Origin of the sequence: Alkalicoccobacillus plakortidis (assembly GCF_023703085.1) — a bacterium.
Taxonomy (GTDB): Bacteria; Bacillota; Bacilli; order Bacillales; family Bacillaceae_D; genus Alkalicoccobacillus; species Alkalicoccobacillus plakortidis.
This window is the reverse complement of record NZ_JAMQJY010000003.1, coordinates 1-57125: the sequence shown is the minus strand read 5'-3', so window position 1 is coordinate 57125 and position 57125 is coordinate 1. Positions and strand designations below refer to the sequence as shown.

At 40.2% G+C, this 57125-nt stretch carries 59 protein-coding genes and 12 pseudogenes (1 of these 71 running past the window's edge); 43 read left to right on the top strand and 28 right to left on the bottom strand.

Going from position 1 to position 57125, the window contains the following annotated elements; genetic code table 11:
* The 3 genes in view from NDM98_RS17710 to NDM98_RS17700 are tightly spaced (at most 23 nt apart) and all read right to left on the bottom strand, a layout consistent with a single transcriptional unit that may run on beyond the window.
* On the bottom strand, positions 1-141 hold the 5' end (the start) of the coding sequence (locus tag NDM98_RS17710; protein WP_251610517.1) for a carbohydrate ABC transporter permease. It extends 708 nt beyond the left edge of the window; 141 of the gene's 849 nt are visible here — the first part of the coding sequence; it begins with the start codon at positions 139-141; its stop codon lies off the left edge, out of view.
* On the bottom strand, positions 138-1019 hold the full coding sequence (locus NDM98_RS17705; protein ID WP_251610515.1) for a carbohydrate ABC transporter permease: 882 nt from the start codon (positions 1017-1019) through the stop codon (positions 138-140). Before NDM98_RS17705 ends, NDM98_RS17710 begins: the two co-directional genes overlap by 4 nt.
* Positions 1020-1042: 23 nt before the next feature.
* Positions 1043-2305: an extracellular solute-binding protein gene (locus tag NDM98_RS17700; protein WP_251610513.1), complete on the bottom strand. Its 1263-nt coding sequence runs from the start codon at positions 2303-2305 to the stop codon at positions 1043-1045.
* A 250-nt stretch (positions 2306-2555) separates the two neighbouring features.
* Between NDM98_RS17700 and NDM98_RS17695 the strand changes: the two are divergent.
* Positions 2556-3411 (top strand): annotated as a pseudogene (locus NDM98_RS17695) (SDR family oxidoreductase).
* A gap of 5 nt (positions 3412-3416) precedes the next feature.
* Positions 3417-3935, top strand: coding sequence for a P-loop NTPase family protein (locus NDM98_RS17690; protein WP_251610512.1), 519 nt, complete (start codon positions 3417-3419; stop codon positions 3933-3935).
* Here the strand turns inward: NDM98_RS17690 and NDM98_RS17685 are convergent.
* Together NDM98_RS17685 and NDM98_RS17680 are read right to left on the bottom strand one after the other, a co-directional pair.
* Positions 3932-4435, bottom strand: coding sequence for a GNAT family N-acetyltransferase (locus NDM98_RS17685; protein WP_251610511.1), 504 nt, complete (start codon positions 4433-4435; stop codon positions 3932-3934). The genes NDM98_RS17690 and NDM98_RS17685 overlap by 4 nt on opposite strands.
* A gap of 16 nt (positions 4436-4451) precedes the next feature.
* Positions 4452-4784: a hypothetical protein gene (locus NDM98_RS17680; RefSeq protein ID WP_251610510.1), complete on the bottom strand. Its 333-nt coding sequence runs from the start codon at positions 4782-4784 to the stop codon at positions 4452-4454.
* A 64-nt stretch (positions 4785-4848) separates the two neighbouring features.
* On the opposite strand from NDM98_RS17680, the pseudogene NDM98_RS17675 reads away from it, so the two are divergent.
* Positions 4849-5600: pseudogene (locus tag NDM98_RS17675) on the top strand (class I SAM-dependent methyltransferase).
* Here the strand turns inward: NDM98_RS17675 and NDM98_RS17670 are convergent.
* Entirely contained in the window at positions 5590-5793 is a 204-nt protein-coding gene (locus NDM98_RS17670) for a hypothetical protein (RefSeq protein ID WP_251610509.1), read from the bottom strand. The pseudogene NDM98_RS17675 and the gene NDM98_RS17670 overlap by 11 nt on opposite strands.
* Positions 5794-5952: 159 nt before the next feature.
* Between NDM98_RS17670 and NDM98_RS17665 the strand changes: the two genes are divergently transcribed.
* The 8 genes and pseudogenes from NDM98_RS17665 to NDM98_RS17630 all read left to right on the top strand — a co-directional run bounded on the left by NDM98_RS17665 (position 5953) and on the right by NDM98_RS17630 (position 13093).
* Positions 5953-7011, top strand: coding sequence for an ABC transporter substrate-binding protein (locus NDM98_RS17665; protein WP_251610508.1), 1059 nt, complete (start codon positions 5953-5955; stop codon positions 7009-7011).
* On the top strand, positions 7008-7223 hold the full coding sequence (locus NDM98_RS17660; RefSeq protein WP_251610507.1) for a hypothetical protein: 216 nt from the start codon (positions 7008-7010) through the stop codon (positions 7221-7223). The genes NDM98_RS17665 and NDM98_RS17660 overlap by 4 nt, the downstream gene beginning before the upstream one ends.
* Positions 7224-7280: 57 nt before the next feature.
* Positions 7281-8207: a carbohydrate ABC transporter permease gene (locus NDM98_RS17655; RefSeq protein ID WP_373370424.1), complete on the top strand. Its 927-nt coding sequence runs from the start codon at positions 7281-7283 to the stop codon at positions 8205-8207.
* A 13-nt stretch (positions 8208-8220) separates the two neighbouring features.
* Complete coding sequence (locus NDM98_RS17650) at positions 8221-9063, top strand: carbohydrate ABC transporter permease (RefSeq protein ID WP_251610498.1); 843 nt, start codon at positions 8221-8223, stop codon at positions 9061-9063.
* A gap of 120 nt (positions 9064-9183) precedes the next feature.
* Positions 9184-10258 (top strand): annotated as a pseudogene (locus NDM98_RS17645) (Gfo/Idh/MocA family protein).
* A gap of 27 nt (positions 10259-10285) precedes the next feature.
* Positions 10286-11255: pseudogene (locus tag NDM98_RS17640) on the top strand (sugar phosphate isomerase/epimerase family protein).
* Positions 11256-11288: 33 nt separating this feature from the next.
* Positions 11289-12314, top strand: coding sequence for a Gfo/Idh/MocA family protein (locus tag NDM98_RS17635; RefSeq protein ID WP_251610495.1), 1026 nt, complete (start codon positions 11289-11291; stop codon positions 12312-12314).
* A 20-nt stretch (positions 12315-12334) separates the two neighbouring features.
* Positions 12335-13093, top strand: a complete 759-nt coding sequence (locus tag NDM98_RS17630; protein ID WP_251610488.1) for a sugar phosphate isomerase/epimerase family protein — start codon at positions 12335-12337, stop codon at positions 13091-13093.
* A gap of 768 nt (positions 13094-13861) precedes the next feature.
* Here NDM98_RS17630 and NDM98_RS17625 read toward each other — a convergent pair.
* From NDM98_RS17625 to NDM98_RS17610, 4 genes are read right to left on the bottom strand one after another with little or no spacing between them, the layout of a single operon-like run.
* A complete protein-coding gene (locus NDM98_RS17625) occupies positions 13862-14260 on the bottom strand; it encodes an MFS transporter (RefSeq protein WP_251610486.1) in 399 nt (132 codons plus the stop codon).
* Positions 14229-14612 (bottom strand): MFS transporter, encoded by a 384-nt coding sequence (locus NDM98_RS17620; RefSeq protein ID WP_251610484.1) that lies wholly within the window; start codon positions 14610-14612, stop codon positions 14229-14231. Before NDM98_RS17620 ends, NDM98_RS17625 begins: the two co-directional genes overlap by 32 nt.
* Complete coding sequence (locus NDM98_RS17615) at positions 14582-15070, bottom strand: MFS transporter (RefSeq protein WP_251610482.1); 489 nt, start codon at positions 15068-15070, stop codon at positions 14582-14584. Before NDM98_RS17615 ends, NDM98_RS17620 begins: the two co-directional genes overlap by 31 nt.
* A 16-nt stretch (positions 15071-15086) precedes the next feature.
* Positions 15087-16133, bottom strand: a complete 1047-nt coding sequence (locus NDM98_RS17610) for an ArsR/SmtB family transcription factor (RefSeq protein WP_251610481.1) — start codon at positions 16131-16133, stop codon at positions 15087-15089.
* A 177-nt stretch (positions 16134-16310) separates the two neighbouring features.
* On the opposite strand from NDM98_RS17610, the gene NDM98_RS24730 reads away from it, so the two are divergent.
* The 4 genes and pseudogenes from NDM98_RS24730 to NDM98_RS17600 all read left to right on the top strand — a co-directional run bounded on the left by NDM98_RS24730 (position 16311) and on the right by NDM98_RS17600 (position 18787).
* Positions 16311-16418, top strand: coding sequence for a MerR family DNA-binding transcriptional regulator (locus NDM98_RS24730; RefSeq protein WP_373370423.1), 108 nt, complete (start codon positions 16311-16313; stop codon positions 16416-16418).
* Positions 16384-16515 (top strand): annotated as a pseudogene (locus tag NDM98_RS24725) (MerR family transcriptional regulator); the annotation flags it as partial. The gene NDM98_RS24730 and the pseudogene NDM98_RS24725, both read left to right, overlap by 35 nt.
* Positions 16516-16572: 57 nt before the next feature.
* On the top strand, positions 16573-17064 hold the full coding sequence (locus NDM98_RS17605; RefSeq protein ID WP_251610480.1) for a hypothetical protein: 492 nt from the start codon (positions 16573-16575) through the stop codon (positions 17062-17064).
* On the top strand, positions 17027-18787 hold the full coding sequence (locus NDM98_RS17600) for an ABC transporter ATP-binding protein (protein WP_251610479.1): 1761 nt from the start codon (positions 17027-17029) through the stop codon (positions 18785-18787). Before NDM98_RS17605 ends, NDM98_RS17600 begins: the two co-directional genes overlap by 38 nt.
* Before the next feature lie 40 nt (positions 18788-18827).
* Here the strand turns inward: NDM98_RS17600 and NDM98_RS17595 are convergent, their stop codons facing one another.
* From NDM98_RS17595 to NDM98_RS17585, 3 genes are read right to left on the bottom strand one after another with little or no spacing between them, the layout of a single operon-like run.
* Positions 18828-19559 carry a DNA glycosylase AlkZ-like family protein gene (locus NDM98_RS17595; protein WP_251610478.1) on the bottom strand — a complete coding sequence of 244 codons (732 nt, stop codon included), beginning with the start codon at positions 19557-19559 and terminating at the stop codon, positions 18828-18830.
* Entirely contained in the window at positions 19484-20002 is a 519-nt protein-coding gene (locus tag NDM98_RS17590) for a DNA glycosylase AlkZ-like family protein (RefSeq protein WP_251610477.1), read from the bottom strand. The genes NDM98_RS17595 and NDM98_RS17590 overlap by 76 nt, the downstream gene beginning before the upstream one ends.
* Positions 19999-20886 (bottom strand): GNAT family N-acetyltransferase, encoded by an 888-nt coding sequence (locus NDM98_RS17585; protein ID WP_251610476.1) that lies wholly within the window; start codon positions 20884-20886, stop codon positions 19999-20001. Before NDM98_RS17585 ends, NDM98_RS17590 begins: the two co-directional genes overlap by 4 nt.
* 203 nt (positions 20887-21089) lie before the next feature.
* Here NDM98_RS17585 and NDM98_RS17580 point away from each other — a divergent pair, with 203 nt between their 5' ends.
* Together NDM98_RS17580 and NDM98_RS17575 are read left to right on the top strand one after the other, a co-directional pair.
* Positions 21090-21641 carry a DUF6612 family protein gene (locus tag NDM98_RS17580; protein ID WP_251610475.1) on the top strand — a complete coding sequence of 184 codons (552 nt, stop codon included), beginning with the start codon at positions 21090-21092 and terminating at the stop codon, positions 21639-21641.
* Positions 21634-22011: an LPXTG cell wall anchor domain-containing protein gene (locus NDM98_RS17575; RefSeq protein WP_251610473.1), complete on the top strand. Its 378-nt coding sequence runs from the start codon at positions 21634-21636 to the stop codon at positions 22009-22011. Before NDM98_RS17580 ends, NDM98_RS17575 begins: the two co-directional genes overlap by 8 nt.
* 54 nt (positions 22012-22065) lie before the next feature.
* Here NDM98_RS17575 and nagE read toward each other — a convergent pair.
* The 4 genes and pseudogenes from nagE to NDM98_RS17555 form a co-directional block, all read right to left on the bottom strand.
* Positions 22066-23435, bottom strand: a pseudogene (gene nagE, locus NDM98_RS17570) (N-acetylglucosamine-specific PTS transporter subunit IIBC).
* Between the two features lie 117 nt (positions 23436-23552).
* Positions 23553-24809, bottom strand: a complete 1257-nt coding sequence (locus tag NDM98_RS17565) for a YeeE/YedE family protein (RefSeq protein WP_251610472.1) — start codon at positions 24807-24809, stop codon at positions 23553-23555.
* A 148-nt stretch (positions 24810-24957) separates the two neighbouring features.
* A complete protein-coding gene (locus tag NDM98_RS17560; RefSeq protein ID WP_251610470.1) occupies positions 24958-25299 on the bottom strand; it encodes a magnetosome magnetite crystal formation protein family in 342 nt (113 codons plus the stop codon).
* 165 nt (positions 25300-25464) lie between these two features.
* Positions 25465-26142 carry a YesL family protein gene (locus tag NDM98_RS17555; protein ID WP_251610468.1) on the bottom strand — a complete coding sequence of 226 codons (678 nt, stop codon included), beginning with the start codon at positions 26140-26142 and terminating at the stop codon, positions 25465-25467.
* Between the two features lie 160 nt (positions 26143-26302).
* On the opposite strand from NDM98_RS17555, the gene NDM98_RS17550 reads away from it, so the two are divergent.
* Positions 26303-27223 carry an ROK family protein gene (locus tag NDM98_RS17550; RefSeq protein ID WP_251610466.1) on the top strand — a complete coding sequence of 307 codons (921 nt, stop codon included), beginning with the start codon at positions 26303-26305 and terminating at the stop codon, positions 27221-27223.
* 547 nt (positions 27224-27770) lie between these two features.
* Here NDM98_RS17550 and NDM98_RS17545 read toward each other — a convergent pair.
* Positions 27771-28091 carry a hypothetical protein gene (locus NDM98_RS17545; protein WP_251610464.1) on the bottom strand — a complete coding sequence of 107 codons (321 nt, stop codon included), beginning with the start codon at positions 28089-28091 and terminating at the stop codon, positions 27771-27773.
* A 65-nt stretch (positions 28092-28156) separates the two neighbouring features.
* Positions 28157-29143, bottom strand: coding sequence for a Gfo/Idh/MocA family protein (locus tag NDM98_RS17540; RefSeq protein ID WP_251610462.1), 987 nt, complete (start codon positions 29141-29143; stop codon positions 28157-28159).
* Positions 29144-29345: 202 nt separating this feature from the next.
* Here NDM98_RS17540 and NDM98_RS17535 point away from each other — a divergent pair, with 202 nt between their 5' ends.
* The 3 genes from NDM98_RS17535 to NDM98_RS17525 all read left to right on the top strand — a co-directional run bounded on the left by NDM98_RS17535 (position 29346) and on the right by NDM98_RS17525 (position 32448).
* Positions 29346-29741, top strand: a complete 396-nt coding sequence (locus tag NDM98_RS17535; protein WP_251610460.1) for a hypothetical protein — start codon at positions 29346-29348, stop codon at positions 29739-29741.
* The gene (locus tag NDM98_RS17530; RefSeq protein ID WP_373370427.1) at positions 29683-30219 is read left to right on the top strand and encodes an STAS domain-containing protein; all 537 of its coding nucleotides are present in this window, start codon (positions 29683-29685) and stop codon (positions 30217-30219) included. Before NDM98_RS17535 ends, NDM98_RS17530 begins: the two co-directional genes overlap by 59 nt.
* A 342-nt stretch (positions 30220-30561) precedes the next feature.
* Positions 30562-32448: an LTA synthase family protein gene (locus tag NDM98_RS17525; RefSeq protein ID WP_251610456.1), complete on the top strand. Its 1887-nt coding sequence runs from the start codon at positions 30562-30564 to the stop codon at positions 32446-32448.
* A gap of 134 nt (positions 32449-32582) precedes the next feature.
* On the opposite strand, the gene NDM98_RS17520 is transcribed toward NDM98_RS17525, so the two are convergent.
* The 4 genes from NDM98_RS17520 to NDM98_RS17505 form a co-directional block, all read right to left on the bottom strand.
* Complete coding sequence (locus tag NDM98_RS17520; RefSeq protein WP_251610454.1) at positions 32583-33470, bottom strand: SDR family oxidoreductase; 888 nt, start codon at positions 33468-33470, stop codon at positions 32583-32585.
* Positions 33471-33586: 116 nt separating this feature from the next.
* A complete protein-coding gene (locus tag NDM98_RS17515) occupies positions 33587-34966 on the bottom strand; it encodes a copper amine oxidase (RefSeq protein ID WP_251610452.1) in 1380 nt (459 codons plus the stop codon).
* A 1342-nt stretch (positions 34967-36308) separates the two neighbouring features.
* Positions 36309-37007 carry an anti-sigma factor gene (locus NDM98_RS17510; protein WP_251610450.1) on the bottom strand — a complete coding sequence of 233 codons (699 nt, stop codon included), beginning with the start codon at positions 37005-37007 and terminating at the stop codon, positions 36309-36311.
* On the bottom strand, positions 36997-37563 hold the full coding sequence (locus tag NDM98_RS17505) for an RNA polymerase sigma factor (protein ID WP_251610448.1): 567 nt from the start codon (positions 37561-37563) through the stop codon (positions 36997-36999). The genes NDM98_RS17510 and NDM98_RS17505 overlap by 11 nt, the downstream gene beginning before the upstream one ends.
* Positions 37564-37852: 289 nt before the next feature.
* On the opposite strand from NDM98_RS17505, the gene wrbA reads away from it, so the two are divergent.
* Positions 37853-38470: an NAD(P)H:quinone oxidoreductase gene (gene wrbA / locus NDM98_RS17500; RefSeq protein WP_251610446.1), complete on the top strand. Its 618-nt coding sequence runs from the start codon at positions 37853-37855 to the stop codon at positions 38468-38470.
* Between the two features lie 222 nt (positions 38471-38692).
* Here the strand turns inward: wrbA and NDM98_RS17495 are convergent, their stop codons facing one another.
* Together NDM98_RS17495 and mgtE are read right to left on the bottom strand one after the other, a co-directional pair.
* Positions 38693-39310, bottom strand: a complete 618-nt coding sequence (locus NDM98_RS17495; protein ID WP_251610445.1) for a YitT family protein — start codon at positions 39308-39310, stop codon at positions 38693-38695.
* A gap of 122 nt (positions 39311-39432) precedes the next feature.
* Positions 39433-40789 (bottom strand): annotated as a pseudogene (gene mgtE / locus NDM98_RS17490) (magnesium transporter).
* A gap of 202 nt (positions 40790-40991) precedes the next feature.
* On the opposite strand from mgtE, the pseudogene NDM98_RS17485 reads away from it, so the two are divergent.
* The 3 genes and pseudogenes from NDM98_RS17485 to NDM98_RS17475 all read left to right on the top strand — a co-directional run bounded on the left by NDM98_RS17485 (position 40992) and on the right by NDM98_RS17475 (position 42775).
* A pseudogene (locus NDM98_RS17485) lies at positions 40992-41296 on the top strand (DUF2325 domain-containing protein).
* 98 nt (positions 41297-41394) lie between these two features.
* On the top strand, positions 41395-41898 hold the full coding sequence (locus NDM98_RS17480; RefSeq protein WP_251610443.1) for a hypothetical protein: 504 nt from the start codon (positions 41395-41397) through the stop codon (positions 41896-41898).
* A gap of 26 nt (positions 41899-41924) precedes the next feature.
* A pseudogene (locus NDM98_RS17475) lies at positions 41925-42775 on the top strand (family 1 encapsulin nanocompartment shell protein).
* 21 nt (positions 42776-42796) lie between these two features.
* Here the strand turns inward: NDM98_RS17475 and NDM98_RS17470 are convergent.
* Together NDM98_RS17470 and NDM98_RS17465 are read right to left on the bottom strand one after the other, a co-directional pair.
* On the bottom strand, positions 42797-43291 hold the full coding sequence (locus tag NDM98_RS17470; protein WP_251610441.1) for a hypothetical protein: 495 nt from the start codon (positions 43289-43291) through the stop codon (positions 42797-42799).
* 307 nt (positions 43292-43598) lie between these two features.
* Complete coding sequence (locus NDM98_RS17465) at positions 43599-44351, bottom strand: rhomboid family intramembrane serine protease (RefSeq protein ID WP_251610439.1); 753 nt, start codon at positions 44349-44351, stop codon at positions 43599-43601.
* Positions 44352-44405: 54 nt separating this feature from the next.
* On the opposite strand from NDM98_RS17465, the gene acpS reads away from it, so the two are divergent.
* From acpS to NDM98_RS17390, 17 genes and pseudogenes are all read left to right on the top strand, one after another.
* Positions 44406-44756, top strand: coding sequence for a holo-ACP synthase (acpS, locus tag NDM98_RS17460; protein WP_251610437.1), 351 nt, complete (start codon positions 44406-44408; stop codon positions 44754-44756).
* Between the two features lie 129 nt (positions 44757-44885).
* Entirely contained in the window at positions 44886-45896 is a 1011-nt protein-coding gene (locus tag NDM98_RS17455) for a LolA family protein (RefSeq protein WP_251610435.1), read from the top strand.
* A 115-nt stretch (positions 45897-46011) separates the two neighbouring features.
* Positions 46012-46848 (top strand): NAD(P)H-hydrate dehydratase, encoded by an 837-nt coding sequence (locus NDM98_RS17450; RefSeq protein WP_251610433.1) that lies wholly within the window; start codon positions 46012-46014, stop codon positions 46846-46848.
* 78 nt (positions 46849-46926) lie between these two features.
* A complete protein-coding gene (locus NDM98_RS24720; RefSeq protein WP_373370422.1) occupies positions 46927-47223 on the top strand; it encodes an alanine racemase in 297 nt (98 codons plus the stop codon).
* Entirely contained in the window at positions 47210-47701 is a 492-nt protein-coding gene (locus NDM98_RS24715; RefSeq protein ID WP_373370421.1) for an alanine racemase, read from the top strand. Before NDM98_RS24720 ends, NDM98_RS24715 begins: the two co-directional genes overlap by 14 nt.
* Before the next feature lie 16 nt (positions 47702-47717).
* A pseudogene (locus NDM98_RS24710) lies at positions 47718-48111 on the top strand (alanine racemase C-terminal domain-containing protein).
* Positions 48112-48293: 182 nt separating this feature from the next.
* Positions 48294-48593: a CopG family ribbon-helix-helix protein gene (locus NDM98_RS17440; RefSeq protein ID WP_285804058.1), complete on the top strand. Its 300-nt coding sequence runs from the start codon at positions 48294-48296 to the stop codon at positions 48591-48593.
* 3 nt (positions 48594-48596) lie between these two features.
* The gene (locus NDM98_RS17435) at positions 48597-48947 is read left to right on the top strand and encodes a type II toxin-antitoxin system PemK/MazF family toxin (protein WP_251610431.1); all 351 of its coding nucleotides are present in this window, start codon (positions 48597-48599) and stop codon (positions 48945-48947) included.
* A gap of 152 nt (positions 48948-49099) precedes the next feature.
* Entirely contained in the window at positions 49100-49918 is an 819-nt protein-coding gene (gene rsbRA, locus NDM98_RS17430) for an RsbT co-antagonist protein RsbRA (RefSeq protein ID WP_251610430.1), read from the top strand.
* 20 nt (positions 49919-49938) lie between these two features.
* Positions 49939-50295 (top strand): RsbT antagonist protein RsbS, encoded by a 357-nt coding sequence (locus tag NDM98_RS17425; RefSeq protein WP_251610429.1) that lies wholly within the window; start codon positions 49939-49941, stop codon positions 50293-50295.
* Between the two features lie 3 nt (positions 50296-50298).
* Positions 50299-50712: an anti-sigma regulatory factor gene (locus NDM98_RS17420; RefSeq protein WP_251611122.1), complete on the top strand. Its 414-nt coding sequence runs from the start codon at positions 50299-50301 to the stop codon at positions 50710-50712.
* Positions 50713-50730: 18 nt separating this feature from the next.
* Positions 50731-51745 (top strand): annotated as a pseudogene (locus NDM98_RS17415) (PP2C family protein-serine/threonine phosphatase).
* A gap of 72 nt (positions 51746-51817) precedes the next feature.
* Positions 51818-52147, top strand: coding sequence for an STAS domain-containing protein (locus NDM98_RS17410; protein ID WP_251610428.1), 330 nt, complete (start codon positions 51818-51820; stop codon positions 52145-52147).
* Positions 52144-52632 carry an anti-sigma B factor RsbW gene (gene rsbW / locus NDM98_RS17405; RefSeq protein ID WP_251610427.1) on the top strand — a complete coding sequence of 163 codons (489 nt, stop codon included), beginning with the start codon at positions 52144-52146 and terminating at the stop codon, positions 52630-52632. The genes NDM98_RS17410 and rsbW overlap by 4 nt, the downstream gene beginning before the upstream one ends.
* A pseudogene (gene sigB, locus NDM98_RS17400) lies at positions 52592-53378 on the top strand (RNA polymerase sigma factor SigB). Before rsbW ends, sigB begins: the two are co-directional and overlap by 41 nt.
* A 32-nt stretch (positions 53379-53410) precedes the next feature.
* Positions 53411-53980: a SpoIIE family protein phosphatase gene (locus tag NDM98_RS17395; RefSeq protein ID WP_251611120.1), complete on the top strand. Its 570-nt coding sequence runs from the start codon at positions 53411-53413 to the stop codon at positions 53978-53980.
* 85 nt (positions 53981-54065) lie between these two features.
* Positions 54066-56258, top strand: a complete 2193-nt coding sequence (locus NDM98_RS17390) for a Tex family protein (protein ID WP_251610426.1) — start codon at positions 54066-54068, stop codon at positions 56256-56258.
* Positions 56259-56434: 176 nt separating this feature from the next.
* On the opposite strand, the gene cmpA is transcribed toward NDM98_RS17390, so the two are convergent.
* Positions 56435-56563 carry a cortex morphogenetic protein CmpA gene (cmpA, locus tag NDM98_RS17385; protein WP_251610425.1) on the bottom strand — a complete coding sequence of 43 codons (129 nt, stop codon included), beginning with the start codon at positions 56561-56563 and terminating at the stop codon, positions 56435-56437.
* 106 nt (positions 56564-56669) lie between these two features.
* On the opposite strand from cmpA, the gene NDM98_RS17380 reads away from it, so the two are divergent.
* A complete protein-coding gene (locus tag NDM98_RS17380) occupies positions 56670-57119 on the top strand; it encodes a SprT family protein (RefSeq protein ID WP_251610417.1) in 450 nt (149 codons plus the stop codon).
* Positions 57120-57125: the final 6 nt, after the last annotated feature.

Below are 57125 nucleotides of genomic sequence, written 5' to 3'. Positions count from 1 at the left end.
CTGACTCTCAGGTTTTAATGATACAAAGACCATCCAAATAATCGGAAACAAAAATAATAATGTGACAAACAAAGCTAGTGCGACTTTTGGTAGTCTTAGTGGATCTCGTTTCTTTGATAGCATGGTATCTGGCTGACTCATATCATTCGTCCCCCTTTACCACCCATACGTAGTTGAATGAGTGAGAGAATAAGCAATACTACAAATAACAGATAAGACATCGCAGCGGCGTAACCTAAATCGTATCTCTCAAACCCCATCTCATAGATATAGAGAATAATTGGACGAGTGGATGTTCCTGGTCCCCCATTTGTGATGAGTAGAATTTGACCAAATACTTTAAAAGAAGCCAAAACTTGAAGTAAGAGAATGACTCTTGTAATAGGTAGAAGTTGTGGAATCGTAATTTTCCAAAACATCATGAAACGAGTGGCCCCATCCACTTCCGCTGCTTCATAAAGGTCATCTGGGATGTTTTGCAGAGAAGTCAGAAACAAAATCATATTAAATCCTACCGTCCACCACAAAGTGACCCCAATGATACTCACCCATGCAAGTGAAGGCTCTGCAAGCCAAAAGGGTTCCATATCTAGTCCCAAAGCCTGTATAAGATTGTTCACCACTCCCGTATAGGGCTGTAGCATAAAAATGGCTACATATGAAATAACAGATACAGACAAAATACTAGGAATAAAAAATGCTCCACGAATTAAGGTGCGAAATCGAGTATTTAAATTCGCTAACAGTGCTAAAAATAAAGCTAATATGACCATTGTTGGAGTAGAGAGGACAACGAATAGCGATGTGTTTCTAAATGCTTCCCAAAAGTTTGGATCAACTAGAACATTTCGATAATGCTCCAGGCCAACAAAATCCTGTTTCTCAATCAATGTCCAATTAAAAAAACTCATTTGCATTCCTTTGAAAATTGGGTAGATCGTAAAAGCCAAATAAGCAATAAGAAAAGGCAAGATAAAAGGCAGTGGACGTAGCTCATTTTTCCAGGATCGCTTATTCATTAAAACACCTCCTTAATAGTAAATTAGCGGATGGTGATTTCCAGATCATTTATCATTTTCTCAATTCCTTGCTCTGGAGTTAATCTGCCAGACATGATCTCGTCAAGACTTCTAATCATATCTGTTTCAGCAGCACTCTGATAGATTGTCTGATCGGTATAAACAATGTCAGGTGAGATTGATGCGTAGTCAGAGCGATATGGTAGCTCCTGATATTCTTCTGATTCCACGATCTTTGGCATTGATGGAATGTGACCTGCCTCTGCCCATTTAAGACCACTATCACTGACAAATTTGATGAATTCAATTTTTGCACGTTGTCTTTCATCAGTTGTTTCATTTTTGATCGGCATAATTAGCGTATGTGAGTCGCCTTGTGCAGCCTCTACATCAAATAGCTGAGGAAATGGAACGGCTGTAAATGGTAGTTCAGCATTTTCCCAGATCCCAGTTCCCCATACTCCAGTCATTAAGCTAAAAGCATTACCTGATTGGAAGGTTTCATAAGGGTCACTCAAATGCATAGGAATAATATCCCCATAAAAGCTAAGAATGTAGTCTGCAGCTTGAACAGCAATGTCTTGATCTAATGTAATCTCTGGGTTTGTTAAGTCATCCGAAAAGATAGGAGTGCCACCCATTTGATAATAAGTTGTCCACCACCAACGATAGGTGTCTAATCCTCCAGTAGGGTTAGCGATCGCTGTTTTATCAGGAAGAGCCTCTCGAGCCTCAAGGAAGAAATCGCGGAATCCATCTGGTGTTTGTTCAAATTGGGGATTACCATCTTCATCTAAGAGGTCTGCTTCATCAGCAAGCTCCGTGTTAATATAGAGAATGAATGGATGTGAATCGATAGGAACTGCGTGGTAGTCTCCTTCCACTTCCATAGCATCCCGAAGGTTTTCATAGAAGTCATCGAAGTTTAAGCCAACTTCATCTGAGTAGTCATTTAGTGGAGTTGTTAAGCCTTGATTCACTAACTCTGGTAATACCGCTGCATGAGAAACGGCGATATCTGGACCTCGATCGGCTGCAACACTTGTTACAAGCTTTGTGTAATAATCGTCGAAGTCTTGGAGAATGATATTTACATAGATTTCATCTTGAGACTCATTAAATTCAGTAACGATTTCCTGCATATAGCTTAAGTCACCACCACCAAATAAAACCCAATAATTAAGTTGCATTCGACCATCACTTGTCGTTTGTTCAGTTTGATTACAGGCAATTAAAAGAAATAATAGTAAGCTATAAACAACGAATCCCTTTTTTCTATTCATCATACAAGGAGCTCCTTCCTAGATCTTTTTATAGAAAGCGCTTTCAAATATCTATATAAAAAAACAAGCCATCCTATTCGTATAAATTTGTATCTATAAAACGGAAACCCTTAATTTATACGTACCACTTTACCACCAGCTAATTTGTAAGTCAATTTAGAATTTCCAGATCTTTGAGTGTTTTTTGTATTCAATGAATGAATTTCTAAGGTAATATAGAAAGAGAACGAGTGTTGAGAAGGGTGTGGTTGATATGAATAAAAAAGTAGCAATTGTCACCGGTGCAAATTCTGGAATGGGGCTGGCTACTTCTGTTGCCATGGCGAACCAAGACATACATGTCATCATGCTCTGTAGAAGTGAGCAACGTGGAAAAGAAGCGTTAAAAAAAGCTAAGCAGCAACTGACAAATGGTTCGGTTGAATTACAGCTGTGTGACTTGGCTTCTTTGCAGGATATCCGCGCGTATGCAAAACGATTTCTCGAATCCGAGCAACAGTTAGATATTTTTATAGCTAATGCAGGAGTTGTATCAACAAAACGACAGGAGACGGCAGATGGCTATGAATCGATGTTAGGTGTTAATCATCTTGGACATTTTCTACTTATTCAATTATTGCTTGGAAAAATCAAAGAGTCCTCTGATGGTCGAATCGTCATTGTTTCATCAGGTGCACATAAATGGGGCAAGCTTGGACTTTGATAATCTTCAATTAACATCGGGATTTAATGTGATGAAGGGCTATGGACAATCCAAGTTAGCCAATGTTCTTTTTGCTAGAAAGCTGGCAAAAGAGTTGAAAGGAACAAGTGTGACTGTAAATGCTACCCACCCTGGTGCAGTTGCAACAAATCTAGGAGTGAACCGGGATACGGGATTTGGAAAAGCGATTCATCGTGTGCTTAAGCCGGTTTTTCTTACCCCCGAGCAAGGTTCAAAAACAGCTGTTTATCTTGCTACAAGTTCAGAACTAGATAGAGTAACAGGGGAGTATTTTGTAAAAGAAAAACAAGCGCCGATCTCAAAGCGTGCAGCTGATGACGAACTTGCCGAGAAGCTATGGGATTGGAGTATGGAAGAGAGTGGACTAACAAAGGCAAAGGAATGATAGCGATGCAAAGAATTATGGTTGTAGGTGCATCAGCCGGAGCAGGTAAGTCAACATTTGCTAGGCAATTATCTGAAAAGCTTCACATACCGGTTCATCATTTGGATACGATGTATTGGAAGCCGGACTGGATTGAAGAGGATAAGGCCATCTTTATTGAGAAGCAACAAGAGATTGTTCAGACACACAGCTGGATTATTGAAGGGAATTATAGCTCAACATTTGAGGGGCGAGTAAATAGGGCTGATACAATTATCTATATTGATCAGCCATTATTAATATGTCTCTATCGTGTCGTAAAAAGAAGGTTTATGTACCATGGGAAATCAAGACCAGACTTAACAAAAGGGTGTAGGGAGCAGCTAGACCCTGGATTCCTTTGGTACATTCTAAAAACCTATTATCCACGAAAAAGAACAATGAAAAATAGACTTGCTGAATTTGAACTCAAAAGGAAACAAAATCGAGTGCATATCCTTACAAGAACAAAAGAGATAGAACACTTCCTAGAACAACTGAATTAGACATTAGCTGCGTGCATCTCAAATTGTTGAATATAGTCTACTAGACCGATTTTGTTCAGAAATTCTAAAGTAACTGTATCTATTTTGTCGATGTTTATGATCTTGATTTCAGAATGTTGCTTTGAAATCGCTTTAAATAGTGTTGTTCCATATCCTTGTCGACGTTTTTCGTGTAAAACTCCAAACTGCTTGATCAGTCCAGTTGCAGAATGAACAACAGCATATCCGCACGTTTTATCGTTATCTTGAATGAAATAGATCGTATAAGCTTGGATATTTCGATGAATCGATTCTATTGAATTTTCCCAGGAAGGTTGAAAACTCCAAAACGAAGGATGATCCAATTGAGAAAACTCTTCAGGTGACGCATAAGCAATGAGGCCTTTTTGAACATGTTTTTCGGGTGGTTGAACACGTCCTTTAAAACTATGGAACTCTCTAGCAATCTCAAACCCTACTGATTGATACGCTCTAATAGCCTTATCATTCGATTGAATCACCTCAAGCATTCTCGTTTTAATGCCACTCGCTAAGAGGATTGGGCTTGGCGTAGTTGTAGAGCTGTGCGATAAGTCGTTGCCCCCGGTAGTCTGGAATAACACCTGTACCTACATTAAACACCGTTGAGGGCTTGTATGAATGATCCGTGCAATGCATGATAAACGCAACTAAACGATTTTGTGAATCAAAAGCTCCAAAGGAAAGGGAATAATCAATGCCAGCAGCATAAAACCGATCCTTAAGCTGTGATGTCTCTAAGTGCATCGGAATGATGTAATCAGAAAAAGCAAAATTAAAGCAATTTGTAAGATCGTTTATATCTACATTTGTTAAACTTCTACATTCCATAGAATCACCTCTGTATAAGATCATACGTCTGAAAATAAAAATATACAATTAGGAGGCATCGCCCATGGAACAGAACTTTCTAAACGATTTAAAAGCATCAGAAGAAACATTTCAAGGTTGGGATTTTTCGTACATATCGGAAACAGGTAGAGCTAGTTCATCCATTCTTACGTGGTCATACGGTAGCTTTGTTCGAAAAGAGATGGCTGCAGTAAAAAGTATGTTAGATATGGGAACAGGCGGAGGGGAACTATTAAGCTATTTTCAGCCATTCCCACCAATTGTTAAAGCAACAGAAGGATACAAGCCTAATGTTGCAATTGCCAAAAAACGACTCGAACCGTTAGGAGTCTCAGTTTATGAAATAGAAAATGACGATGATCTTCCATTTGAGGAGCAAGAATTTGAATTGATTGTGAACAAGCATGAATCCTTTGACGCAAATGAAGTTTACAGAATTCTAAAGCAAGGAGGAACATTTATTACTCAGCAAGTTGGTGGAGACGACTGCTTTGAGATCAATGAGTGGTTTGACACACCATTAACATATGATGGATGGAATCTAGCAATTGCACAGAAGCAACTAGAAGACGCTTGGATTTGACGTTACATATGCAAAAGAAGAGTACCCGATTCAGCGATTCTACGATTTAGGAGCACTCCTCTATTATTTAAAAGCCATTCCATGGCAGCTCGAAAACTGGAACCAAAACGATCACACGGAAAAACTATATGATATTTATCAGCAGATCAGTCGACACGGCTTTATAGATGTAAGCCAGGCATCGATTTATACTTAGATGCGTTAAAAAGTAATGGAAAAGCCTGCCCAGGCTTTTTTGTTTGTGGTGCGGGGATGAGGTGCGCGGAAAAGCTGAAAATGCGCGGGAATTGGGGTGCGGTGCGCGAAAAAGCTGAAAATGCGCGGGGAATGGAGTAAGGTGCGCGGGAAATCTGAAAAATGCTCAAAATCCTCGCCCGCATGCTCAAACAATTTAAAAATACTCATAAATAAAGCTCCAATGGGCAAAAAATAAAAAAATCCATGAAAAACTTATTTTCCCCCGCAGCCAGCCACCAAACTTCAAATAAGTTTAATCATATTCTGAAAATCCCAGCGTACAATGACAATATGTAAGCGCTTTCTTTTAAAAGGGGGATAAAGAAAATGAGAAAAGTTTGGCGTAAATGGATCTTCGGCTCGGTCATATTAGCAAGTGCAGCTGCGTTGTCTGCATGTGGTGGTGGGGAAGAGAAAGCGGATGATGGTCAAGTGGAATTGACGATCTGGCTATGGAACAACATGGGGATCGAGGGCTTGATTAATCAGTATGCGGAGGAGCACGATTTAAAAGTAAATATCCAAACGGCTGATTTTAATGATGTTCATAACAACCTAACTACAGCTCTTGCTGCTGGAAGTGGTGCACCTGATATCTCGGCGATTGAGGTAAAAGGGATTGATAAAATGAAGGCGAATCCTGATCACTTCCATAATTTATTAGATTATGGGGGAGCAGATGTAGAAGGCGATTATCTTGATTGGAAATGGAAGCAGGCACTTTCAATTGATGAACAGTATCTTTTAGGGCTTCCAACTGATATCGGCCCTCAGGCATTGGCTTATCGGTTAGATCTTTTTGAGGAAGCTGGTCTTCCAACAGATCGTGATGAAGTTGCAGAGCTGTTAAAGACTTGGGATGAATTTATCTCAGCTGGTGAGCTGGTGAAGGAAAAGACAGGTAAGGCGTTTCTTCCTAATCCGGGCAATATGTATGCCGTGATAGAGGGTCAAGGCGATGCAAAGTACTTTGATGCTGAGGGGAATATCATTGTTGAGGATAACCCTGCTATTCATAGAGCGTACGATTACGCGATGGAGGTCATTGAAAAAGGCTTAACGACAAACATGGAAGATGGAAGTACGGAGTGGTCAGCAGGTTTGTTAAACGGTGACTTTGCGACGGTAGTAGCTCCAGCTTGGCGGATGACACAAATTCAAGAGAGTGCTCCTGATGCTGCGGGGCTTTGGGATATTACGCAAATTCCAGAGGGGTCAGGAAATATGGGCGGATCGTTTTTGACGGTTCCAAAAGAATCGAAGCATCCGCAAGAAGCGTATGACTTGATTGAGTGGGTGCTAGCCCCTGAGCAGCAATTGACGGTTTTTAGAGAGCTTGGAAATTTCCCGTCTACCCCATCTGTATATGGATCGGAGGAGCTGTGAATTACACAAGTGAATACTTTAATGATGCACCAGTTGGACAAATTTACTCAGAAGCGGCTGAGCGGGTTACACCTATTTTAGAAGGACCAGAATCGATTCAAATTGAGAAAATTTTAAGTGACGCGATCATAAGAGTACAGGATGGTCAGGATACACCAGAGTCTAGCTGGGATGCTGCGATGAATAGTTTGGAGCGAGAAATCGGTCGATAATCTATGTCAGAAAGGGTGCCATCTTGGACGGTGGCCCCTTTACAGATGTAAGGAGGAATGGTGATGAAGGTAAGTAATGCAACCAAACCAAAGAAGCTTATGACCCAAAGTAAAAGGGATCATATTTCAGCTTATCTATATATCTCTCCTTTTTTTCTATTATTCGGTGTGTTCGGTGTGTTTCCAATCCTGTTTACCGCTTATATCTCTTTTCATAAATGGAACATACTTGGGACAAAAGAGTTTGTTGGATTTACGAATTATCAGTGGCTACTGACAGATCCGCTGTTTTGGAAGGCTCTAGGAAACACAATGAGTATCTGGTTAATGTCCACCATTCCGCAGCTTGCTCTAGCACTTGTATTAGCCTTTGTTCTAAATCAAGCCTTGTTAAAAGGGCGCCATTTTTTTAGACTAGCTGTGTTTTTGCCAAATATCACATCTGTTGTTGCGGTTGCGATTGTGTTCGATTCTATCTATGGTCAGCATTATGGCATTATTAACTATTTGCTTTCACTTGTTGGTGTAGATCCAATCAATTGGAAAGCATCTATATTAGGAACGCATATTGCCATTTCAAGCATGGTCCTTTGGCGGTGGGTTGGATACAATTCGATTATTTATCTTGCAGCCTTACAAAGTATTCCAAAGGATTTATATGAAGCAGCAACGATTGATGGAGCAAGTAAAAGGCAACAATTCTTGTTTATCACCATACCGATGATTCGCCCAATGATCATATTCACCGTGATTCTTTCAACAATTGGAGGCATGCAGATTTTTGCAGAACCACAGACATTCTCAGGAATGGGTGGGGGAGCTATGAATCAGGGCTTAACACTTACTTTGTATTTATATGAGGAAGCATTTATCAGAAATTCATTTGGATATGCATCAGCTATCGCATGGTTATTATTCCTGATTATAGTGTTGTTCTCTTTATTAAATCTGTTTGTGACGCGAAAAATCAAATCTGCTGATTAAGGATGTGATTATTATGAGGGAAGTCGGAAGTAAACCTTACAGCGTTGGAAAAATAGGCTTATACACAACCTTAGTTTTCTTCAGTTTATGTGCATTGTTTCCTTTATACTGGATGTTTGTTATTGGTTCGAATCATACATCTGCAGTTAGCCAGTTTCCACCGGCAGTGTTGCCTGGTACCGAATTCTTTGTCAATGCGGGTAAGGTTTTTACAAATATTAATTTTCTTCAGGCTTTGTTTAATACCTTTATCGTAGCAACCTTGATTACGCTCTCTGTGCTCTTCTTTTGCTCTTTAGCTGGTTTTGCATTTGCCAAGTTGAAGTTTAAAGGACGCAATGGATTATTCATCTTTGTTCTTGCAACAATGATGGTACCGGCACAGCTAGGATTAATTCCTTCCTATATGATCGTTAGTCAGCTAGGTTGGATCAATACGTTAACGGCTTTGATTGTGCCAGCTATGGTCAATGCTTTTGGTGTGTTTTGGATGAGGCAATATATCTCGTCAGCTGTTCCTGATGAACTAATTGATGCTGGACGTATGGATGGCTGTTCAAATTTCCGATTGTATTGGACAGTGATCTTACCTATTCTCCGCCCGGCACTTGCTACCCTAGGATTAATTACGTATATGAATGTATGGAATGACTTCTTATGGCCATTAGTTGTTCTAAAGGATCGAAGTGTTCACACCATACAGGTCGCATTAAAAACATTGAATGGTACGTATTCACAAGATTATAGTATGGTATTAAACGGTACTTTCCTAGCTACACTTCCGCTACTTGTTATTTTTCTACTATTTAGCAAGCAGGTTATTGCAGGGATAACAGAAGGTGCGATAAAAAGTTAATTAAATTAAAGAGGTAAAAGTATTATACATTCTCATAAAAAAAGGTAGAATGATAGCGTATACACGTATTGGTAAATCGAATTCTGTAAGCGGTTTATTTTGTAGAGGAGAGTGAGTTGAATGCAAAAAGCCAGAGTAGGAATTGTTGGCTGCGGCACGATTAGTGATATTTATTTGCAAAATTGTGCATCGGACGAATTTGTTGAGATTGTAGCTTGCAGTGATTTAAATGAAGTGGCAGCTAGAGAAAAGGCAAAAGCCTATAACATTACGAAAGTGCTTACACCAGATGAGCTATATGCGGACCCTGATATTGATATGGTTTTAAACCTAACGATACCTGCGGCTCATGCAGAGGTTTCGCTTAAAGCCTTACAAAATGGCAAGCATGTTTTTCTTGAAAAACCACTGTCAATCTCGTTGCAGGATGCAGAGCAAATTCTCGAGGTTGCTAAGGAGAAAGGACTGCAAGTTGGTGTAGCTCCTGATACGTTTCTTGGTGGAGGTTTGCAAACATGCCGTAAATTGATTGATGATGGCTCAATTGGCAAACCTGTAGCAGCAACAGCTTTTATGATGTCACATGGTCCTGAAAGCTTGGCATCCGAATCCTTACTTTTATTATCAGGAAGGAGCCGGCCCACTTTTTGATATGGGACCCTATTATCTTACAGCTTTAATCCATCTCATTGGTCCATTCCGCCGGGTTACTGGATCTGCACAATCAGCGTTGCAGGAGAGAGTGGCAACTAGCCCTGAACGTAATGGGGAATTGATCCCAGTCAATACGCCTACCCACGTAACCGGAGTTATTGACTTTGAAAATGGAGCAGTTGGTACTCTGATTATGAGCTTTGATGTTTGGGGAGCAACTCTGCCGTGGATCGAAATCTACGGTACTGAAGGCACTTTGCGTGTACCAGATCCTAATACCTTTGGTGGACCTGTATATATCAAAAAAGCAGGGGAGTTAGACTGGACCGAACTAGCTTTAACTCATGATCACACCGAAAATGAACGAGGTCTTGGATTAAAAGATATGGCTAGAGCAGTCGTTACAGGTAGCCCAACTCGAGCGTCTGGAGAGATGGGATATCATGTGCTCGAAGCTATGCATGGCTTTTACACGGCTTCTGCAACGAATCAGCATTATGCGATGCAGAGTCAGTGCAGTCGACCAGCACCTGTAGAATAAGAAATTACTATTTTAGGAGGAGTTTATATGAAACTTGGAGTTTTTGCCGTATTGTTTGCGGATAAACCGTTAGAAGAAATGCTAGATCATATCAAGAGCCTGGGGTTAGAAACAGTTGAGATTGGAACGGGTGGTTACCCTGGAAATGCTCATTGTAACCCTTCGGAATTATTAGCTGATGAGTCGAAGTTGAAGGCTTTTCAGCACGCTGTTGAGAGCAGAGGTTTAACGATCAGTAGCTTAAGCTGCCACGGTAATCCGATCACACCAGATCGTGAATTTGCAGAACGTTGCCATCAAGACTTTCTTGATACTGTTCGATTAGCTGAAAAACTAGGTGTTGAGGTCGTCACAACTTTCTCAGGAACTCCTGGCGCTTATGAAGGAGCTAAAGCACCAAGCTGGCCGGTAGCGCCATGGCCAAATGAGCATGCTGAAATTTTAAAATGGCAGTGGGAAGAAAAACTGATTCCTTATTGGAAAGAAGCAGGGCAATTTGCGAGTGATCATAATGTGAAAATCGCACTTGAGTTGCATGGTGGGTTCCTCGTACATACCCCAAGCAACCCTTTTAAAGCTTCGTGAAGCTGTAGGTGATGTCATTGGCGCAAACGTCGATCCGAGTCATCTATGGTGGCAAGGGATCGATCCCGTAGCTGCGATTAAAATCCTTGGAAAGCGCAATGCAATCCACTTTTTCCATGCGAAGGACACATACATTGATCAAGAAAATGTGAACATGCATGGTTTGTTAGATATGCAGTCATATGCCAACATGCAGGATCGCGCATGGATCTTCCGCTCTGTAGGATATGGCCATGACCTAAAGGTTTGGTCAGACATTATTAGTGCACTACGAACAGTTGGGTATGATGGGGCGATTAGTATTGAACATGAAGATGGCTTAATGTCCATTGATGAAGGGTTCAGTCGTGCCGTATCAAATCTACAGCAAGTGTTAATCAAAGATCCAGTTCCAGACATGTGGTGGCTATAAAAGAAATTGCGGTTATAGAGAGGGGAAAATGTGATGAATAAATTAAAAGTAGCTGTCATTGGTAACGGTAGTATCGCCAAATACCGTCATATTCCAGAATATGCAAGTAGAGAAGATGTTGAATTTGTTGCGTTTTGTGACTTCACAATCGAGCTTGCTGAAGCGAACGTAGAACAATTTGGTGGAAAAGCTTATACAAGCTATGAAGAGCTATTAGCAAATGAAGAGGTAGATGTTGTTAGTGTCTGCACACAAAACGTTGATCACGCAAAAGTATCAATTGCCGCAGCGAACGCGGGTGCACATGTACTTTGTGAAAAACCAATGGCCACATCACTAGATGATGCCAAGGCTATGATTAAAGCTGCCAAAGAAAATAACGTTCAATTAATGATTGGTCACAACCAAAGACTGATGCCTCCTCATGTGAAAGCAAAGGAAGTACTACAATCAGGTCGTTTAGGTAAAGTCCTTACATTTAAAACAACCTTTGGTCACGGTGGTCCAGATGCATGGAGTGTACAAGGTGATGAGAGCTGGTTCTTTGATAAATCAAAAGCATTTGTTGGAGCAATGGGAGATCTAGGCGTACACAAAATAGACCTCATTCGCTGGCTCTTTGATGAAGAGGTCTCTGAGGTTGCTGCATTTGTCGAAACACTTGATAAGCAAGGCGATGTGGACGATAACGCGACATGCCTACTGCGTATGCAAGGTGGAGCAATTGGCACAATGGCAGCAAGCTGGACTTACTACAAAGGTGAGGACAACACAACGAGCGTCTATTGTGAAAATGGTGTGCTTGAAATTAAGGATAACGCCAATGAGCAAGTGGTTGTGCGTTTAAATAACGGTACAGTTGAACGCTATCAAGTTGGAGCCATTGCTACAAATGATGCAGGGGGCCAATCCTCTAGCGGTGTGATTGATGCCTTTTTAGATGGAATTATAGAAGGTACAGAACCTGTCATTAGTGGTGAAGAAGGAATGAAGTCATTAAATGTAGTGCTTGCAGCTCTAGAATCAGCAGAGACTCGCGCTTTTGTAAAAGTAAACTAGTCTTGAGAGGATGAACATATATGGCAAAGCTACCAATCGCCCTGCAGTTATTTACATTGCGAAATGAAACAAAGGAAGATTTCCTAGGAACACTTAAGAAAGTAAAAGAACTTGGTTATGATGGAGTTGAATTTGCTGGATTTGGTGGCTACGAAGCTTCAGAGCTAAAATCATTTCTAAACGATCTTGACCTAAAACCTTTCTCTAGTCACGTAGGTCTTGAACTACTAGAAGACAATGCAGAAGAGATTATTGCGTATCACAAAGAACTTGGTGTCGAGACGATTGTCATCCCATATCTTGTACCAGAGCGTAGAACAGCAAAAGAAGACTACCTAAAGCTTGCCGAGAGTTTAAATCTTTATGGTGAGAAGGTTAAAGAAGCTGGAATGCAGCTTTGCTATCACAATCATGATTTTGAATTTGAGAAATATGACGGAGAATATGCTCTTGATCTGATTTTCTCAAATACAAATCCAGAATTTGTTCAAGTTGAATTAGATACCTATTGGGCTGAATTTGCAGGAATTTCTGCAGTCGACTATGCAGCCAAATATAAAGGGAGACTACCACTAGCTCACATTAAAGATTTAGTGACAAGTCCCGAAAAGACCTTTGCTGAAGTTGGAGAAGGTGTACTGGACATTAAAGCTATCGCAGCAGCAGTAGAGGAAGCCGGAGCCAAACGCTTCATCGTGGAGCAAGACGTATGCCAAAGACCTGCACTAGAAAGTGTGGAAATTAGCATCCGTAATTTCAAAGAAATCCTAGGTCGATAAATTTAAGTCATCAAAAAAGCCGATCCCACTGGGATCGGCTTTTTTGTTTCAATTCAGAAATACATAGCAGGGAAAAGGTGTGGTGTTCTTGCTGATAAGGCAGTCCTCTTGCTGAAAGAAGAGAAGGTATTGGAGAGGAGCTGATCGGTCTTGTTATCCCGCACCGGATCTTGGATAGGAGGTGAACGGTCTTGGTATCCCGCACCGGATCTTGGATAGGAGGTGAACGGTCTTGGTATCAAGCGCCGGATCTTGGAGAAGAGGTGAACGGTCTTGGTATCATGCGCTGGATCTTGGAGAGGACTCAAAAGGTCTTGGTAACCCGCACTTAATCTTGGAGAGTAGGCGATCCGTCTTGGTATCCCGCGCTAGGTCTTGGAGAGGACTCAAAAGGTCTTGGTAACCCGCACTTGATCTTGGAGAGGAGCCGATCGGTCTTGGTATCATGAGCTGCATCTTGGAGAGAAGCTGATCGGTCTTGGTGTCCCGCGCTGCATCTTGGAGAGAAGCTGATCGGTCTTGCTGTCCCGCGCTCGATCTTGGAGAAGAGCCGATCGTTCTTGGAATCACGCGCTACATCTTGGAGAGGAGCCGATCGTTCTTTGTTCTTGGTGTCACGCACTCGATCTTGGAGAGGGCCCAAAAGGTCTTGCTGTCCCGCGCTACATCTTGGAGAGGGCCCAAAAGGTCTTGCTGCCTCGAGCTATATCTTGGAGAGCACCCAAGCGGTCATGCTAACCCGCATCCCCGTCCTCACTCTCGCCCTCGTCACCCTAACTCCATCATTTCCGCATGAAGGAAAATGAGAATGGAGCCACTTGCCAAGATCCCGCCAATTGCTATTGTGAGGTGTGTGCCAATCATATCGCCTAGTAGACCCGCAACCAAAGCGGCTAGTGGAATTAAAGCCATGGTGATAAATCGACTGCTGGCTTGTACTCTGCCAAGCATATGCTCCGGGGTTATTTTTTGTCTCAATGTTTTGATGACGGGGTTAAAGCTGGCTGCACAAAAGGTCCCAATTGCATTAGCAATGAGCAACGCTGTATAGGATTGGGCAAGTCCAAGCCAGATCAGTGAAAGGCCGCCACCTAGATAACCCCAAAAAAGAATACTCCGCTGACTCGCAACTTTTCTAATAAATACAGATAAAAACGAACCAAGCAATCGCTGCGGCCCCACCAATAGATAGGAGCCAGCCAATCTCTATCGCGGTTAGTCCGATTGTTGCTTGAAGGTGGAAGATTAATAGAGTGAGAGAAATGGTAATGCCAAAACTAATGAGGGCACTACTTAAATTGGTTAAAAGGAGAATTTTCTTCTGATAAATAAAATGAAAACCTTCAGCGACATCACGAAAAAATCCGCCGTTCCGTTTTTTGATTGACTCTTTATGTACGGGAACTTGGATAAACAGGACAGCTATAAAAGCAACAAAAAATCCAATACTATTTGCTATGAGTCCAACACCTGGGTGAATGAAAGCAATTAAAAGTCCGCCAAGTGTTGGCCCGACCAAAATAGGGTGTGAAACATGCTTGATTCTATTGTGTTGGCAAGTTGGAGATCATCTTTTTTTACGATCGAAGGAATGACAGCAAATTGTGCGGTGTTATAAAGTTGAGTACAAGTGCCAATGATGAGAGCGGCGATAAAGAGATAAATTATATGAAGTTCGTCGACTAAATATAGCCCACTCAAAACTAGTAAGACAAAGGCTCGTACAAAATCACAGAGAAGCAGCAATGTTTTTCTTGAATATCGATCGACAACTGGCCCAAGCAGTGGTTGTAGCCAAACAGTTGCGTGACCTAGTGCTGCAACTGTACCCATTGCGATGGTAGAACCCGTTAGTGCTAAAACGACGAGAGGAAGGGCAATTAAATAAACTTGAGCCCCTGCAAAAGAGACCAAGTTTCCTCCCATAAGCCAGTAAAATGCATGGTTTTTACGTAATGTATAAGCAACCTCGGTCATTCCTTAACCTCCCTTTTTAATTTGCTAGATAGTCAGTAAGTCCTTGTCCTAATTGCTGAAGCTTTGACTCATTTAAGCTATAGATTGACTTATTTGTCGAGACGAGTTTGGCTGATCGTAGCTGTGTGAGATGGTGATGCAGAGTTGATTTTGGCATATCTAGTGTGGCAGCTAGTTCCTGTAAGCTTTTTGGTCCGGTAAAAAGAAGTTTGACCATTTTTAGTCTTGCTTCATCTCCAAGTGCTTTGTAGGAAAGAGCAAGCATTCGATCTGGAATAAGAGGATCACCTGGATGGATACTAGCATTGGCAATGGGATAATAGAAAACTTTTGTTCCTTTTAAGTCCGCAACAATGGTCCATGGTCGATATGAATAATGAGGGATGAGAATGACATCTGTTACAGATGGTTCAGGTTGATAATCAATGCCGTCTGTGACAAACTCCACGAAGGATTCTGCATGGCTATATGTTTTTTGCTTGTCTTGTTTCATCGAGATGTCTCGAATTAACATGTGGTCGAGTTCTTCTTGTTTTTCTGACATAACTTGTTCAAACCAGCCTGTCATAACAGCGATTAAATGGGTTTTAAAAGAAGGAATGTCAGTTGTACAAATAAAGCGGATGTAGTCAGGCAAAAAGACAATATGTTGACCGGCATCTGCATATTCATTGATGGCGTCGGAGTCTCCTTTTGCAGCTTGAGCCAAAATGGGTTCTAGTATTTGATTTAAATATGGCAGGCAGTGATGTCTCATTTCCACTGGATCTAATGAGTGAATGAACGTTTGAAAACCGTCTAAAGAATGATCCTCAAAATGATGAAGAAGCTGAAGCAATGCTTTCCAAGTGTTGTGAGTGTGAACGGTTTCTAGTTCCGTTTTGAGGTCGGAGGAAATAACTCCATCTCGAACCGGGGCAAAAAACTCCTCTTCCGACAGCGTATCTTTAAGTTTCTCGTGTGTAATAGCAGCTATGCCTAGAGCACATTCCCACAGCAAGGAATGCTGAAATGACACCTGATAGCTCTCTCGATTTGGATTCGAATAATCTAATATCTTCATCTATTTGTCTCCTTTATCTTCCATTGTTTGTTTCAGTATACCTAAAGCCAAAATTATATTCAATATATATAGAATGTAAAATTCCGTAAAATTAGAATGAGAAAAAATTAAAATCCCCTCTTGTGCATGACGTAACGTCAGGGGATATACTCTATTTAGGGGAAAGGAGCAAGCAACATGGAGCATGTATATACCATTGGAGAATTTGCGAAATTGACGGGGACCACCGTGAGAACCTTGAGATTTTACCATAAGAAAAAACTGCCTGGTACCATCTTCGTTTAATGAAAAGGGACACCGACTTTATAGTAAGCAGGACCTTTTTCTATATCAAAAGATCATTACGTTTAAATATCTAGATTATTCATTAGATCAAATTGCAGAATTCCTTCATAATCCTGAACTTAATTTAATTGAAACAATTTCATTTCAAAAACGTATGCTTGTTGAAAAGCAAAAGAATTTACAGAAGGTTATTGATTCATTAGAAACGGTTGAATCCGTGCTAAGTGATGAGGGTGAATCAGACCCTCAGTTGATCCTTTCGTTTATTCATACATTTCAGCAAGGAGAAGAGAAAAAACAATGGTTATCCTCCTTTTTATCTAAAGAAGTTGTTGATGTGTTATTTTCCTTGGTGACTCAAAAAAAATATTGGATGCTGCTATCAGAACTTACGAACATTATGAAGAGTGACGCCTCATCAAGTGCAGAAGCACAAATTAAGGTAATGGCTCTTTCTAAATCGATCGAATCATTATTTACGCCAGTGATGATAGAAGAGCTTGAAAGACATGCAGATAGAATAAAAGATGTTCCACCTTTTCTTATGGATGAGGTCAGTACAGAATTAGAGACGTATTTAAACGAGATGCAAAAGGAGATGCAAAAGAATGAAGGAAGCAAAACAGATACCAAATCAACCACCTAAGTGGAGAGAATTCTGGCAGTTATTAATGAAATATAGACCATCCTTATGGTTAATGAGTGGAGCACTTGTACTAGGACTTGGAGAAACGATTCTTTCCCTACTGGTTCCACTTTTGACGATGCAGTTAGTTGATGTTTTATCTGTTACTACGATATCAACGGGCTTAGTTGTTGGCCTGGTTGGTGTATTTTTGGCTCAAGCCGTTATGTCTGGTTTCTCGATCTACATGATGACACGTGTTGGTCAGCATATGATTGCTAAGTTGAGAGAGGATCTTTGGAAGCATGTAGTGAAGCTGCCGATCCCATTTTTTGATAAACGGAACTCTGGAGAAACAATGAGCCGGATCACCAATGACACAAATGTCATCAAAGAATTTGTGGTGATGCAGATTATTCCTTTTTTCTCAGGACTCATTTCAATCATTGGTTCAGTTATTCTTTTGGTTATTATTGATTGGAAAATTACATTAATGATGCTTGTTATTATTCCAGTGGCCTTTGCCATTTTAATGCCGCTTGGTCGAAAAATGTATAAGGTATCCAAAGCCACTCAAGATGAGACGGCGCAATTTCAAGGCGATCTAGGCCGTGTCTTATCAGATATCCGACTAGTAAAGTCTTCTCTTGCTGAACCTAAAGAAGAAGAGCAAGGAATGACTAGAATTACAAAGTTATTTCGATTTGGTTTGAGAGAAGCAAAAATCAATGCGTTTGTCACGCCATTAATGATGACGGTGAACTTAGTCATGCTTGTTTTCTTAATTGGGTACGGTGGATTTCGTGTGTCAGAGGGCACACTAAGCGCAGGGTCGCTAGTAGCGATTATCTTATATATGTTCCAAATTATCGTGCCATTTAGCCAAATGGCCACATTTTTCACCCAATCACAAAAGGCAATGGGAGCAACAGAACGTATTCGCGAGATTATGGATGAAAAGGTTGAAGAAGACCTTGAGCATTCAACACTTGCAAACAACGAGAGACAGGAAGGGCTTGTTTTTAATCGCATTACATTTGGTTATTCCGAGGACAAACAAATTTTAAATGATCTGTCCTTCACAGTAGATAAAGGAAAGGTAACGGCATTTGTTGGTCCAAGTGGGGCAGGAAAAACGACGATCTTTTCGCTTATCGAACGTTTCTACCAGCCAACCGGTGGAAGCATTTTATTTGAGGGAAATAAGCTAACTGACTTTCAATTAAGAGAATGGCGCAATAAGATTGCCTATGTTTCGCAGGAAAGTCCAATGATGGTTGGTACCATCCGAGATAATTTAACGTATGGTCTTGAGGGAGTAACTGATTCACAGATAGATCTGGCAGTAGATCAAGCTAACCTACGCGAATTTATAAATGGCTTACCTGATCGATATGATACGCAGGTTGGTGAGCGGGGTGTGAAGGTGTCTGGTGGTCAACGTCAACGATTAGCGATTGCGAGAGCGATTATTCGAGATCCAGAACTTTTGCTTTTGGATGAGGCGACTGCCCATCTTGATAGCACATCTGAAAGCTTAGTGCAGGAAGCGTTGCAGGGATTAATGAATGGAAGAACAACATTGGTTATTGCGCATAGATTATCGACGGTTCGTCATGCCGATCGACTAATCGTATTAGAACAAGGCCAGGCAACTGGTATTGGAACACATGAAGAATTAATCCAAACTCATGCTGTTTATCGCGAAATGGTTGAACAGCAGTTTGAACCAGTCTCTTCATAGCATGAAAAAGCTCAGCATCCATCTAGGATGCCGAGCTTTTTTACTTATCGTCCCATTGAACCTTATCCGCACCAATTTGTTTTGCTAATAAAATGAGTCCTTTTTCAATTCGTTTTAATCGACTTTTTGTCTGCTTAAACCCTGGATCTACCGTTAGATTCTGCACGATGAGAGTACCATTTTGTCGATCAAACAAGGGGTCCATTTTGCCAATTAATTGATCTTGATCGAGTATTGGCATACCATATGCTCCAAATTGTCTTTTTTCTTTTGGAATGTAGATTTCCCATCGATAATAAAAGGAGAAGATATCAACTAAGCGATCTCTGCTCCACAATAAGTTATCGAGTGGAGGAAGAAATTGAACATAATTAGTCGGTGAGCTACTCAAGTCATTCTTTAATAATTCAACATCCTCGGCTAGTACCGCGTATGTTCTGTCTACGCCTTCGATCTCAACTGGCACAATATGGCCATTATTAATCATGTTTTGATGAATACTACGTCTGTCTGCTGCTTTAAACTTTTGCCATCCATATCGAGCATCATTCGCACTAAACAGGCGATAGCTCCGATAATATTTTTGTAACAATAGATGACTTGCTTCAGTTGGGCTAATATCAGAAGCGCGAAGTAGCAACTCTTGCGGGATTACTTTCTCAGTTAAATCAAAGTATCTAGTTGCACCTTCTCGTTTCACAACTTGAATGTCACCAGTTCTATGTAAAAGGGAGAGAACATGAGAGGATTCCTTTGTGGTTGCCTTATCCAAATCCAGCCCCCATAGACCTTGCTTGTAGAGGCAAAGTCTCTTGAGCTGAGTGGACCTTGTTCATGTAGTACGTGCTTCACATGAGTGACAGTGGCAGCATAACGTGATAACTCAGACTTAAAGGATTCTTGGCGATGTTTTCTCTGATATTCAAAAAGAGGGTAGTCTTCAATTGGCAAAATACACGCTTCATTTGCCCAATATTCAAATGCGAGACCAGCCTCGAGCAGTTGACTGAAGCTGCCTTTTTGATAATCTGGTACTCTACCCATCAAAACAAGGTGGTGATTCCGTTCAACAGTAGCTACAGGATCAAGTTGAATCGCTCCAAGCTGTCTCCACGTCTGTTCCGTCGAATTTTTTTCGTTCATAGAATCTAAACCAAGTGCAGTAATCAGGAAGCGTCTAGCTGTTTGCGTACTGATTCGAATGGGTGAACTCATTCGTTATTCTCCTTACTGTATAGAACTTGAGAGGTTAACTCGTATATTTCTTTGAATTGTGCTCTTTTATACAGCCGAATAGCAGGCATTGATGAAGCGGAAACACAAAGTGAAATTGACTTGATAGAGGAAAATGAAAACAGAAAGGTAATCGCTGAGTGAAGCAAATGAAACCCAATACCAACGCCTCTAGCTGACTGATCGACAGCAAAAAAATGAATATCGCTCTCACCTTGGGCAGGATCAGCCTCGACATATATATATCCTTTTACAGTCTCCTCTTTAAAAACAAATAGTTTGTGATGCCGATCGATAGAGTTAAGAATTTGCTCAGAAGACATATATGTATTAGGAAAGTGAGTGGTATGTAACAGAGAAAAGGCTTCAACATCCTCTTGCCCACAAGGCTTAATGGCATTATGAAGAGGTATCGGTTGATAGGTTGATCGATCTATTCTCAGAACATGATGATTACCCGTTTCTTTTGCTCCAAGCTTTTTAGCAAAATGAACCGCCTGATGATTATGTACATTTGCGAAAAACGAATAGGTTCTTATATTAAACGAGATAAGCTCTTTTAGAGCAGTCCAAAGTTTAATTGGTACATCATCCATCGCCGTGTCTGTAAGAAATGGACCCCAAACTTCCACGGAACGTTCTTCTTTATCTACATCAAAGGCGAGTAGTGCAATCATTTTTTGATTTTCATAAGCACAGACTGCAGATTGATTAATAGGCAGGTCAGAAAAATCCTCTAAGATCGTCTGTTTGATCTCTTCAAAGTCAGTACCAGCATATCCAATATGTTTGTTAAGCTGTTGATTACATTCAAAAATAAACGAGGCCATGTCTTGACCGTTTGCTACAGGTTGAATCCTATACATATTAGTCACCCCTTTGTTATCAAATTAATTTTACCACATGAAGAAATAGGTAAAAATATAAAAGAAAGCGGTTTAATAGAATAATTCCTTGGGTAGACAATTTAGGAGGGACAAGTAACATATTCAATAAATTTGAAACTGCTTATTACATACTAAATAATCTAACATACTTATCTCTCAATAAAATGAGAAGGGGTTTTTATATGTTGAGAAAGACGATTACACCACTTTGTCTAATCACTCTTGTAACAGTTGCTTTACCGTCACAGGCTTTTGCAGATGAGGATGTAAGTGCAGTAGATATTCTTGAAAAGTCTAATCAGGCGATGCTTGAGCTAGATAGCTACTCAAGTGAAACGGTTATGGAGATGACCATGCCGGGTGTCGAAGGTGAAGATCTCACCATCAAAACAACGTCAAAAGAGGATGTGACGTTAGATCCGTTTGCGATGCATCAGGTTGTAACTACAGCTATTCCTGGTGAGGAAGAGACAACATTAGAATCCTATTGGACAGAAGATGGTTTCTATCAGGAGTCAGAAGAGGGAGAATGGATCAAGCTTCCAGAGGAGCTCTCTGATGGTTTGGATGAACTCATGCAAATGGCTATGGCAGGGGATCAAGTTGAACAGGCCGAAGCATTTGGAGAAGACATGAGTGTGGAAGAGACAGATGACGCTTACATACTAACGTACGATGGCGATGGAGAAGCTTTAGAAGAAGCGATCAGAATGGATGAGCATGTCCATGGGTGATGATGACGCTATGATGATGGATGAGTTACTGGGTCAGATTACGTACAATGAAATGAACTACGAAATGACAATCGACAAAGACACTCACTATATGACAGAGTTAACGATGTATACTGATATGGATATTGAGGTAGATGGTGAGAGTAGTAATACGACCCAATCGATCGACATGACCGTTCATAATTTTAATGGTGTAGATCCGATCCATGTTCCTGAAGATGTTCTGGAAAATGCTACACCATTAGAAGAGGAAGGCGGAGCATTACCAGATACAAGCACAAACAATCCACTTTTAGCATTAATGGGTGGTGGCTTAACACTTGCAGGTGTAGCTCTTTATTTGAGAAGAAGGCAAGTGCAACATACGTGAATGAAATAAAAATGACCAAGCTTCCGATTTTAGGGAAGCTGTTTTTTTAAATGATTATAGAAGGGAACGCATTTTGTCAGCTAAAAACTCTACATCCGTTCCGATGATCACCTGGACATCTTTATCACTTAATTTGATGACGGCTTTGGCTCCGAGTTCTTTCATTTTTGTTTCATCGATTTTTGTCGTTTGTTTTACTTCTATTCTTAAGCGCGTTACACAGTTATTAAGAGCGTGGATATTATCTTTCCCACCTAAAGCCTCTAAATATTGAGGAGCTAATTCGGCATACCTCTCTGGACCAGATGCTTGTTGAGTGTCTATTTTTGCAGGCTCATCATCCTCACGACCCGGGGTTTTAATGTTAAAAGTTCGGATGAGAAAATAGAATACTAGAAAATAGACAATGCTATAACCGAATCCAACAACAAGCAACAGACCTGGCTTGGTGGCAATACCTCGATTTAAAACATAATCAATAGCTCCAAGCTGAAAAAGTAAATCCATGAAGAATACCTAATTCACTTACAATCATCATCGAGGAAGCGGTTAATAAGGCATGTACAACATAGAGTGCAGGAGCTAAAAACATAAAGGTAAATTCAAGTGGCTCAGTAATTCCTGTAAGAAAGGATGTAAGAGCCAAACCGCCTAATAGGCCAGCGACTTCTTTTCTCCGCTCACTTTTAGATGCTAGAATCATAGCCAAACAAGCAGCAGGTAGTCCAAACATCATAATCGGGAAAAAGCCCGCCATAAATCCGCCTGCAGTAGGATCACCTGCAAAAAAGCGATTCAAATCCCCTGTGCTACCATTATAATCGCCAAATACAAACCACACGAGACTGTTTAACACATGGTGGAGACCAAGTGGCAAAAGTAACCTGTTTAAGAAACCAAATATACCAACACCAATTGTACCTGCACCAACAATCCATTGCCCAAGTGAGTCGATGCCTTCTTGAACAAATGGCCAAACTACACCAAAAAAGCCAGCTAATAAGAGCATTGAAAAAGCAGTAATGATTGGAACTAGTCGTTTCCCACTAAAAAAACCGAGCCAAGCTAGGTAATTGAACCTGATGAAACCGATTATAAACTAACCCGGCAATAATTCCTGAAATAATTCCACCTAAAATAGACATATCAAGGTCCGGATCAATCGCTTGTGTGCCATTTGAAAGAACAAAAAACGCGATAGCTCCTGATAAAGCAGCAGAACCATGACCATCTTTTGAGAAACCAATGGCCACACCAATCGCAAAGATTAATGCAAGATTATCAAAAATCGCAGCTCCTGCAGCATTCATAAAGGCAATGTTAAAAAGGTCTTCCTCACCAAGGCGCAGCAATAAACCCGCGGCAGGTAGAACAGCAATCGGAAGCATAAGAGCTCGTCCAATCCGTTGCAGAAAACGTAACATATGATCACTCCTTTTTTTATTATCTAGTTGTCTATACCATGTGCTGTGGTTAGAGTATATGATAACACAAAAAAACGGTGAGCTTTTAGTCATTCTTAGCTCACCGTTTTAATTCATTTAGCATAAAGAATCTTTTGGTTTTGGATTAGCCAAGCCAAATAATGGTCGGATGAATAAGGCAAGACCTGTTCCGAGTATCGCCATCACAGCCCACACCCAACCGTGTAGACTAAATGAGGCAATCCCTCCGAAATACGCACCAATATTACATCCGTATGCTAAACGGGCTCCGTACCCCATTAATAAACCACCGATAATAGAAGCGCCAGCAACACCTGGTTTCACTCGTTTAGGATTAAAGGTACCTTGCAGCGAAGCGGAGACAAAAGCACCTAGGATAATCCCAAAGTTAAGTACACTTGTTGAATCAGCTAACACCGAGCTTGATAATGCCTCGGCATTTGCGCCAGTGAAATATTCCCATGAAGCAACATCAATACCAATAAAATCAAGGAACTTTCCGCCCCATAAAGCGAATGCTGATGTAATGCCCCAAGGAGTTCCACGCACCGCAAGAACTAAAGCATTTAACACAGCAAGAATAATGGCAGCTGAGAACAATGGCCACGAACCGCGTACTATTTTCTTAAACCCACTTGTTGTAGATAATGGTTTCATCATCGGAGGGTTTTTCCACTTAGCAAATAAAACAGTTCCAAAATAGATCGCTGCAAAGAGTGCCATTTGAAGCGCCCATCCACCGAAATATCCAAATCCAGTAGATTCAGCAAGCGAGAATGGCTCCATTTGCGGAGTTCCTTGCCAAAAAGCAATATGATAAGCACCAGCCACTGAACCGACAATAAAGAAGAATAGTGTCAGAATCATAGAGGATGAACCCCCGCCAACAGAATATAGAGTTCCAGAAGCACATCCACTACCTAGCTGCATACCAATACCAAACATAAATGCCCCAACTAACACACTCACACCAACGGGTGATACATATCCGGTTGGATCTGTCCCGGTAAAACTAAAACCAGTAGCAAAAATAAGAGCAAATAAAGTTGTCGCTGCAGCAAGCATAAGCATATGTGCTTGTAATCCCTGCACATTCCCTACTGAAACAAGTCTACGAAATGCAGAAGTAAAACCAAAACGCGCATATAATAAAGCCATTCCTAAGGCAATTCCAATGATAAAGAGAAACCCCTGTACCCAATCAGCCACAATAACAGTTGCGGTAAACAACGCAATGATACCTAAAAGACCAATCATTACATATGGTTTTTGAATTGGTTTAATCGGGCCCTTAACAGTTGTAGAACGCTGATCCCAGTTTTGTGGGATAGCTGAAGTAGTCGTCTGAGCCATATATATAATTCCTCCATTCTATATGAAACAAGTTATGCACGGTTTAATATATACCCTGAGAAATTGTATGTAAACCAATATGGGTTATGGGGATTAGAGGAGAAGAAAAAAGACTACCTCATAATAGAGATAGTCTTTTGTAACAACGTTATTTAATTAATTTTGTTTCACCGATAATTGGTAGTGGCTTCATTTCGCCTTTAGATACATTTAAAACCCCAATAATGAATATAGCGAGCATAAGTAGACCAAAGATAGGACCAAGCAAAATGTTTAATAAACCTGGAACAATACTTGTAATAAGATAACCCGCTGCCCAAATGATTGTTACTAATGCGCCTTGATTAGCATGATAACGTGCGAATGGAGATTCCTTTGCTGCGAGTAGTGGGATTAAGAATAAGATGGGAATATAAGCTACGATTGCAAATAACTTATTATCTTGTGCATCTTTCTTTGAATCGGTCTGTACGCTTTGTGGTTCGTTCATAAGTAATTCCTCCCTTAAATTGTTATCTTTCTAGTATGTATATACCCAACTTCACTAGAAAAAGTTTCGAAATTACAAAAAATATCCCAAAATGAGTAGTTAGGATCATTTAAATACATATAGTGGATATTGATGGGTATTAGGACCCGAACTAAAAAAACAACCTTACATGCCTGACACATGAGAGGTTGTTTTTTGAGTAGCTGCTTTTTCTTCACGAGCCTGCTGTTTCATAAGCGCCATTTGAATAACGGCGTATGAAATTCTCATAATGATATAAGCAGGTACACTTGCTCCAAAGAAGATAATCGTTGCTGGAAATGATATCATCGCATATCCAGATGTTCCTAATGCAACGAGTAGAACAATAGATAATAAAGGATTAACGGCCATTAAGAAAAAGGCGGTTTTAAAGACGTTTTTAATGCTTAATTGATAATGAACATAAACCGGGAAAACAAACAAAGTTCCTAAGGCAACAATTAAGGTTACGATCAGTACGGGATAATAAAAATAAGCAACAATACCTTCCCCACCAAAAGTGAGTAAGAACTGAAGATCTACATAAAGGATAAAACCAATCAATAATAAAAATAGACCAATGATATTTCCGCGTACAAAATCTTTTTTGAAATACGAGAAAAATGTCTTAAAGACTGGAGTATCCGTTTCACCCATGATCCATTTTCTTATAACAGCAAACATGGCAAATGTCGAAGGGAAAACAGTAAATAGTACAAGACCTGCAAGAGTAAAACCAAGCCATAATAGGTTGAGGTAAGCCATTCGAGTAATCCACTCTGCAACCTTCTGTAAACCACCCATTGGTCCGCGCATATCCATTTATCAAACCTCCAAATCTATATTAGAAAACGATTTCAAATAATCTTTACAAGCTGTGTCAAAGAGACATACAATTAAGTGAGGAAATAAATATATATCCACTATATCATGTTTACCTATTTAAGTGAACGCTTACATTCAGAATGAAAAAAAGGAGAGAATGATGAAAAAACATGCGATCGGAATTGACATTGGTGGGACTAAAATAGCAATAGGATTAATAGATGAAACTGGCACAATTGTTGCACAGTCGGTTATCAAAACAATGCCTAAAGATGTGACGCCAGAAACAAAAATAGCTGAGGTTGTCATTGAAGTAAAGCAACTACTTACGAAAAATAATGTAGAGGAGAAACAATTAACAGGCATTGGAATAGGAGCACCTGGCCCGCTAAATACAAAAGAAGGTACCTTAACCGAACCACCCAATCTACGAACGTGGTGGGGAGCGCCTGTTAGAAAATGGATTGAAGAAGCTTTTAATTGTCCGGTAGTAATAGAAAATGATGCAAATGCAGCCACATTAGCTGAAAAATGGCTTGGGGCAGCTAAAGAGTGTGAGCATTTTGTTTTTATGACGATCAGCACAGGAGTAGGTGCAGGAATCTACAGCCACGGAAGATTACTGACAGGAGCTTACGGAAATGCCGGTGAAATTGGACATGTTGTTATAGATCCAGCCTATGGAACATCCGCTTGCGGCCAAAAAGGAACCCTAGAATGGATTGCCTCTGGAACTGGAATTGCTCGTCAAGCACAGGCGTTAACAGGCAAATCAATGACAGCGGAAGAGGTATTTAAAGAAAGTAACAACGGAAATGAAGAATTAAAAGAATTAGTGAACACAGTCTATGAAAAAATCGGAGTTGGATGCGTAACTTTAATCAACCTACTCGAACCCGAAAAAATCATACTTGGTGGAGGCGTAACTAAAGTCGGCGAGCCTTTATTTGCTGGAGTCAAAGCCTATGTAGAGAAATACGCAATAAGTTCAGCAGGAAGAAAAATCGAAATCGTCCCAGCAGGTCTAAACCAGGATGCCGGATTACTCGGTGCCGCTGCGCTTATTTTACAAAAATAAAGTGAGGGTATAAGCGGAATCTTAAGGGGAGCCAAGGGAAAAGGGCGGTTAATCAAGACAGGGTGGGTGTAAAACAAGAACTCAAGCTCCATACCAAGACCCCACCTCTGCTAGCAAGAGTCAGGCAGTGAAAGCAAGAACCCCGCGTCCAACCAAGAAGGAGAGGGGACTTAGCAAGAACATCGCGTGGAAAGCAAGACGAAGCGCGGCTAATGCAAGATGCGAGAAGTGATAGCAAGAAAGAATTCCGTATAATCAAGACGGATCGGTTGTGTAGCAAGAACCATGCCTTGATAGCAAGGCGGAATGTGAGTTAAGCAAGAGGTAAGGAGAGAAAGCAAGAAAGAACGCCGTTTAATCAAGACAGAGTGGGTGTATACCAAGCCCGAGCGCACCATACCAAGCTCGAGTGCCCTATACCAAGACCGATCGCCATCTACCAAGACCCCATTCCTCCCCAGTCAGAGAAACGCTCTCAATACAAGCCCATCCACAATAAGAAAGGCGAGAGGGACAACCTAACATGTCCATCTCGCCTCTTTTTCTCTTATGGCATTATGTCTGCGACGATTTCTTTTGTTTCGAGCGTACCGAGATCATAAATCATCTGGTACACCTCTTTAAGGTCGCCTTGAGTTTGATTTTTCTCCTGATCTGCTTTTCCTTCATCAAAAGGATTTTGTAATATTTGTTGTTGTTCAAAGTCTTCGGATTTAACTCGTTCGAGTAATGCGGCGAGCTGATCTTTTTCTTTTGTTGTAGCGTAGATCTGATATTGGATTGTGTTATCAGGTGTTTTGGTTTTAGTGATGGACATTAAAGCCATATCTAATGTGACATAATACGATTCACGCTTAAAGGTAGACATATGTTCGCTCCCTTTCTAAAATGTGTTATTCATTCTATACCCACATTTCAGGGGACGTACTCGTATTAATCGTTAGGAAAGACGAGACCAATTTGTCGGCGAGCTTCGTCTAAAACTTGTAATGTGATCGCTGTGTTTTTGTGGCTGTTATCCACGGATTCTAATTTCTGTTCTTTTATTAATGAAGCGAACTCAACAGCCTCATAATACATTGGGTTATTATGCTTGTCCGTAGAGATGGTGGTTTGAGTGGCTTGGTTCCTATCATATAAAGTCAAGGTGTGAAAGTCATTCCAGTTTTCGATGACGACATTGCCATGTTCACCTTGGATTTCAGATGGAAGCTTGGAATTAGTGATTTTTGAATGGTTAATGATTATTTGAGATTCCTTATATTTAAGCAAGAGGCTCCCTGCACCGTCTACGCCTGATTCAAGCATGTGACCCTGAGCTTTTACTTCATCAGGACGTCCAAAGAGGGCGATAACTGGGTAAATTCCATACACACCTATATCCATTAAAGAACCGTTTGAGTACTCTGGCTTAAAGGCATTTAATACTTGTCCATTCTTAAATGCATCATAACGTGAAGAGTATTGACAGTAATTTGCGAAGCCTGAGCGAATCGGGCCAAGTTTGTTTAGAGACTGTTTAAGAATTGAGAAGTTTGGAAGTTGTGTTGTTTTCATGGCTTCCATGAGCACGACTTGGTTCGCGTGGGCGAGTTCAGACATGCTTTCCCATTCTTTGTAGCTTGATGCAGCGGGTTTTTCAACAATTACGTGTTTCCCGTGCTTAAGCATCAATTCGGTTTGTTCTGCATGAAATGAAGTTGGGCTAGCGATGTAAACCGCATCGACATAATCGCTAGTAGCAAGGTCATCTAATGATGTGTATGTGTGCTTCGCCCCATGAGCTTGTGCAAATTGTTCTGCTCGGTCATTCGTTCTTGAATAAATAGCTGAAAGTTCATAATCAGCTATTTTGGAAATGGCATCTAAAAATCGTTCTGTAATAAAATTTGTCCCAATGGTTCCTAAACGTATTGGCATGCCGCAACCTCCTTTATAGTTTAAAACGCCATTATCGTACCATTCTTTCAAAAACTCTGCATCTATCATGGGTGTAATCCGATTTAATATGGTAATAGACTTTCCATCTACACAAAAAAAGTATAAAGTAGGACTTGAATACTAGATAAATACTAAATATTTTCTGTTAATATATCGTAATCGTTTGGAGGTTATAAATAACATGGTTGTACAAATGCAAAAAGAAGCAAGGAAACTTAATCTGAAGAGCTTTTCAGATTTTGAAGAAGTAGCAGAGCAGGTTCTGCTGTTGCTTAGTCATCAAATTAATATCAATACCTTATTTATTGCCAAGAATGATTTAAAGACAAACCGTATTATGCATGCAATAAATAAAGATCGTGTCTTATTAAATGAAGGGGATGAGCTGGATTATAACCAAACCTTTTGTAAGCTGAGCGTTGACTTTGGCAAGAGGGTTCTAGTCATCCCAAGTATTAATGAAGATTTGAATGCGTGTGGGTTAGAACCAAGCTCAAAATCTTGGTGGAGGAAGTTTCATAGGGATCCCAATCTACACAGCCTGTGGCAATATATATGGAACGATTTGTGGGCTTGATGATCAGGAAATAGACTTTTCTGATGATGATATTGAGTTATTTAGAACATTGGCTTCTTTACTTTCATATGTCTTAGATTTAGATCACGCGTATCAGCAATTATCTGATTTAGCGGCACCACTTGTACCAATCGCAAAGGGAATTGGAATCATACCGGTGGTAGGAGAAATTACGTCCCAACGAATGGACTCCATCCTAGATAAAATTATGGTTAAAAGTAATGAATTAAACTTAGACTATTTGTTAGTAGACGTCTCGGGTATTCTGAGTATAGATGAAGATCTTGGGGAACATTTTTTGCGAATGGCTCAGATGCTTAGGCTTATCGGAGTAAAAGCTATTTTCACAGGAATCCGACCTGATTTAGCGATGAAGATTAATCGTCTACATACAAACTTCATGAAACTTACAACGTTTGGAACAATGGCACAAGCTATGGCTAGCATTGGTTTTACACCGCCAGATCTGTCTAATTAACTCGAAGCAAGTCGTACCATCAGAATGAATGTTCTGATGGTTTTTTTATTTTTAACGTATTCTTATTTATTTTTACATAATCGTAACTTTTGTTGAGGTTATACCGTATACTTCTTAACAGTATGTTTACACAGAGCGATGTACGTCAATGGATTCTACTGAAAAAAAGTAGTTTAGTTTAAGCTTGATTTTTGGTATAATCGCTTCTTGGGTGTAAAATCCATGCGTTTAAACTCTTTTTTTTGTGGAATAGGGTACAAAAAGTGTTTGATAAGAGTTAAAGATAAGATTAAATTTGAAAACGCTAATTTCTTGAAATGAAAGAGAGGAGCACCAAGTATTATGGAAAAAATAAAGTCTGCTATAAGTCGACTAAAGTTATATTGGTTGGCCGTTCTTTTGTTAACTATAAAATCGTATATTCTTTATAAAGTTGGATTCAACATTTCCTCAGACAATATGTTGCAAGAGTTTCTTCTGATCATTAACCCATTAAGCTCAGCGGTATTGTTTTTTGCGATTGCATTGATGTTTAAGCATAGGCTTAGGAATATAATGATTGTTGCATTTAGCTTTATCGCAACTCTAGTATTGTATTTCAATCTACTTTATTACCGATTTTTCACTGATTTTCTTACGTTGCCAGTACTATTTCAAACAAGTAATTTGAATGATTTAGGTACTAGTATTGTTGGTTTAACTCATTATGCTGATTTGCTTCTATTTGCGGATATACTGTTACTATCCGTTTTAATTGCTACTAAAAGAGTTCCAGCGGTTAATCGTTTGAAGAGAGAGCCTGTTATTCTCATGTCGCTAGCAGTTGTTCTTTTTCTAGCGAATCTTTCCATTGCACAAGCAGAACGCCCACAGCTGTTGTCTAGATCGTTTGACCGTGAGCTTCTTGTTAAAAACATCGGGTTGATGAACTATCATGTGTATGATGGTTATATTCAATCTCAATCTCGTGCGCAACGCGTATTTGCTGATAGCTCTGATATCGTAGAAGTTAAGAATTACGCACAAGCTAATCACAAGGAACCGGATCCGGAACTATTTGGTATTGCTGAAGATAAAAATGTTGTAATGATTTCACTTGAATCTATCCAATCATTTGTCATCAACAATACAGTTAATGGTGAAGAGGTCACACCGTTTCTTAACGAGTTAATTGAGGATAGTTATTATTTTGAAAACTTCTATCATCAAACAGCACAAGGAAAAACATCAGATTCAGAGTTTATTGTTGATAACTCGATGTTTGGTCGTGATAGTGGTTCAGTCTTCTTTACGCATGGTGGAAATGAATACAATGCACTGCCTGAGTTTTTGAGTAATGAGGGAATGTATACCTCAGTCATGCACGCTAACAATAAGAGTTTTTGGAATCGTGATATCATGTACCAATCACTTGGCTATGATCAATTTTTTGATGTAGGTAGTTATGATGTGAATGAAGAAAATTCTGTTGGTTGGGGGCTAAAGGATGTTGATTTCTTTGAGCAGTCGATTGACTTATTACAGTCGCAGCCTGAGCCTTTCTATACAAAATTCATTACGTTAACGAACCATTTTCCTTTTGAACTAGGCGAAGAAGATAAAATGATTGACGAGTACGATTCAAATAGTGGAACCCTAAATCGATTCTTCCCTACAGTTCGGTATATGGATCATGCGGTAGAGCGATTCTTTGAAGAGATGAAGGAATCAGGTATGTATGAAGATACGATCTTTGTCTTGTACGGTGATCACTATGGGATTTCTGAGAACCATAATAAAGCGATGAGCCAGTATCTTGATAAAGATGAAATTACACCTTTTGATACGGTTCAGCTGCAACGTGTACCAATGATTGTTCACATTCCTGGGCATGATAAGAGTGAAACCATTAGTACAGTTGGAGGACAGATTGATGTTAAACCAACATTAATGCATTTGTTGGGTCATAGTACACGTAACGATATCCATTTTGGAACAGATTTATTTTCACCAGAAAATGATTCAATGGCCGTGCTACGAAACGGTAGTGTAATAACTGACGATATCGTTTATACAAACAATACGTGCTATGACAAAGAGGGCGAAGAAATTGAAGAAGAAGTGTGCGAACCTCATGTTGAAAAAGGCATAAATGATCTTGAACACTCAGATCGTATTATATACGGAGATTTATTCAGGTTCTTTGACTCACAAGAAGAAGGAACGGATCAAGCTGAAGATCAAGATTAAGTAAAGTAACATATAAAGGAACCACAGTAGCTCGTAGGAGTGCACTGTGGTTCCTTTTTGTTTTATCGGAAATTGATGAATGCAAAAAAAAAGTACCAATCACATAAGAGTACGATCGGTACTTTCTAATAAAGTTATCCGTTTACAACACTTCCACCATTAACATGCATCATTTGACCTGAGACATAGGAAGAGTCATCAGAAGCTAGATAGACATAAGCCGGAGCAAGCTCTGCAGGCTGTCCTGCTCGTTTCATCGGAGATTGATCTCCGAATTGAGCGACGTCTGCAGCAGGGAATGACGCGGGAATAAGTGGAGTCCAGATTGGACCAGGAGCAACACCATTTACACGAATGCCTTTTTCAACAAGGTTTGTAGCAAGTGATCTCGTTAGAGCAACAATCGCACCTTTTGTTGCCGCATAATCCATTAATACTGGATTCCCTTTGTACGCAACAATAGATGCAGAATTAATAATGGAACTGCCTTGTTTAAGATGGGGCATCGCAGCCTGAATAAAATAAAAATAAGAGTAGATATTCGTTTGAAAGGTTCGGTGGAGCTGGGAAGAGGAGATATCTTCAATTTTTTCTTGGTAATGTTGCTCGGCTGCATTATTCACTAGAATATCCAACGTCCCATAAGCTTTGACGGTTTTTTGTACTGCGTCTTGGCAAAACGTTTCATCGCCAACATCACCACTCAGAAGCATACAAGAGACACCTTTTGCTTCAACAAGTTGCTTTGTTTTTTCAGCATCCTCATGTTCATTTAAATAAACAATACTTACATTTGCACCTTCTTTAGCAAATAGAATGGCAACAGCCCGTCCAATTCCACTATCTCCACCCGTAATCAAAGCGGTTTTTCCTTTAAGCTTTGCACTTCCTGTGTAAGTTGGATCGTCATATAAGGGTTCAGGAGTCATCTCACTTTCTATACCAGGTTGAACAGATTGCGTTTCGGCAGGTTTTTGCTTCATTTGTTCCTGCTTGCTTTGAATATCTTTTTGACTCGACATGATAGACAGTTCACTCCTCTATGCAAGATAGTACTAGTCATTACCTATTATAGAATCCAATAAACATAGAAAAAACCAATGAGATATTGAAACCTCATTGGTTCATAAAAAGGTAATTATGCGTTCTGCTTGCGGCGTAGAACATATAGTCCAGATCCTGCAAGTAGGAATGCTGCTAATAAGCTGAACATTTGAATAGAGAATCCAGGATTTTCAGATCCACCAAAACCAGTTTTCGGCATATCTGAAGGCATTGCTTCAAAGTTCTCTGGGAATTGGTCAACAACTGCTCCAGAAACTCCTTCACCTACACCGAACATATGACCATATGCTTCACGAAGCTGGTCGTATGCTGTTTCAAATTCACCAGCATTATAACTATCAAATGCTTCTACTAACTGATTAACGTGCATTTGAAGTCCGTCAGCAAGTTCAGTAGCATCTAGACGACCATCTGTTGCATCATCTAAGAACTGAGAAAAATCAGCACGATAGTTATCTAGGTTGGCAATTGCTTCTTCACGTCCTGCTTCATCTTCTTCAGCAGTGGCTGTTACATAATCAACAAAGTAGCCAATGTGGTCATTCCACATATCTTTAAATGCGTCCCCAGCTTCATCGCCATAAACAGAAGCGATTGCTGCTGATAATTCATTTGTATTCTCATCTAGCGCTGCTGCTGCTTGATCAAAGTCATCAGCACCATCAATTCCTTTTTGCATAACAAATGCCGCTAGACCTGCGTGTTCAGAGAACAAGTGGTTTAAATCAGCACGAAGATCTGCTGCAGGAGTATCCGGTGTAGTTTCATCAAAGTCCTCAGGGAACTGATCTGTGATTGCTCCAGAAAGACCTTTACCTACTCCGTACATATGGTGTGTTGCTTCACGTAGGTTGTCATATGCCGCATCATAATCTTCATCTACATAGCTGTCAAAAGCCCAGATTAATTGGTGAACGTGTTCTTGAAGACCTTCAGCGAGTTCATTAGCATCAAGACGGCCATCCGTTGCCCCTTCAAGAAATTCAGAAAAGTCAGCGCGATAATTATCTAATTGACTTATAGCTTCCTCTTTACCGGCTTCATCGCCTTCAGCCGTTGCATTTACATAATCAACGAAATAACCAATGTGGTCATTCCACATCTTATCAAACGCTTCTCCTGCTTCATCGCCATAAACTGACGCAATCGCTGCAGTTAAATCTTCTGTGTTTCCATTAAGTGCTTCAGCCGATGCCTCAAAATCTTCAGCACCGTCAATCCCTTTTTGCATCGTAAACGCTGCTAGAAAAGCATGCTCCGATAAGTATTGATCTAATGTGGCTCTGAGATCTGATGCAGGTGTTGATACACTTGCCATCGTTTCCATCTTAGGATTACTTTCCGAACTTGCATGGTCATGAGCAAAAGCTGAAATCGTAGGAGCCATTACGAGAGAAACAGAAAGTGGAATCGCTACAGCTGCCTTTTTCATATGTGAATTTGATTTATTCATGAATAACACTCCTCATTGTTTGTTATACCAAGGTAACGAACACGGGGTGGGCTAGGATCACTTTTAAGTGAAATTGAATTAAAAATCATGTCGGAATTCGTTGGAAAAGCTGATATGGCAGGGGGAGGGAAGTGAAAAAATATTGTCATTGGTAGATGATAAAGCTTGGAAGGAAGGGATTGAAAGGAAGAGCTTTGAAGCAAGAGCTTACCTCTTATTAGCAAGAGGTAGGTGCTGTTAGCAACGGGGATCGGGGAAGCAGCAAGAGAAAGATCATCTTACCAAGGGAAAAAGCGGAAGTAGCAAGAGCGTCCTGGCTTAATCAAGATAGGGGGCTGTGTTAACAAGAGAGATCGATGTGAGAGCAAGAGACGGAGTGGGGAACCAAGAGAGTTCCTGGATTAAGCAAGAACCAGATCCAAATAGCAAGAGCAATTGAAACGACAGCAAGAACTGTTAGGAGAAACCAAGAAAAAAGAGCCGCTGCGATTGGCCCCACAAATACCAAGAGCCACCTGCTCTCATCAAGAGGTGCGAAGACTTTACCAAGCTCGCGCGCAGCAAACCAAGATAGGTCAAGTGAAAAAAGGAATAAAAATGGTCATTTTTATTAACTGCATTGGAATTTGAAGCTAAAAGCCCCACCGCGCGCGATAAAAAGAGCCACTCACCAAGAACGGGAGCTTGAGAGCAAGGGCAATCCTGGCTTTAGCAAGAGGAAGACCGTGTTAGCAAGAGAGAGCAGCAGCTCACCAAGAGCCGGAGCTTGAAAGCAAGGGCAATCCTAGCTTTAGCAAGAGAGAGCAGCAGCTCCCCAAGAACGGGAGCTTGAAAGCAAGGGCAATTCTGACTTTAGCAAGAGGAAGACTGTGTTACCAAGATAGAACAGCAGCTCACCAAGAGCCGGAGCTTGAGAGCAAGAACTAGCCTGGCTTTAGCAAGAGGCAGACACTGTTACTAAGAGAGATCGATGTGATAGCCAGAACCTGCACGTTAGACCAAGAAACCTCCGCTACTCACCAAGAACGGGAGCTTGATAACAAGAGCAAACCTCTCTTTAGCAAGAGGAAGACTTTATGACCACGAAACATCCTCGCGTCATCAAGAGTTAGCTGGGGTTACCAAGAGAGATCTATGAATTAGCGAGGGGTAAGTCCACAAAAAAAACATCCCAAAAGTTAGCAATAACTTTAGGGATGGATCTTTTTAGTATAGTTCTGAGAGTGTAACGACTGGTCCTTCTGGTAATTGGTTATCCGCTTGTGGTTCAAGTGTGATTGCAATGGCTTCAAATAGATCTTCTATATTTGTATCGGAATCAAGATCATATACTATCGCACCTTCACCGGATTCGTTTGTTACAAATGAGCCGGCTTGGAAGTGGTGTGTCTTCTTGAAACAACCAAACCTGGTACACTTCTGAATCAACTGGTTCTGGCATTTGTTCGACCTGCACGATTAGTTTAAATCCATCTTCTTGTTGAACGATAGACGCTTGCCCAAGATGTTCTGTTTCATCTTCTTGTGAGAGCAGAGACGTTGAAGTGATGACTTGTTCAATTTGAGCTGTTCCAGATGGTGGTGCACTCTCGTATTCATCAATCTGACTAGTTAAGAGATCTCGTTCTAATTCAAGAGTAGCCAATTCTGATTGAGAGTCATTTAATTGATTAAAAGTGTAAATATTTGTTCCGACTGCTGCTATGAGAATGGCAGCTACAGCTGATAGCCATGGTACTAGTTTGTTTTTCTTATTTGCTGGTTTTTCAAATGGGATTGGTTCTGGTCTTGCGGTTGGTTGAGTTGGTTTTGTCTGTTGATCACTTTCAAATACAGATTGTAAAATTCGATTCTTCATTCCTGCTGGTGGTGTTGCATCGCTTGGTACGTTAGCAACACCATCATTAAATTCATACAGCTCTTGAAGTTGCTCTTGGCATTCTTCGCAGTCTATTAGGTGCAGTTCAAATTCTTCTTCTTCTGCTTTACTTAAGTGACCATTAAAGTAATCAAGTAATTGTATGCATTTTTTATCGCTCATATATATCGCCTCTTTCATCCTGCCTGCTAAGAGTCTTACGTAGATGATTAAGCGCTAAACGTAATCTTCCTTTAACAGTTCCAAGGGGTATCTTACATATCTCTGCAATGTTCTTTTGTGGTTCTCCGTCGAAATAGAACAATTTTACAACTTGTTGTTGTTCAGATGGCAAGGTAGCAACTGCTTCTTGAATAATTGTGCTTTCTTCCTGAAAAACAATGGTTTGTTCTACTGATTCAGGATCTGGTTCAGAATCTCGATCATCAAATTCAACCTCAGTCACTTTCTTTTTGCGAATTTGATCAATTGCAGCATTTCTTGCAATCGTTAAAATCCAAGATGAGAACTTTCCTTTACCGGTTTGATATGAGGCTTTCCCTTGCCAAAGCTTCATAAATAGATCTTGCATGACTTCTTCAGTTAAGCCGTTGTCTTTTGTAAAACGATAAATAAATGAGAACAAGATTCTCTCATATCGAGAATATAATGTCTCTAAAGCCTCTTTGTCTTGCTGAACAACGAGTTGATACAATTGTTCGTCGTTAAGATGTGGCATGTATAACTCCTTTGTACGCTGCTCCTTAATAATTAGAATGTCTCTATTTGAAGTAGAAGTAATTGCTTCTTTAACAGCGGTTTTAAAAAGAGCATTTCTAATTAAGCATACGCAAAAACGTTCTAATAGGATCACTTTAAAGGTGAAAAAGGGGAATATACCGCTATCAACTCCTTATTGTAAAGGTTTACTAGTGAAACTTCCATTAAAAAAGTACAAAATCATGTTTAGAATTGATGACTTTTAAGGAATAGAAGAATTAGACAGAAATTATTGGAGGGTGTAAAGAATGACAAAGATTCTAATTCCATATTATTCGTCATACGGACATGTGTATACATTGGCCAAAGCAGTAGAAGAGGGAGCTAAACGGGTTGAAGGTGCTGAGGTTCGGCTAGTAAGAATTCCTGAGTCAGAGGCAGTAAAAGAAGCGATGTCAGGACAAGACGCATATATTGAAGCGCAAAAAAGCCAAGAACATCTAGAGGAAGCTACACACGATGATCTTGTGTGGGCTGATGGAATCATTTGGGGGTTCCCGACACGTTACGGCAATATGCCAGCACAAGTGAAACAGTTTCTTGATTCAGCCGGAGGACTTTGGGCAAATGGTTCGCTTGAAGGAAGAGCGACATCCATTTTTACAAGTACAGCTTCAATACACGGTGGACAAGAGACAACGATTTTAACCTCACTTGTTCCATTGCTGCATTTTGGTTTAATTTATGTTGGATTACCATACGGCGAAAACCAAGAACAGTTAACAACAGAAGGAATAGGTGGAAGCCCATACGGAGCATCAACACTTGCCGGCTCTGATGGAAGTAGGACGCCAGACGAAAGAGAGCTTGTTATGGCAGCTCGATTAGGAGAAAGAGTAGCTACTGTAGCAGCAAAATTAGCCTAGGAATGATTAAATTCCTAGGTTCTTTTTTTGTATTATAGTTTCTGAGCAAGAATGGTCGTATAATAGAAGAAAGAAAAACAGGGAGGGTTAAACATGAAAAGAAGACTTTCTAACAAGGCATTGTTTATTATTATTGCCTCTGTCGCTTTTATATATGGAATCTCTTACTGGTTTATAACTGGAAAAGCGGTTATTCAGTAACAATATGACAGATTCCACCTACTAGCTGTTCCATTTCCCGGGGAATTTGTCGGCTGGATAGAGAAAAGCAGGCATAGGGCAACTTGTGACAATAATTGTCGCAACACCAGTAGATATTACTGCAATAGTTGATAAAACAATCTCTTCAATTGTCACAATAGAAATACCAGCAACTACAGCTAGCATATCAAAGATCACAATAATTGCGCCTACATTATAAGGGATTTTAGTAGCGATCATTTGCGCTAGGAGATCAAAACCACCCGTACTGATATCCATTCGAAACATAATACCTGCACCTACACCTAGCATAGTGCCGCCAAGTATGGCGCTTGCTAATGGACCTAAAATAGCGAGGTCTGGAGAATAGAGAGCAACCCAATCGATGAGTAGGGATGAGACAATGACACCAGCAAGGCTGTTATAGAAAAAAGGACGGAAATAAAACCAAGCAAAAATGTAAATAGGGATACTTACAATGAGAATAGTCAATCCAACTGGCGTATTCCAAAGATAATGAGCAATCAAACCTAGTCCAATAATTCCACCATCAAGTAAATGATACATCGTAAAAAAGAAGTTAATGCCAATGCTAACCAACAAACAACCTATAAGTAATGTAAGTACATAACGAACCATTTTATATCACACCCAACTTGAGATATCCGTCTAACAAGCTCTTTCACTTATATGCGGATTGTCCAAGCAGTATGAGAACTATCTATCTAAAAAAGACAAGCGAACTCTCGCTTGTCTTTTTATCATGTTAAATTAGTAAGAAATGCTGTTGCGATTCCAAAATAGATTAATAACGAAAAGATATCATTTAAAGTCGTGATCAGTGGTCCAGATGCAACAGCAGGATCGATTCCAACTCTGTGCAAAATGAGTGGGATAATTGTTCCGGCAAGAGTTCCAATGATTAACGTACAGAATAAAGAAACACCAACTACCATGCCAAGTGTTGGATCACCAATCCATAAGTATGCAATCAGAGTAATTAAACTTCCACATGTCAGTCCGATAATTAAACTCACTCGAAATTCCCTTAATATTAAGTTTGTTACTACTTTTTTGTCGATGGTATTTTGAGAAACACCTCTTACAACCACCGCTAGTGATTGGGTACCGGTGTTCCCAGTCATGCCCGCAATCATTGGCATAAAAAATACAAGTGCAACAACCTGAGCAAGTGTAGCTTCAAAATAATTCATGATACTTCCGGATATGAGTCCAATAAAAAGCAATAAAATAAGCCAAGGGAGCCTGCGGATCGAAGCTGTCCAAGCCTTGGTTGTAAAATCAATGTTACCTGAAGCTGATAATTTTTCGATATCTTCATTTGCTTCTCGAATGACAACGTCTATTGCGTCATCGACTGTAATAATACCAAGTAATGTATCCTCATCATCAACAACTGGTACGGCAATAAAATCGTATCTCTCAATAATGTTTGCTACTTGTTCTTGATCGTCAGTTACTTTTACAGCAACTGTTCGAGTGAACATAATCTCTTCAATGACTTCTTTCTCATCTGCAATTAATAAATCACGATAAGATACCACGCCAACTAATTTTTTCGCCTCATTGATGACGTATAAATAATAGATATTCTCAGAAAAACCAGCATACTCTTTTAATTTGTCTACAGCCTGCCTGACAGTTTGGTTTGCATGAATCCAGATAAATTCATTTGTCATCAATCCCCAAGCTGTATCCGCTTGGATAACTCATTAAAGAGCGAATCTTAATGGAATCTTCTTTTTTCATGACATCCAGGAATTCCTGGATGCGTTCAACAGAAAGTTCGTTCAACAAATCGGCTAATTCATCATTCTCCATCAAATCCATAACCTTAGAGGATTCTTCTACTCCTAACTTCTGTAGAATCTCTACCTGGTATTCCGTTTCAAGTTCTTCGATCAAATCAGCAACTTGATCTGGATTTAGAAAGGTTAAAAATTTGTGATGATGTTTAGTCGGGAGTGAACGATAGATAATCGCTACATCGTAGGGGTGTAGTTCATCTAATAGTTCCTGTAACGAATTTCGCTTGGCCTCACGGATATATTTTATGACCAAAACGAGAAGTTGATCTTCTGTCATATTGGCGATCATACTATGCACCTCCATACTCATCCTATCTACTCTACAGAAAAAAACGTAGCAAGTAAACCGGTTAATGCTGCTTTAAGTATTCCCTAATTATTTAAAGATGTAACCTGAAACAGAATATTCTTTAAAATTTAGTTGACAATGAGAATCGATTTCAATTAAACTAATAGTGAGAATTATTATCAAATGAAAGCGAGGGAAAGAAATGACATCATTAATGATTGTGGGTGCTGATCATCTTGGCTCGATTCCGAAAAAACTTGAGGAGATGGGCTACGCAAACATCCTACATATTAGCGGAAGGAAAACAAAAATGGTGAAACGAGACATCCAGCAGGCGTTGATATGATTCTGGTTTTAACTGACTTCATCAATCATAATTTAACTACTGTGCTAAAGAAAAAGGCCATGGAACAAGACGTACCTGTTTGTTACGCCAAACGTTCGTGGTGTTCGATTTATAAAGCGATTGGTCAGTGCCAACGAGACTGTCCAATGTCATCAAAATAGTAATTGAGAAACCTTCTTTATAATAATTATAAAAAGGTTTCTTTTTAATTGAGAATTATGATAGTATATAGATAGTAATAGAAAAGAGGTGAAGACCCATGGAGGAATCACTTACTGTGCTTCATGATCTTTTTGCCGCTATGAAAAAAGACATTAAGACATATGTTCATTTAGTTGAACCAAGAATAACGAATCTTAGCAATGATTATGAACGTATGCTTGTAAGAAAAGCGCTCGGAATTGAGAACGCAAGAAAAAAACGAGTCAAAGGTTTACGTAATCAGTTGAGAGTGTGGCTTGATGAGGAATCGTCTAATGATCCAACATCACAAGATTACATTCAGCTGTATGCGAATGTTCAACTTGAACATTTTGCATTAAGGTTGTTTAGTCAACATGTTGAGGAAGCGATCTTGATTAACTTGGAAAGCTCGACTGGTGAGTTGGACGATATCCTTCAACGTACGCAATCGTATTTGGAAGAAGTCCAAGCAGTCTTACTCGAGATAAGTGAATCATTTAAAGATGAGCCTATTGAATTAGAAGAAAAAGAATCTGTAAAACCTGATAAATCTGCCTTTTCTGTAGGTAGCCTTCTGTAAGAAAGAGAATAAGGAGAGTGAGTAATATGAGTAAAGCATCGAGATATCCAGACGCACCTTTAAATGAAAGTGAATTCGACCATTTAGATAAAGTGGTTGCAGACATGGCAAAAAGTCAGTTAGTAGGAAGAAAATTTTTAAATCTGCATGGACCACTTGGTCGTGGCGTTCAAACTATCCATACAGATGTGTACCTAGATGACCATGAAGCCATTATGGACCACCAAGGGTTAAATGAAGAAGTAGCAGAATCAACAAAACGAGTGAGCCACACGATTCCTCTAATTTATAAAGATTTTGTTCTTTATTGGAGAGACGTGGAGCAAGCAAAAACGTTAGATATTCCAATTGATTTCTCTGGAGCAGCCAATGCAGCTCGCCAAGTAGCATACCTTGAAGACCAAATGATCTTTCATGGCTCAAAGGAATTCGACATTCCTGGATTAATGAATGTAAAAGGTCGCCTGTCTCACGTGACTGAAAGTTGGTATGAATCAGGACATGCATTCCAAGATATCGTAGAAGCTAGAAGTAAACTAATGGAGTTAGGTCACCATGGTCCATATGCACTTGTACTATCTCCAGAACTGTACGCGATTCTACACCGAGTACACAAAGAGACAAATGTTCTAGAAATCGAGCACGTACGTGAGATTGCAACAGCTTGGAGTATTCCAATCACCAGTACTAAAAGGAAAAACAGGTGTACTTGTAAACACAGGTCCACACAACTTTGACCTAGCTGTATCTGAGGATTTTGAAACGGCTTATCTTGGAGAAGAAGGTATGAACCATCCATTCCGTGTATATGAAACGCTTGGCTCTTCGTATTAAGAGACCATCTGCGATTTGCACACTTGAAAGCCAAGAAAAATAAAGAAAAAAAAGCATGCGGCTATTAGGCCAGCATGCTTTTTTGATTAATTGAAACGATTTTTTGCTCTGTATCAGCTAGCATAACAAAGTCTGAGTAGCCATGTTCTTCAAGGTGTTTTGCACCAATATCACATGCTAAGCCTTCAACCTCACGTTTAAATGGAGAGCTGAGACAGCCTTCGTTCACTTCACATAATCTTTGTAGGTAATTAAGTGTATCTGTAAGTAAGTATGTTTTGGCGTGTGAGTTCTCTAATTGGCAAATTAACTTATGCTCCAAATCTTTCATCATAGCAATTTCATCAATATTAACAATAAGACGCTCACCATCTGAGGTCATAAAGCCAATTGATTGATAAACACCACGTGTTTGCTCAAGGCTAGTGAATACTGGATAATGAAACTCTTCTCCGGATCGCAAACGAATCGACTTAGCCTCAATAGCCCCACCGACTTTACGCTTGTTTGTAAGAACCGTGTGAATATCCTTTAAAGCGTGTACCGTCACCTTCTTCACGAAAGCTCCCCCTTCGCTGATTCATTCTAGCATAAGTATACTAGAGGATGATAATCATTGTCAATTCGAAATGGAATGTTGAAATTGAAAATTCTAATTATAGTATGGGCAAAATTGAGTTCTTTTATGCAAGGGATGAGCGGAAAGAAAGAGTCAATGAGCGGCAGGTGGAGCACTATGAGCGGAGGTTGGTGCGCAGAGCGCTATAAACGGCAACCAGGGCTCACACTTTAAAAGAACCCTCACAAGTCTCACCTCTAATAACAAAAAACCTCGACCAAATGCAGTGAGGGTCGAGGTTTTTCCGTCACTCGAAGAATCGAATGACCATCAGGATCACGGCAACAACGGCGATACTGATCCAAAGTATTTTCTTTTTTTGCTTTTTCTTCTCTTGGTTCGCCCAACGGTTTGGGTTGAAGCTTGGTTCATCGTTATCATAAACATCACGGCGGTGGTAGTTTTGTACAAATGGTTTTGCGCCGATTAAGAACAGAGGGGCTAAAGCCATTCCCGCGATAAAACCAAATAAATGGGCGAAGATATTAATGCCTGGGTTTACAAACGTCATCACTAACGCAATAATGATGATGGTTACGACTAATTGAGAGTTGGCTCGGTCGATAAGGTCACGGCGAGCCCAAATCATATAGGCTAGGACGCCGAATATGCCAAAAATGGCACCGGAAGCTCCAACGTGTAAATAATACACACCTCCTAAGTATAGCGTAGCGATATTCGCTAAAATTCCAGAGAGTAAATAGATGGAGATGAACTTAATCTTCCCCAGTATTTTCTCGACGACTGGGCCGAAGATCACAAGTGAAAATGAATTAAAGACTACGTGCATCAGTCCGCCGTGCAGGAAGATGGGTGTAAGTAGCCTCCAATATTCTCCGGTGATGATCTCGAAATTACTTCCTCTTCCTAACAAATAAATCTCACGTCCAAAAGGGAAAAAGCTGGTCCACAAAAACAAAATCAAATGAATACCAACTAACACGGTGATAACAGGATAATTTTTTCTGAAAGAGTAAAAGCTTTCGTTTCGAATAAACATTTGCGCCCTCCTTTTTTACAAAGTAAATGATCATGGTTTAAGCGAGGTATGGATATGATTCAAGGTATAGGTATTGATATTATTGAGCTCGAACGTATTAAAAAAGCGGTTAAAAGGAATAGTCGATTTGCAGAACGGATCTTGACTGAGTCTGAGCAGGCAGCTTCAAGACATTTTTCTGATTCGCGAAAAATAGAGTTTGTAGCTGGTCGTTTTGCTGCTAAGGAAGCGTTTGTAAAAGCTTCAGGGATCAAAAAGATATCATGGCATGATATTGAAATTCTAAACGATATACAAGGTAAACCAACGATGACAGGTCCGATAGAAGAATATATTCATGTGTCAATCTCACATAGTCAAGCATATGCAGTTGCACAGGTAATTATAGAAGCGAAGTCGCCTTGAATCAAGCTTTAGGACTCGTCTGCATATTTACCTAGGTTGTCTCATATAGATGTAATGCGATGGGGAACAGCTCGTCAACAGGGCGGAGATTTCTCTAATTAGCGGCAAATGAGACGAAGGGGTGAGAGTATGAAACGAGTAAGCTGGTTCGTCATATTGGGTGTACTTATGATTCTGATGCTTGCTGGTTGTGGCGAAAAGACACAGGAGGATGTACTGGAAGAGCTAGGCACAACACTTGAGGATATGTCAGGCTACAAAGCAAAGGCTACGATGCAATTGGAAACAGGGAATGAACCTCAGACATATGATGTAGAGGTGTGGTATCAAAAAGAAGGTTTCTACAGAGTTATGTTAAACAATAAGGAAAAGGATCAAAGCCAAATTATTTTACGTAACGATGATGGGGTATTTGTTCTCACTCCCGCTTTAAATAAAAGCTTTCGTTTCCAAAGTGATTGGCCAAAAACAACAAGTCAAAGTTATCTTTATGAGTCCTTGGTTGCAGATATCTTAACGGATCAAGAGCGTGTCTTCTCCCAGGATGATTCTAATTATGTTTTTGAAACAGCGACGAACTATCAAAACAAGAATCTTAATAAGCAGCAGATTTACTTAAACAAAAAGGATTTAACTCCTGTTAAGGTAGAGATTTTAGATGCTGAACAATCGCCACTCGTAACTCTAGACTTCACGGAGTTTGACAAGAATGCCTCCTTTAATGATGATGACTTTGAAATGGAAAGAAACATGACAGGGGCGCAAATGTCAGAGCCTACTTTAGCTGAGCCAACTGCTGAGATGGAGATTTATTATCCAATGTATACGCCTGATGGATCAAGCTCAAGTGAATCAAAAGAAGTGGAAACGGATGATGGTGTTAGTTATGTGCAAGAATACACTGGTGACAAGTCCTTTACTCTGATTCAAAAACAAGCAGAAGTGGTTTCTGCTTCGACTACATTTACAAATATGGCCGAGGGTCATCCTGTTGATTTAGGCTTTACCATTGGTGTACAGACAGGCGATGCGTTGCTTTGGTCCCGCGATGGCGCTGAATTCTACTTGGCATCGTCTGATCTAGATGCGGAGGAAATGGCCAATATTGCACGTTCGGTATATGGCACAACTGAAAAATAAGTAAACATACACTTTGAGTGAGGCGACTATTCGTCTCGCTTTTTTTATGTGGAGCGTTATATCAGGCATCATTAAGGGTATTGGCAACTATCAATTGTTCAGGAGGAGTCAATGTATGATGCAGAGATTAGAAATGGATCAAATTAGACAGTGGTTACCTAATAGAGAGAACGATCACAATACAACAAAACGAGATTACGGACAAGTCTTACTCATTGGAGGGAGTGCTGGAATGGGTGGATCCATCATTATGTCGGCGGAAGCAGTTGTTCATGCCGGGGCTGGACTCACAACCGTTGCAACAGATTCCAACCATCATACTGCTCTGCACTCAAGATTACCTGAGGCGATGGCGTTACCCCTCCAGGATCTCGCGGGGATCAGTGAGCGAATAAAAAAAAGCACGGTTGTTGCCATCGGGCCAGGACTTGGTTTAGATGAACGAGCGGTGAATGTCTTTCGGATTGTGCTTGCAAGTATTCGGGACCATCAGATACTCATACTCGATGCCGATGCACTCACACTGTTGGCGCGTGAGAAAAGTAAGCTACGCACCGAACACGTTATTTTGACACCACATGCAGGTGAGTGGAAGCGACTTACGGGCTTAGAACCTGACGAACAGATAGATGAACAGAATCAGAGGTGGGCGAAAGACCTTGGAGCGACCATTGTCTTAAAAGGGGATGAAACACGGATTTATACGAGTGAAGAATCCTACCTTAATATAAAGGGAACACCGGCAATGGCAACAGGTGGTATGGGAGATTGTTTAACAGGATGCATCGCCGGTCTCTGCGCGCAATCAGAAGACGCACTTCCAGGAGTATTGTCTGCAGTATATATGCATTCATATATAGGCAGAGAACTAGCAGAAAATCAGCACATCATACGACCCACACAAATCGCGGAGGCCTTGCCAGTTTATCTGAAAAAACTAACTCATATGTAAAGAGGAAATTGACAGCAGACGAATGAGACATTCATAATCAGATTAGCAAAATGGATTTTAGATAACTGGAGAGTGACTATGATGCAATCTGATAATATGGATGCGTTTTATCGTGATACTTGGGTGGAAGTAAACCTTACGGCAATAGAGAATAATGTACGCTCTTTATACAATGTATATAAAAATAAAGCAACAACCATCATGGCTGTCGTAAAAGCAGATGGGTATGGGCATGGAGCTATAGAGGTAGCGAAGGCAGCAATTACTGGAGGGGCAACCTACCTCGGCGTGGCGATACTAGACGAAGCGATTGAACTACGGAAAGCTTGGGATAACATTACCGATTCTTGTGTTAGGACGAATGAGACCGTCTGACGCTCAAGTGGCAGCGGACTTAAACATTTCAGTTACGGTTTTTTCTCAAGACTGGCTAGTTCAAGCAGAGAAATATCTAAATAATTCAAAGGAACTATCTATTCATCTGAAGTGTGATACGGGTATGGGTAGGCTAGGGTTCATTAACGCTGAAGAAGTGCGAACAACTTCTCGATTCTTACATGATTCAGCTACGTATGTCTTTGAAGGGATTTACACACATTTTGCTACTGCAGATGAACCAAATACAGCCTACTATCAGGAGCAATTCAAAGCGTTTCAGCAACTTATTCAACTTCTAGAGGAAGAAAACATATCCGTTCCGTATATTCACTGTTCAAATAGTGCGGCTGCAATGAGATTTCCAGAACACGCCTTTACAATGGTTAGGTTTGGTATATCGATGTATGGCTTAACGCCGTCACCTGATATTAACAAACATCTACCTTTCACTCTTGAACCAACTTTCCAAGCTTAAGACAAAGCTTGCTCAAGTGAAGAAGCTCGCTTCTGGAAAAGCGATTAGCTATGGCGCTACCTATGTGACAAAAGAAGAAGAATGGATTGGCACACTACCAATTGGCTACGCAGATGGCTTGGATACGGGCCAACTCAACAAACGGGGGAACGGTTTTAGTTGATGGAGAGGAAGTACCTTTTGTTGGCAGGATTTGCATGGATCAATGTATGATTCGTTTGAATTCTCAAAAAGATGAGGGGACCGTTGTTACGTTAATTGGTGAAGATTCCGGAAAACACATGACTATGGACACCATAGCAAAAAGACTTGATACCATTAACTATGAAATCCCTTGTGTAATAAGCAAACGAGTGCCGAGAATGTATGTTCAAAATGGTGTAATGGTCTCCGTCCGTAATCAAATATAGTTGATTATGTATATCCAAATCTCGGTAGGGAAAGATTTCTAACAAGAATATCTTAAAAACCGTACCAAAACCTCTTTGCAATCCTTTCACTCGAATGCTATGATAAATCTTGAGTAGAAAAAAGTAACTGCTATAAGCTTGTTACTGTTGAACGGCAGATAGATTTTTGTACAAGGCGTTTTATGGTGGAGGTTGATGCGTTGATGAAAGATAATAATTCTAAGGATATTACCGTTACATTACCACAACAATTGTTAAACGAGGTGGATGCATTGTTAGAACAGGAAAACCTTAATAGAAGTGAATTTATCTCTAAAGCAACCAAAACGTATATTATGGAAAGACAACAATCCCAAATTCGCGAATCGATGCAGCAAGGTTACATGGAGATGGCAAAAATCAATCTAACAATTGCATCAGAGGCTTTTCTTGCGGAGGAGGAAGCGGATCTAACCCTTGTTCGTTTAGTAAGTGGGGTGTAGCATTTGATTGTGAAAAGAGGAGACGTATATTTTGCGGACCTCTCACCTGTGGTAGGTTCCGAACAGGGTGGTGTAAGACCTGTTCTAATTATTCAAAATGATATTGGAAACCGTTTTAGTCCTACTGTTATTGTGGCGGCTATCACTGCGCAAATCCAAAAGGCAAAATTACCGACTCATGTTGAAATTAATGCTAAGAAGTATGGATTTGACCGTGATTCGGTTATTTTATTGGAACAACTACGAACGATTGATAAACAAAGACTAACAGATAAGATCACACACCTTGACGAGAACATGATGAATTCAGTTAATCAGGCATTATTTATAAGTTTAGGTTTAGTTGATTTTTAAATTCTCTTCATACATGGAGCTGAATCCCCTCTAAAAAAGCGGGGATTTTTTAATGTAGGCAAAAGTTGGTCAGATTTTTAGATAGTTTCTCTTTGCAACAAAGGCTAACTCATGGAATAATGAAAGTAGAGACTATACTTGGAGGATATTCTATGCAATCGACCGCACTTACCTATCTACAAAAATACCAGAATCAAATTATTGAACACTGGGATCACCAACTTTCAGCGTTGCGTAGTGAGGTAGAGATTAAAGCCTCATTAGAAAAAGCCGTTGAGCATACGAATCAAGAATATATGTCCTTAATTCTTCAAACGGCAAGAAGAAATGAAGAAGATTCATTAGAAGGACTTAAGAATTTTACAGAGCAATATATTCAAACGGGAAGATCTCTAACTTATTTTACAAGAGCCCTGCAAGGTTTAAGACAAGCTTTTCACCAGCAGTTAAAAGATGTACCACCAGAAGATGCGAATATACTGGATGTCTATAGTGAGCTAAACCAATGGATAGATAATATGAATAATTTCTTAGTATCAAAATACATTGAGTCTTGGGAAGATACATTAGAGATGCAGAAGCTTTCTTTACTCGAATTATCTGCGCCACTTATTCCTGTATTCGAAGGAATTACAGTGATGCCTTTGATTGGAAGTATTGATACAACTCGAGCAAAACTAATCATGGAAAATCTTTTAGAGGGTGTGATTAAGAACCGCTCTAAAGTGGTACTTATTGATATAACGGGAGTACCAATTGTAGATACAATGGTTGCTCATCATATCATTGAAGCTTCCGAAGCAGTTCGACTTGTAGGGGCTACCTCTATCCTTGTTGGCATTAGACCAGAAATTGCACAGACAATTGTTAATCTAGGCATTGACTTAACAAAATTCCCAACGAAGAGCACTCTTCAAAAAGGAATGGAAAAAGCACTTGAAATGTGCAACCAAAAAAAGATTGAGATGTAAGCTTGGAGGTATATAAATAGATGAGAATTCCAATTTTAAAGCTCGGAAAATATTTGCTGATCAGTATTCAAACTGAATTAGACGACCAAACAGCGCTTCAGTTTCAAGAAGACCTTTTGAATAAAATTCATCAAGAAGGATCTTCGGGAGTAGTCATTGATCTGACTTCAGTTGATATGATTGATTCATTTATCGCAAAAGTATTAGGTGATGTGGTCGACATGTCAAGTTTGATGGGAGCAAAGGTTGTACTAACTGGTATTAGACCAGCTGTTGCTATTACACTTATAGATATGGGGATCAAATTAGAAGATGTTTCAACAGCTCTTGATTTAGAGCAAGGTTTAGAGAAACTGCAACAGGAATTGGAGGGTTAGATGATGGAAACCCAATCCTGTGTTGAAGTGAAAAATGAATGGGGAATTGTTGCTGCAAGACAGGCAGGTAGAACCCTTTCAAAAGAACTTGGTTTTGGAAATGTCGATCAAGCTAGAATTACCACAGCCATTTCAGAGTTGGCACGTAATATATACTTATACGCGCAACGTGGTGAAATTAAAATTGATATGGTAGAAGAAAAAAGCAAATTTGGAACAAAAAAAGGAATTAAAATTACGGCTTCAGATTTAGGGCCCGGCATTCCAGATTTACGCCAGGTAATGGTAGATGGTTTTACAACATCAAGCGGACTCGGTGCAGGACTTCCAGGAGTAAAACGACTGATGGATGACTTTAATATTGAATCTGAAGTAAATCAAGGAACAACCATCACAGCTACTAAATGGCTCCGATAAGGAGGACATCAATGCACTATGAATTATACAGACAACAATATTGAAACGTCCTATAAAAAAATTCTAGAATCCTACTTAAACACAGGTAGTGAGCAAGTTCTCTATGAAGCCCAGCAATTCACTCGGACGTTGCTAGAACATCAAACGTCACCTGAGGAACTTGTCAGCCTTCACAGGTCCATAATGGATCAACTCTACCCTGAGCTACCAGATGATATTCAGGCGTCCTTCGATTTCTTGTTAGAAGCGATGATGGGTTATGGCATGGCATATCGTGAGCATCAAATTTTAAGAGATCGACAACAAGAGCTTGAAGCTGAAATTGATGTTGCCGCTAAAATGCAACAAACTCTCCTACCGCGAGAACATCTTTATTTAGAAGGATTAGATGTAGGTGTAGTGAGTGTACCCGCAAAGAAAATGAGTGGAGACTATTACCACTATGTAAAGGATCAATTCGGCGGAATTGGTCTATCCATATCCGATATCATTGGTAAGGGAGTACCAGCTGCTTTGTGTATGTCCATGATTAAATATGCCATGGACAGTTTGCCAGAGCAGCAGCTTAATCCGAGTGCTTTATTGGAAAGTTTAAACCGAGTAGTTGAGCAGAACGTGGACGATAGCATGTTTGTAACGATGATGTATGGTTATTATAATGCTAACACTCATGAATTTACGTATTCAGGTGCGGGTCATGAACCTGGTTTTTTTTACAACGCAAAAACTGATTCATTCGAAGAGCTTAGTGCAAAAGGTCTTGTATTAGGTGTGTCAAAAAAAGCCACGTATCGAGAATATGTAAAACAGCTTCATGTTGGGGATTTTGTGGTGCTTCTAACGGACGGAGTAACGGAATGTCGAGTTGGTGATGAATTTCTTGAGCGAGAAGAAATTGTAGAATTGATCAGAAAAATCAATCCACCTAAGTGCACAAGAAATGGTTGAAAATGTATATCGTGAGTTAAGTAAGATGCAGGACTTTTCGTTAAGAGATGATCTTACGTTAATTATTTTAAGAAGAGATGTTTAAAAAGTTACTATTTGTGGTACACAAAGTACATTAGGTAGATTGATGCGGTTCTAACTCAAGGAGGTTGTTACATTGAATTTAGATATTCGAGTTGAAGAATTAGAGAATCAAAAGAACGTTTTTCTTTCAGGTGAAATTGACACATATACAGCTCCGAAGCTAAGAGAAGCACTGATCCCTCTAACAGAACAAAATGGTGGAGAACTTATTGTTGATTTGTCAGAGGTTCAATATATAGATAGTACAGGACTCGGAATATTTGTTGGGGTTCTTAAGGCATCCGATACGAACGGAAGTACTTTAACACTTATTGGAATGTCAGAACGAATTAAGCGTCTTTTTGTCATTACAGGTCTAGATGAAGTGATTAATATTGTGGATCGGAGGGAAGAAGCAAAATGACTGAACAACAAGTAGACCATATAGAGATGAGTATTCCTGCAAAAGCTGAATATGTTGGAGTTGTACGCCTGACCATTTCTGGAATTGCGAATCGGTTAGGTTTTTCTTATGACGATATTGAAGATATCAAGATTGCTGTTGCAGAAGCATGTACGAATGCAGTGAATCATGCATACGAGGAAGAAGGAAACGTCAAGATTGCGTGTGACTTATTTGCTGACCGTATGGAGATTATTATTGCTGACGAAGGGCAAAGCTTTGATATTAAAGAACTTCAAGGGAAACTCGGCCCAGTTGATTCAAAACAACCGATCGGTGACATGAAAGAAGGTGGGCTTGGCTTATTCCTTATTAGCACGCTTATGGATAAAGTTCAGATTCATGATGAAGCCGGAGTGGTGCTGATGATGACAAAGTTCCTACGGAAAAATGAGGTGGAAGAACATGTCGACGGAATCTCATCATTACAGTCAGAACAAGGATAAAGTATATGGCTTGGATAAAGGAATACCAAGAAACTCGTAATGAAGACGTTCAGTTAAAGCTTGTTAAACATTATGAAGCTTTAGTTCGTTCTCTTTCACGCAAATTTTCCAAAGGTCGTGAACACGACGAAGATTTGTTTCAAGTCGGAATGGTCGGTTTACTTGCTGCCTTGCAACGGTTTGACAACGAATTTGGTCGAAGCTTTGAATCCTTTGCGGTGCCAACAATTGTTGGGGAAATTAAGCGATTTATTCGTGATAAAACATGGAGTGTTCATGTTCCAAGACGAATAAAAGAATTAGGACCAAAAATTAAAAAGGCTGTTGATACCCTAACGGCCGAATTGCAACGTTCTCCACTTGTTGCCGAGATTTCCGACTATCTAAATGTGTCCGAAGAGGAAATCCTAGAAACAATGGAGATGAGCAAAAGCTATCAGGCACTTTCAGTTAACCGTGCACTCGAAGCCGATCAAGAGGGCGGAGAAGTCACTCTACTCGACTTAGTCGGGAAAGAGGATGATGGTTATGAACAGACTGATCAGCAAATGCTTTTGGAGAAAGCCTTTCAAGTGTTAAATGAACGAGAGAAGCTAATTCTTCAATACACGTATTACGACAATTATAGTCAGAAGGAAGCGGGAGAGCGGTTAGGAATCTCACAGATGCATGTGTCAAGATTGCAAAGACGTGCATTGGAAAAATTAAGAGAATCAATTCGCGTAGAACCGTCTGAAATCTTGTAATGGTTATGTATAAGGAAGACGATCATATACAAGTGGCTGTCTTGGAGCGCTCTAAAAACGATGGTGAATTTTGTGGAGATGCCCATGCGATTATTAATACCGATACGTATGTCGTATGTGCGGTTATTGATGGATTAGGAAGTGGCGCAGGGGCCAGTGAATCAGCTCAAGCAGCAATTCAAATCGTCAAAGAGTGCCATGAGTTGCCTGTCAAAGCGATTGTGGAGAAATGTAATCGAGTGCTACTAAATAAACGAGGCGCTGTTGTCACAGTTGTTAAGCTTGTTTTTGAAGATCGTAGAATTAGCTATAGTAACTTTGGGAATATCGGATTTTCAATGTATAATCCTAACGGAACAACGGTTCAGCCATTACCAACACGAGGTTATCTTTGTGGCAGAAACGAAAACATAAGAGAAAGCCATTTTCAGTACGATGAAGGAACTATTTTTGTCTTATACTCAGATGGAGTAGTGAGCCCGCCTTCGAAATTAACACTGTTACATGTTAATGACTTACGAGAGAATGACGACAGAATCTTTAACGAGGCACGTTATGTGGATAATGATGACGTAACACTTCTAATAGGTAAGTTAAAATAAGCTTTTTCACCAATGACTAGGTGGGAGCTTATTTTATTTGGTTCGCCTGTCTATGATATGATAATAACAGGGAAATTAAAGGAGGATGAGGGTTTTGGAAGACTTAAAACAACAGATGATCGAGCAGGTAGCACTAGAGTTAAATGTTCAACCGAAGCATGCCAAACAAGTCATCGATATGATGGATGAAGGCAATACGGTTCCATTTATTGCCCGTTATCGAAAAGAAATGACCGGTGGAATGGATGAAGTTCAATTAAAAGATCTCGCAGATAGATGGACATATGTTAATCAATTAGCCGACCGAAAAGCCGAGGTTATACGGTTAATTGATGCGCAAGAAAAGCTAACAGATGAGCTCAGCAAAGCGATTGAAGAAGCGGACAAACTTCAGACAGTTGAAGATTTATATCGTCCTTATAAACAAAAACGTCGCACACGAGCAACAACCGCTAAAGAAAAAGGACTAGAGCCATTAGCTCAGTGGTTATTCTCATTACCAAAATCGGGTGATCCAAAAGAAGAAGCTACAAAGTACATATCTGAAGAACATGAAATTGAAACCGTTGAAGCTGCTATAGAAGGCGCACAGGACATTATTGCTGAATGGGTAGCCGATGATGCTGACCTACGAAGTTTGATTCGCACACGTACCATTAAAGAAGGCAGCTTAAAGGCTGAAGTGAAAAACAAGGAAGCCGATGAAAAATCTGTTTTCGAAATGTACTACGATTATAGTGAACCACTTAAATCAATCGCTCCTCACCGCGTATTAGCTGTTAATCGTGGAGAGAAGGAAGGCATCCTTCGAGTAAGTGTGAACTCGCCAGCAGATCGATTAACAAGTGAGCTTGTCAGGAAAGTCATTCGTTCATTCGGCTCACAAGCAGTGCCTTATGTGGAAGAAGCGATTGCCGACAGCTACAAACGTTTAATTCAACCATCTATTGAAAGAGAAGTACGAAATGAATTAAATGAAGCAGGAGAAGAACAAGCGATCCATATCTTTGCTGAGAATCTAAGGAACCTATTGCTGCAGCCACCGATGAAGCAGCAAGTAGTTTTAGGCGTAGATCCTGCATACCGAACGGGCTGTAAACTAGCTGTTGTTGATCACACAGGTAAAGTGCTAGATATCCGAGTGATTTACCCAACACCACCAAAGTCTCAGGTCGAACAATCTGCAAAAGTAGTAAAAGACCTAATTAAAAAATTTGATGTGGATGTTATTGCTATCGGGAATGGAACCGCATCTAGAGAAACAGAGCAATTTATTGCAGATGTCATCAAAGAGATACAGGAACAAGTTTTTTATGTGATTGTGAATGAAGCAGGAGCAAGTGTGTATTCAGCTTCAGACATGGGCCGCGAAGAATTTCCAGAACTTGCGGTGGAGGAACGTAGTGCAATCTCGATTGCTCGCAGACTACAAGACCCACTGGCAGAGCTAGTGAAAATAGATCCTAAATCAGTTGGCGTTGGTCAATATCAGCATGATGTCTCCCAAAAGAAATTAACGGATTCTTTATCATTTGTCGTAGAAACCGTTGTAAACCGAGTGGGAGTGAACGTAAATACAGCTTCATCAGCCCTACTACAATACGTAGCTTGTTTATCCAAAACAGTGGCAAACAATATTATCAAAAAACGTGATGAGGAAGGCCGCTTTAACAGCCGTAGTGAATTAAAGAAAATTCCGCGCCTTGGTGCCAAAACGTATGAGCAATGTATCGGTTTCCTGCGAATCCAAGATGGCAAACAGCCACTTGATGCAACCGGCATTCATCCAGAAAGCTATAAAGTAGCAACATCGATCCTAGACAAAGCAGACATTCCATCATCAGAAATAGGATCTGCTATTGCGAAGGATCGTCTGCAAACAATGAATGTCCAAGCATTAGCAGACGAGTTGAACATCGGTTTACCAACCTTAAAGGATATTATTGACGCCTTTATACGCCCAACACGCGACCCGCGCGATGAGGTAGCCAAACCACTACTCAAACAGGATGTCTTGAAAATGGAGGACCTAGAGCCTGGTATGCAACTCGAAGGCACAGTCCGAAATGTCGTTGATTTTGGCGCATTTGTAGATATCGGAGTTAAGCAGGATGGACTTGTCCATATTTCCAAACTAACAAAACGATTTGTCAAAAATCCAATGGACGTAGTAGCCGTCGGAGACATCGTAACAGTATGGGTCACGTCCGTCGACGTACAAAAAGGACGCATCGCCCTAACCATGCTCGCTCCAGAAAATCAAACCGTCTCATCCTGAATATCAAAAAACCGACCTATGTGAGGGTCGGTTTTTTACTTTGGCTAAAGGGGACTATGGAGCTGGTAATCGCGGGTAAATGATCTTTTACACAGGTAAGTATGCTGAACTTAAGGGTATGATGCAAATTCTTCTTGATTAGCATCCAATCTTCCTTAGCAAAACACGAATAGGAGTCATTTACTCTTTCGGTTTAACACATACGTCCGCTGATAATAAAACCAACACTGATTCAGAACACGGAGCTGATACTTATTTTTCTCGACGAATGCACGTTTAAGTTGCTTCTTTAACCAGTTGGGCACAATTCGCCAACTCCTTCGCTCATATGATAATATTATCTATTATATGCAGAGCAGTTTGTCAGTGTTTCCAAGACAGACTTTCTTTTTTTGAAAGGATGAAAGATATATGCTTCAGCAAGACCTGCAGCACCTTGTGGAAGACCTATCCGCCACATTTTTCAATCGGCCATTCTTACACAACGCACGCTTTAACTCACGACTTCGGACAACCGGAGGACGTTATTTTCTTCAATCACACGACATTGAAATAAACCCTAAGATGTTAGCAGCTTTCGGAGAGGAAGAACTAATCGGCATCATTAAACACGAATTATGCCACTATCATCTTCACATCCAAAAAAGAGGCTACAAGCACCAAGATCCAGAATTCAAATATTTGCTCGCAAAAGTAGGAGGACTCAGACACTGCCAAGTCATCGAAGGGATGCAGAATACACCCAAGCAATTACACCGTTATGCCTGCTCCGCCTGCAGCCAAACCTATATCCGAAAAAGAAGAATCAACACTTCAAAATACGCTTGCGGAAAATGTAGAGGAAAGCTAAAAAAAATATAAAAAGAT

Coding starts and splice junctions, on each gene's coding strand:
- NDM98_RS17705 (WP_251610515.1), bottom strand. CDS start 1,019: ATGAATAAGCGATCCTGGAAAAATGAGCTACGTCCACTGCCTTTTATC.
- NDM98_RS17700 (WP_251610513.1), bottom strand. CDS start 2,305: ATGATGAATAGAAAAAAGGGATTCGTTGTTTATAGCTTACTATTATTT.
- NDM98_RS17690 (WP_251610512.1), top strand. CDS start 3,417: ATGCAAAGAATTATGGTTGTAGGTGCATCAGCCGGAGCAGGTAAGTCA.
- NDM98_RS17680 (WP_251610510.1), bottom strand. CDS start 4,784: ATGGAATGTAGAAGTTTAACAAATGTAGATATAAACGATCTTACAAAT.
- NDM98_RS17670 (WP_251610509.1), bottom strand. CDS start 5,793: ATGAGTATTTTTAAATTGTTTGAGCATGCGGGCGAGGATTTTGAGCAT.
- NDM98_RS17665 (WP_251610508.1), top strand. CDS start 5,953: ATGAGAAAAGTTTGGCGTAAATGGATCTTCGGCTCGGTCATATTAGCA.
- NDM98_RS17655 (WP_373370424.1), top strand. CDS start 7,281: ATGGTGATGAAGGTAAGTAATGCAACCAAACCAAAGAAGCTTATGACC.
- NDM98_RS17650 (WP_251610498.1), top strand. CDS start 8,221: ATGAGGGAAGTCGGAAGTAAACCTTACAGCGTTGGAAAAATAGGCTTA.
- NDM98_RS17635 (WP_251610495.1), top strand. CDS start 11,289: ATGAATAAATTAAAAGTAGCTGTCATTGGTAACGGTAGTATCGCCAAA.
- NDM98_RS17630 (WP_251610488.1), top strand. CDS start 12,335: ATGGCAAAGCTACCAATCGCCCTGCAGTTATTTACATTGCGAAATGAA.
- NDM98_RS17615 (WP_251610482.1), bottom strand. CDS start 15,070: ATGACCGAGGTTGCTTATACATTACGTAAAAACCATGCATTTTACTGG.
- NDM98_RS17610 (WP_251610481.1), bottom strand. CDS start 16,133: ATGAAGATATTAGATTATTCGAATCCAAATCGAGAGAGCTATCAGGTG.
- NDM98_RS24730 (WP_373370423.1), top strand. CDS start 16,311: ATGGAGCATGTATATACCATTGGAGAATTTGCGAAATTGACGGGGACC.
- NDM98_RS17605 (WP_251610480.1), top strand. CDS start 16,573: ATGCTTGTTGAAAAGCAAAAGAATTTACAGAAGGTTATTGATTCATTA.
- NDM98_RS17600 (WP_251610479.1), top strand. CDS start 17,027: ATGAAGGAAGCAAAACAGATACCAAATCAACCACCTAAGTGGAGAGAA.
- NDM98_RS17590 (WP_251610477.1), bottom strand. CDS start 20,002: ATGAGTTCACCCATTCGAATCAGTACGCAAACAGCTAGACGCTTCCTG.
- NDM98_RS17585 (WP_251610476.1), bottom strand. CDS start 20,886: ATGTATAGGATTCAACCTGTAGCAAACGGTCAAGACATGGCCTCGTTT.
- NDM98_RS17580 (WP_251610475.1), top strand. CDS start 21,090: ATGTTGAGAAAGACGATTACACCACTTTGTCTAATCACTCTTGTAACA.
- NDM98_RS17575 (WP_251610473.1), top strand. CDS start 21,634: ATGGGTGATGATGACGCTATGATGATGGATGAGTTACTGGGTCAGATT.
- NDM98_RS17565 (WP_251610472.1), bottom strand. CDS start 24,809: ATGGCTCAGACGACTACTTCAGCTATCCCACAAAACTGGGATCAGCGT.
- NDM98_RS17560 (WP_251610470.1), bottom strand. CDS start 25,299: ATGAACGAACCACAAAGCGTACAGACCGATTCAAAGAAAGATGCACAA.
- NDM98_RS17555 (WP_251610468.1), bottom strand. CDS start 26,142: ATGGATATGCGCGGACCAATGGGTGGTTTACAGAAGGTTGCAGAGTGG.
- NDM98_RS17550 (WP_251610466.1), top strand. CDS start 26,303: ATGATGAAAAAACATGCGATCGGAATTGACATTGGTGGGACTAAAATA.
- NDM98_RS17545 (WP_251610464.1), bottom strand. CDS start 28,091: ATGTCTACCTTTAAGCGTGAATCGTATTATGTCACATTAGATATGGCT.
- NDM98_RS17540 (WP_251610462.1), bottom strand. CDS start 29,143: ATGCCAATACGTTTAGGAACCATTGGGACAAATTTTATTACAGAACGA.
- NDM98_RS17535 (WP_251610460.1), top strand. CDS start 29,346: ATGGTTGTACAAATGCAAAAAGAAGCAAGGAAACTTAATCTGAAGAGC.
- NDM98_RS17525 (WP_251610456.1), top strand. CDS start 30,562: ATGGAAAAAATAAAGTCTGCTATAAGTCGACTAAAGTTATATTGGTTG.
- NDM98_RS17520 (WP_251610454.1), bottom strand. CDS start 33,470: ATGTCGAGTCAAAAAGATATTCAAAGCAAGCAGGAACAAATGAAGCAA.
- NDM98_RS17515 (WP_251610452.1), bottom strand. CDS start 34,966: ATGAATAAATCAAATTCACATATGAAAAAGGCAGCTGTAGCGATTCCA.
- NDM98_RS17510 (WP_251610450.1), bottom strand. CDS start 37,007: ATGAGCGATAAAAAATGCATACAATTACTTGATTACTTTAATGGTCAC.
- NDM98_RS17505 (WP_251610448.1), bottom strand. CDS start 37,563: ATGCCACATCTTAACGACGAACAATTGTATCAACTCGTTGTTCAGCAA.
- wrbA (WP_251610446.1), top strand. CDS start 37,853: ATGACAAAGATTCTAATTCCATATTATTCGTCATACGGACATGTGTAT.
- NDM98_RS17495 (WP_251610445.1), bottom strand. CDS start 39,310: ATGGTTCGTTATGTACTTACATTACTTATAGGTTGTTTGTTGGTTAGC.
- NDM98_RS17480 (WP_251610443.1), top strand. CDS start 41,395: ATGGAGGAATCACTTACTGTGCTTCATGATCTTTTTGCCGCTATGAAA.
- NDM98_RS17465 (WP_251610439.1), bottom strand. CDS start 44,351: ATGTTTATTCGAAACGAAAGCTTTTACTCTTTCAGAAAAAATTATCCT.
- acpS (WP_251610437.1), top strand. CDS start 44,406: ATGATTCAAGGTATAGGTATTGATATTATTGAGCTCGAACGTATTAAA.
- NDM98_RS17455 (WP_251610435.1), top strand. CDS start 44,886: ATGAAACGAGTAAGCTGGTTCGTCATATTGGGTGTACTTATGATTCTG.
- NDM98_RS17450 (WP_251610433.1), top strand. CDS start 46,012: ATGATGCAGAGATTAGAAATGGATCAAATTAGACAGTGGTTACCTAAT.
- NDM98_RS24720 (WP_373370422.1), top strand. CDS start 46,927: ATGATGCAATCTGATAATATGGATGCGTTTTATCGTGATACTTGGGTG.
- NDM98_RS24715 (WP_373370421.1), top strand. CDS start 47,210: ATGAGACCGTCTGACGCTCAAGTGGCAGCGGACTTAAACATTTCAGTT.
- NDM98_RS17440 (WP_285804058.1), top strand. CDS start 48,294: ATGGTGGAGGTTGATGCGTTGATGAAAGATAATAATTCTAAGGATATT.
- rsbRA (WP_251610430.1), top strand. CDS start 49,100: ATGCAATCGACCGCACTTACCTATCTACAAAAATACCAGAATCAAATT.
- NDM98_RS17425 (WP_251610429.1), top strand. CDS start 49,939: ATGAGAATTCCAATTTTAAAGCTCGGAAAATATTTGCTGATCAGTATT.
- NDM98_RS17420 (WP_251611122.1), top strand. CDS start 50,299: ATGGAAACCCAATCCTGTGTTGAAGTGAAAAATGAATGGGGAATTGTT.
- rsbW (WP_251610427.1), top strand. CDS start 52,144: ATGACTGAACAACAAGTAGACCATATAGAGATGAGTATTCCTGCAAAA.
- NDM98_RS17390 (WP_251610426.1), top strand. CDS start 54,066: ATGAGGGTTTTGGAAGACTTAAAACAACAGATGATCGAGCAGGTAGCA.
- NDM98_RS17380 (WP_251610417.1), top strand. CDS start 56,670: ATGCTTCAGCAAGACCTGCAGCACCTTGTGGAAGACCTATCCGCCACA.